Genomic DNA, 56,374 nt, shown 5'->3' on the forward strand with positions numbered 1-56,374 from the left:
GACGTGTACGCCCTCGGTGTCGTCGCGTTCGAGCTGTTGACCGGGTGCAAGCCGTTCGGTTCGCGCGGCCGCACAGTCCTTGCCCCGCAGCAGGCATCGACGTCAACGTTGCCGACAATGCCCAGAGAGCTGGGCGTCGCGGCCGGCATCGAAACACTTCTTCGCGCTGCGCTGTCCGTAGAACCCGAGGAACGACCGCAAACCGCGCAGGCGTTCGCGGACGCGCTGCTGTCACGAGGGGAAGAGGAGTGGACGCCGGCCAGGCCTTCGGGGCCGACGCGGCTTGCGGTCTGGCTCGCGGCGGTCGTCGTGTTCCTGATGACAATGGTGCTGACCTGGTCGTTCCGCTGAACCTGGACGGTGACCTGGGCCCTCCCAAGAGTTCATGCAGATGCTCGGCGAATGGGCCTGGTGGCTCCCTGCGCCACTGACCCGACAACTGCCCAAGGTGTCCATCGAACGCCCTGAACACACCTGACCAGCGCCCCGAGCGTCCAGACACCAAAGGCATGACGGAAGGAACGGGAACGTTCTGTGGGCTCTCCGGCGGCTGTCGTGCAACCCGTATGGGTGAGGCTTCGCAGCGGCGAGGGACGGGCGTCGACGGGTGTCACCGCTGTCTTCCGAGTGGTGCGGAGCGCACCGGCGATGCGCGGGCACCGACACTCTCCGCCGACGGGCCAAGGCACCGGTGATCACGTTGTCGCCGGTCGGACAAACCCTGGTCCTGCTCCACCCTGGGAACCCCGCGGTCACCTGCAGAGGCGTCACTTCTCCGCCCACCGGGCCGGGGGACCCGGTGGGCGGAGTGGCTTCGGCGGGCCTAGCGGGCGGGAGATCCGTTTTGGGCGTCGGACGTGGACTGCCACGCCTGCATGCCCGCTCGGGACGCCTCCTTGGCCTGCCGCCACTTCATGGCTGCCTGCTGGGTCGGGGGCACGTCCATGTCGCGGATCATGCGCCGGCCTGCCGCGAACACGGCGGAGGCCGCGATGGCCATGCCTGCGCAGGCCACCACGGCACCGGCCGCGGTGAGCACCGCACCGGTCGTGACGAGCCGAGTGTCGATCTCTATCGTCCGCTGGGACTGGTGGTGATGGTTCATGACTCCACCATCCAATGGGGGGAACCAGATCGCATCCTCGCGGGCTACCCGTCGGAGCTCGGCGGACCGTCCGTCGCCGTCCTATTGAGTGCGAACCCGGGCGCCGCCCGCGCGATGAGTGCGGGCAGCGACTGAGGTCCGGAGCCGCTACCCAACGGCAGCACCGCGGCGGAGGGTACCGTCAGGAGCCGAGAATCCGGCTCTTCTGCTCCTCGAACTCCGCATCGGTGAGCACCCCTTGGGCTTTGAGCTCACCGAGCTCCTTCAGCTGGGCAATCGTGCTGTTCGGGTCGTCGGCCGACTGGGTGGGCGGAGGAGGCGCTGGGGCTGCGTCGGGCTGCTCTGCGGCCTGCTGCTGGGCCCAGCGGCCCTGCTGGCGCCGTGACACTCGATTGGAGACGGCGGTTGCGGTTCCGGCGACGGCGGCTGTGCGCGCGACCCCTCGGATCAGACCTGGCATTGTTTCTTCTCCCCGGTGTCTCTGGTTCTGGGTGCTGGTTCTTGAGACGACCCCGGCTCCGAAGGCCAGATGGTCGCGCTCCGGTGGTGGACCGATCAGCTCAGGACTCGGGCCCGGCTACGGAAGAAGAGCCCGGTTCGGCCGCGTCGAGCGACGCCAGGACGGCTTGGACCGGGACTCGCCCGTCGGCCACCAGTTGCGCGCCACCGCGCCGGAGAGCCTTGGCGAGCGGCGCTGCCCACAGGTTTTCGTAGACCAGAATGCCTGCGGAGTCGCCGGGCTCGAGAATGGCGGCCGCCTCCTCCAAGTCGTCCTGGCCGAGCAGGCCGGAGGAAGCCCCTTCGAAGACGGCCAAGTCGGCTTTCCCGTCCCCGGTCAGGTCGGCGAGCTCCATGGCAACGACGGAGTTGTCGGGCTCCTTCTTGACGAACACCAGATCCATGATCCGGATCGTGCCTCGGTCGGCCAGATCGACCAGCAGGGGAAGCCCTTCCCCCGTCATGTGACTGCCCGGAAATTCGACCACCAGGTAGTCGATCGGCCCCATCTCGTCCACATTGATGGCCACGGTCATCCCTCACTCACTGTCTGGTCCACGGAGTTGCTCGGCCGACGGGGCGACCACAGCAGCCCGGCTTTCGCCGATGGGGAGTTCGTACGCGGCCCGAGATCCCTGTTCACTGCCGGGCCATGTGCATACGCATCTCGCTGTCCGCGTCGACGATGAGCTCGCCCGCCAGGTCGACGGTCACGCTGTGGAGCGTGCCGGTGAACCGGAAGGGTGTCCCGTAGTCAAGCGCGACGCGTTCACCGGCTGAGCGGGGCAGCCCTCGGCTCCCAGGCCCTGGCGCCACGGCCCCCCGGGAGGTGAGCGCTCTCGTCCATACGGTCCATCCGGGCGTGCTGACGCGGTGCCAGGCGGTGGGAATGGAGACAAGAACCACCCCGGAGCCCTGGAGCGCCCATGACCGGTCCGCACGAGCCGTCCGAGCCCGACGACGGCCCGAAGGGAGAGGCGAGTGACGCGGCGGGTGGTGGACACCAGGGTGGCTCCGCGGGTGGACGCATCGCACGGAAAACCGTCTCTGCGGTGCTCATCGTGCTCACCTGCATCCTCGTGCCGGTCGCCCTGCTCACGGTCTGGGTGAGCGACATCGTGCTGGACACCGACCGGTACGTGGCAACGGTCTCACCGCTGGCCTCGGATCCGGCGATCGAGGACGCGGCGGTCAAGCGCATCACCCATGCCGCCGACGTACGAGTGAATGGCAACCAGGTCACCGCGGACATCGCGGCCTGGCTGCAGTCGCAGGGGCTGCCGCCGAAGGCCGCGCAGGCACTGAAGGGGCTGGGCCCGCAGTTCGACTCCGCGGTCAACGACACGGTCGAGAAGGTGGCCACCCGCTTCGTGCAGAGCGACCGATTCGAGAAGATCTGGACGAACGCCAATCGGAGGGCCCACACAGCGGTCGTTCATGCGCTCACCGGGGAAGGCAGTGGCGCCGTGGGCGTGAACGGCGGGACGGTCACTCTCGACGTCGGTGAAGCCGTCGACCAGGTCAAACAGGCGCTCGTGGACGCCGGCGTATCCCCCGCCGCCAAGATCCCCGCGGTCGACAAGCAGATGGTGCTCTTCCAGTCCGACCAACTGGAGAAGATCCGCAAGGGCGCCCATCTGCTGGACGTGATCGGGAACTGGTTTCCCGTGATCGTCGTGGTGATCGGCGCCGCCGGCGTGCTGTTGGCCCACCGGCGCCGCCGGGCCCTGGCCCGTACGGCTCTCGGCGCGGCCTTCGCCTGCCTGGTCGTGGCCATCGTCCTGGTCATCGCCCGCCGCTACTACCTGGACCACCTCCCGTCCCAGGTCCAGTCGGAGGCCGCCGCGGCAGCCGTGTTCGACACCCTGCTGCACTTCCTGCGCGTCAGCCTGCGCACGGCCATCGTGCTCGGCGTGGTGATCGCGCTGGGCGCCTACCTGATCGGCCCCGGCAGACTCCCGCGCGCCATCCGGGGCACATCCGAGCGCGCCGCGGACTCCACGGCAGTGTGGGCATACGCCCACCAGGTCCGCACGGGCCGGGTGGGGACCTGGGTCCAGGCCCACCGCCGGTGGGTTGCCCTAGCCGTCCTGCTGATCGTGGCCCTGGTCTTCGCGCTCTGGAACCACCCCACGGCTCTGACCATCCTGCTGCTGGTCGTCATCCTGCTGGCTGCACTCGCGCTGCTCGCACTCCTCGCCGCCTCCGGCCGCGCCACCGTCGACGCCGAGGGAACGGCACCGCCGCGATCGGACGGCGGCAAGTGAACGGCCGGCTCATGGCCTCCCCGCCCCGGCCTCGGCGGGTACGGGATACGGCCGGGTAGACCCTGGCAGCCCGTTGGCCCAAATGGCTGGGAGCGTCGCCCGAAGATACACTGAAGTGAATAGGTAAATATGCCTATTTCACCCAGCGCGGCAGGGGACGGGGCACGATCCGCTAACTGCTACGGCGGCGACCCGGTCGGCCACCGAACTCGACGTCATTCCGCTCGACGTCATGCCGGACGACCCACGACCTCGGCGGCTGCCGAAGCACCAACGCGCTGTGCGCCGACGACCAGATCGTGGAGCGTCTGCAATGACCCAGAACCATCTCTCCGGCGACGAGACGCGGCACCTCACTCTCCAGGAGCGGGTGGCTCGGGGCAAGGCCGCGCGAGCCGACGTACCCCGGTCGAGTCACGCCGAGTTCACGGCTCTGCCGAAGCGAACGGACCCGGTGGAGATCATCGAGAGGCAGTCCGCGACGCGGGTGCCGGAACTCGTGCCGATCCGCTACGGCAGGATGAGTGAGGCGCCGTTCCGCTTCTATCGAGGGGCCGCCTCCATCATGGCCGCGGACCTTGCGGAGACGCCGCGCAGCGGGTTCAGGGTGCAGTGCTGCGGTGACGCGCACATGTTGAACTTCCGGTTGCTGGCCTCGCCGGAACGCCGTCTGATGTTCGACATCAACGACTTCGACGAGACGCTGGCCGGACCGTGGGAATGGGACGTCAAACGGTTGTCGGCCAGCTTCGTCATCGCGGGCCGGGCGAACGGCTTCAGCGCCAAGGAGCGGGCGTCGGTGGTGCGGGCGGCGGTGCAGTCCTATCGCGAGCGCATGCGGAGCTTCGCCGGGCTGGGCAATCTCGAGGTCTGGTACACCCGCTTCGACGCGGACGAGTTGCAGGAGCAGTTCGCCCCGTTGCTGAGTGCGGGGGTGCGCGATCGCTGGGAGAAGACCCGGGAGCGGGCTCGTGCTCATGACACGCTGCAGGTCTTCGACAAGCTCACGCACGTCGTTGACGGAAGGCGTCTGATCGCTCCCGATCCGCCGCTGCTGATGCGGCTGCAGGATCTGCTGCCGGACGCCGCACGCGGCGAGTTGGAGAAGGAGCTCAGCCGGCTGATCGAGCGCTATGGCCAGACCCTGCAGACGGACCGCCGGTTCCTGCTGGACGGCTATCGCTTCGCCGACGTGGCCCGCAAGGTGGTCGGTGTGGGCAGTGTGGGAACCCGCTGCTGGATCATCCTGCTGCTCGGCAAGGACGACGAGGATCCCTTGTTCCTCCAGGCCAAGGAGGCCGACGAGTCGGTTCTGGCGCCTTACGTCGGCGGCAGTGCGTTCGCCACCCAGGGCGAGCGCGTCGTCGCCGGCCAGCGGCTCATGCAGGCCACCAGTGACATCTTCCTGGGCTGGGAACGCCTCACGGGCATGGACGGCAGACAACGGGACTTCTACATACGCCAGTTGCGGGACTGGAAGGGAATCGCGGTGGCCGAGAACATGTCGCCGAAGAGGATGGCCCTGTTCGGCCGGCTGTGCGGTGCCACGTTGGCCCGCGCCCACGCCAGGTCCGGGGACCGTATCGCGATCGCCGCCTACCTGGGCGGCGGCGACGTCTTCGACCGCGCGCTGGCGACGTTCGCCGAGCTGTATGCCGACCAGAACGAGAAGGACCACCAGGCCCTGGTCGACGCCATCCGGGCCGGACGGGTCCCGGCCGAAGCAGCCTGAGAAGCCGGCCGCCGGCAGCATCGGCGATGCTTTCGGGCTTGAGCTTCCTGTCGAGAGGACCGGTTGCGAACGGCCCGGCCGGGGCCGCCCGCCGCGCTTCCGCAAGAGGACCCGCGACCCCCGCCCTCACACGCACCGCGACCTCAGCACCGACGACGCCAAACAGGAGGAGCAATGAGCAGCTATGTGAACCTGGCCTACGACTATCCGGTCCTGGGGGCCTTCTGGACGATCATGTGGATCTTCCTGTGGGTCATATGGATCTTCCTGCTCTTCCGCGTCATCGTCGACATCTTCCGCGACGACTCCATGAGTGGCTGGGGCAAGACGGGATGGCTGGTCTTCACGATCGTCCTCCCCTTCCTGGGCGTCTTCGTCTACCTCATCGCCCGGGGCAAGGACATGGGCAGGCGTGAACAGAAGCACGCCCAGGCCAAGATGGAGGAGACGGACCGGTACATCCGCGAGACGGCCGGCACCACCGGCCCGGCCAGCGAGGCGGACCAACTCGCCAAGCTCTCGGAGATCCGGGCCCGCGGCGACATCTCCGACGAGGAGTTCCGCCAGGCCAAGGAGAAGGTCCTCCACCACTGAAACCGTGTGGGTACGAGTGGAGCCCAGCAGCGGCACGGGCCGGTGCAGAGCGGGGTTCACGACGTCGACGTACACCGGCGCGAGCTGTTCAGTTGCGAGCTGCTCCCAAGCCCGTCTGTTGACCGTGGCCTGGTTGGGCTACCTGACGGTCCGGTGCCCCCTGGCGCTGGGCTGCTCCCGCCACCCCCGGGGCGGGAACTCCGGGAGCATCGCTCCCGGTACAACTTGCTGTGCTGTCCAGGCGGGTGGTCATCTCCTGTTGGGGGGTGGGGAGTTCGTGGTTCGGGTCGTGCATGGGTCGGTTCTTTGTGGGGTGCTGTTGCCGGGTGCTTCGCTGTGCGCAATCCCGTGCCCCGGGCTTGTCTGCCCGGGGCACGGGGTGAGCCGGAAGGGAGGGGCGGTCGGTGCGTTCGGTCTGCAGCTGGTCGCGCGGGGCGCGGGCGCGGCTCTGTCCGATCCGTAGTTCGCTGCGCAGGGCGCTCTGCGGTCAGCCGACACGTGGCGCGCCTATCACTGGGCGGGCTCGATGTCTCCCGCATCGGCCTGGGAGCCATGACCATGGCCGGCACCTACACCACGGGCGGGGCACTCGACGACGCCGAGTCGATCCGCACCATTCACCGGGCGCTGGACCTCGGGGTCACCCACATCGACACCGCCGAGATCTACGGCCCCTTCCACAGCGAGGAAATCGTCGGCAAGGCCATCAAAGGCCGGCGCGACGACGTAGTCGTGGCGACGAAGTTCGGCCTCGTCTCCCACGCCGGTGGCGGCCCCCGCGTCATCGACAGCAGCCCCGGCAACGTGAAGACCGCGGTCGAAGGCTCGCTCCTGCGGCTCGGCACCGACCACATCGACCTCTACTACCAGCACCGCGTCGACCCGAACACCCCCATTGAGGAGACCATCGACGCGCCGGCCGAGCTGGTCGCCGAGGGCAAGGTGCGCCACATCGGACTCTCCGAGGCCGGTCCCGAGACGATCCGCCGGGCACACGCCGTGCATCCGGTGGCCGCGCTGCAGACCGAATACTCGTTGTGGACCCGCGACGTCGAGGCCGAAATCCTCCCGCTGCTGCGCGAGTTGGGCATCGGGTTCGTGCCCTACTCCCCGCTCGGTCATGGCCTGCTGACCGGGCAGATCCGCACCGTCGACGACTTCACCGATGACGACTGGCGCAAGACCAACCCGCGTTTCACCGGCGAGAACTTCCAGCGCAACCTGCGCATCGTCGACGAAGTGCAGGCCATCGGCGCCGAGATCGGCGCCACCCCGGCCCAGACCGCGCTGGCATGGCTGCTGACCCGCGGCGACGACATCGGCCCCATCCCCGGCACCCGGCGGGTTACGCGCGTCGAAGAGAACACCGCCGCCGACGCCGTCGAACTCAGCGCCGTACAGCTCGACCGCCTCAACAACCTCACACCGGCCGCGGGCGAACGCCATGACGAGGTCAACATGGCCAGCATCGACCGCTGACCGCTGACCGCTGACCGCTGACCGCTGACCGCTGACCGCCGGCGCCCCTGCGCCCGGATCAGCCCACGCGCCTGGACTTCGCGGGGGGACTGACGCCCCGGCGAAGTTCCTGGCCCGTCACACCCGACCAACCTGCATCCACTCACACTCACCCGTTTCACTGATCACTGGCACCGACCCCGACTTCCGGACAGACGTCGCCGCCGAGCAGGCACGGCTCGCTGAACACGACGTGATCGTCTTCCAGCACCCGGTGTTCTGGTACAACACCACCCCGCTCTTCAAGCAGTGGCAGGACAAGGTCTTCACCCTTGGCTGGGCCTTCACCATGGACGGCTCCGCCTCGCGGCTGGCCGGCAAGAAGGCCGTTGTCGCCGTCACCACCGGCGTCCCCGCCGACCACTACACCCCTGAAGGCGCCAACGAGGCCACCATCGAGACGCTCCTCAGCAACGGGCACGCCACCCTGCGGCTCTGCCAGTTCGACATCCAGCCGATGGTCAAGCTCTACGGCACGGCATTCGGCCTCTCCGACGAAGACCTGGCCACCGCCGCCAAGCAGTACAACGAGCTGCTCGCCTCCTTCGCGGCCTGATCGCACCCTCACGACGCGACGACAGCCCCCCTCGCCGATCGCGACGCAGCGGTGCCGTGCCCCACCGGTCTTCGGTCGCTCTTCGCCGTATCGCCGCCAAGCGACCGGAGATCTGTTTCGGCGGCGACCGTGTCGTGAAACAGCGACCGCTCGTCGCCGAGCGCTGTCGGCTCGGTGGATCTGGCTGGAGCACCGGACGTGACTATTGCCATCGACCCACGACTCCCGTATTGTCGTACGAGCGTAAGGCATACGAACGTAAGTCAATTCAAAGGAGTCCGTGATGGCGACAACTCGGCCGGTGGCGCTCGTGACAGGTGCCTCATCGGGGATCGGCAAGGAGACGGCCCGCGCCTTCGTCGCGGCGGGTTTCGAGGTGATCGGAACCGGCCGCAAGACCTCCGGACTCACCCCGCCCGCCGGGGTGACATACCTCGATCTCGACGTGGCCGGCGACGACTCGGCCACCGCCGCGGTCGGAAAGGTGATCGACCGGTTCGGACGCATCGACGTCCTGGTCAACAACGCGGGCATCGGCTCGGCGGGCGCGGTCGAGGAGAACTCCGTCGCCCAGGCCCAGAACGTCCTGAACACCAACGTCCTCGGTGTCATCCGTATGACGAAGGCCGTCCTACCGCACATGCGCGCCCAGGGTGGCGGACGCGTCATCAACATCTCGTCCGTCCTGGGCCTGATCCCCCAGCCCTACATGGCTCTCTACGTCGCCGCGAAACACGCCGTCGAGGGCTACTCCGAGTCCCTGGACCACGAAGTCCGCGAACACGGCATCCGCGTCCTCCTCGTCGAGCCCGCCTTCACCAAGACCAGCTTCGACACCAACGCCGCACAGCCCGACACCCCGCTGCCTCTGTACGCGGAGCGACGGCGCATCTTCGACGAGGTGATCGCGGATGCGATGAAGGCCGGTGACGACCCCGCCGTCGTCGCCAAAGTGATCGTCACCGCGGCCACCGAGAAGAAGCCGAAGCTGCGCTACACCGCGGGCCCCCTCGCCGCGCGCATGAGGACACTGCGCCGCTTCGCCCCCACCGCCACCTTCGACAAAGGCATCCGCAAATTCAACCGGATGCCCGCCTGACATCCCGGTCCGGCTTCAGGGGCGCCGATTCCGCCTGGATGTCTCCGGTGTACCCGACATCACCGGTGTCTCCGAAAGTCCATTGATCAGTCACTCGTTTGCTCTCCTTGTCCACGCGGCACACTGACTCGACCAGGGCGGTATCCGGAGCGCAAGCCCCGGCTGCGACGGAGGAACGCCTCGTGCGGTACACGAAAGAACACAAGCAGGAGACAAGGCGGCGGATCGTCGAGGCGGCCGGTCGTCGGCTCAAGCGGGACGGCATCGACGGCTCCGGAGTCGCCACGCTCATGAAGGACGCGGGGCTGACCAACGGCACCTTCTACGCCTACTTCGCGTCCAAGGACGAACTCGTCGCCACCGCGGTCGCCGACCAGATGCGCGCACAGCACGAGAGCATCGTCGCGCAGGCGGCGCCCGGCCGTGCCGGACTCGAACAGTTGATTCGCTGGTACTTCTCCACCGAGCAGCGCGACAACGTCGAGGACGGCTGTCCCAACGCCGCCCTGCTCGACGAGATCGGACGCTCCACGGATTCCACCAGGCAGGCGTACACCGATGGCGCGCTGGTCCTCATCGACGGCTTCGCCGCCCGCCTGGCACCTCACGATCCGCCGTCGGCACGTCTGAAGTCACTCAGCCTCCTCGGCATGATGGCCGGGACGCTCCAGCTCTCCCGTGCCCTGACCGACCGGCAACTCGCCGACCAACTCCTCGAACAGGGCATCCACAACGCCCTCGCACTACTGGATGCGGAGCAGCACGACTGAGACGCCATCCGCGTATCGGTCACGGGGCCGGCCTGGTCGAACAGGGTTCGGCGGGTCCCTCGACAACCGCATCCGCTTCGCCGTCGAGATCGCCACCGCTCCGGCAGACGAGATCGGCGCCGACCGCGCCGGCTTCCGGGTCCCTCCCGGAAACCCGTTCAACGACATCGCGGAGAACGACAGCCACGAGCCGCATCCGGCACTCGCGCGAGCCCCCACCCCGCTCGACCTCGCCTACCTGCACATCGGCCACGGCGGCGACGAACTCCTGCACGCCCGCAGCAAGTTGTGGCCGAACACCTTGGTTCTCAACCGGGCCGGCACCGACATCGCCACCCGCGCGAAGGGCATCGAAGACGCCCTGGCCGACATCGTCAACGTCGGCGTGATGGCCCTCGCCAACCCCGACCACCCCACCTACACCGCCTGACAAACCCCGGCCATACCGGTCCTTGCGGGCCGGTATGCCCACATGACCCCATGGAGGTACCACATGTCTGAGCACGCTGCGGTTGAACTGAGCCCGGAAGCAATCCAGTTCGCGGAATGGTTGGCCACAGGGGCGAATCCCCCGTCCGAGCTGGACGCGGCGCGCATCCAGGCGGAGCAGGTCCATCTCGCGGCCCGGGAGCCGGAAGGGGTCACCTATCGGGAGGTGGACGCGGGTGGCGTGCTGGGAATCTGGTGCGAACCCGTCGACGCCAACACCGACTACGTCCTCCTGCACACTCACGCCGGGGGCTCCGTGCTGGCGTCAGCACACGTCGACCGAAAGCTCGCCGGCCATATCGCCAAGGCTGCCGGGGCCCCCGTACTGGTCCTGGACTTCCGGCGAGCGCCGGAACACAAGTACCCGGCTCAGGTGGACGACGCGGAGGCGGCCTTCAACTGGCTGCTCTCCGAAGGGTACGAGCCGGGAAACATCATCACCATCGGCCACTCGATCGGCGGGTTCATCGCTGTCGCCCTGGCACTTCGCCTCCGCGACAAGAAGCTGCCGCTGCCCGGTGCCATCGTGTCGATCTCCCCCTGGTGCGACCTCGAGATCGCCAACGAGACCATCACGGCCAACGCCGGGACGGACAAGATCCTCAGCAAGGATCTGCTGGAGTTCTTCCGTGACGCCTGGATCGGCGGCACGGGCATCGAGTTCACGGACACCCGGATCAATCTGAACCGGGCGGACCTGAGCGGTCTGCCCCCGACCCTCGTCTCCTGGGGAACGTACGAAGTCCTGGCCGGCGAGGACGAGGAGTTCGCCGCCCGCGTCAAGGACGCCGGAATCGACACGGCGACCGTGGTGGTCCCCGGAGGCCAGCACTCCTACGTCTACGGTGCCGGCCGGATTCCGGAGACCGACGCCGCCATCGCACGGATCGGCGCGTGGGTCCGGGAGAAGACGAAGATCTGACCGAGCGGTACAGGCTGGGCCGGCGCAAGCTCCGCTACGTCGAAACCGTGAGGGACGGCCTCGACGACACCCTGGACGCCTTCCTCGCGTTGATGCGGGGCGAGAACGTCGGATACGTCGGAAAGGTGATCGTCAACCTCTGAGTCCGCCTCGGCTGACCGCGCGAGGGGCCTGCCGTACGCACGGCAGGCCCCTCGCGTGTCGCTTGCGGCACGACCGGTGCGCGGCATGTGTCAGTGGGGAACGCACCGGGGCTACCGCGGCCTTCACCTTCCTGATCAACAACGCGGGGTCGCCCCATGGCCGACCAGTTCGCAGCCGAACTGGACGACGTCCGCCTGGAGATGAACCCCACTGCTTCGGCGCCCTCTCGGCGGTCCGGAGCTTCGCGCCTCGGTGGCAGGGCAGCCGCTAATGATCTGCCGACCGTAATATTATGTTCGTCAGGCCATAGATTAAGATGGAGTGCGTCGCAATGGCCCCGCGGAGCGAATGGAGGAACCCTGTGGCGCGCTACGCCAAGGAGCACAAGCAGGTGACGCGGCAACGGATCATCGAGACGGCCGGCCATCGGTTCAAGCAGGACGGCATCGACGGCTCGGGCATCTCCACTCTCATGTCGGACGCCGGGCTCACCAACGGGGCCTTCTACGCTCACTTCGCGTCCAAGGACGACCTCGTCGCCCATGTCGTGGCCGACGAGCTGCGCACGCAGATCGCGAGGTACGGCACTCTGCGGCCCGGCCGACCGGGACTTGAGGACCTCGTTCGCGAATATCTGTCGGCTGAGCACCGGGACCACCCCGGCGCCGGATGCCCCTCCGCCGCCCTGCTCGACGAGATCGGCCGCTGCGGAGACGGGACCAAGCAGGTCTACACCGACGGCGCGCGGGACATCCTGGAAGAGGTCGCCGCCCGCCTGGCACCTGAGGACCCGCAGTCCGCCCGCGGCAAGGCCATCGGGCTCTTCGCCATGTTGGTGGGGGCGTTGCAACTGTCCCGCGCCCTCTCCGACCGCAAGTTCGCCGATGAGGTCCTTGAGCAGGGAATCGAGAACGCCCTCGCCTTCATGCGCTGAGGGGGACGGCCCACGGCCGCCCAAGAGTCGCCGGAAGTCTTCTCCCAGCTTGCCTCGCGCCGACCAGCGGGGAGGCAGGCATGGCCGACGGCAGCGACTCCAGGGCGTGGGAGTCGTCCGATGCGAAGGACGCCGTCAGCAGAACCACGATCAACACGGGTGGCGGCTACCTGGACACCGGCCTGGTCATCGCGCACCGTCGCGAGCGCGGCCAGGCCGAACGGTCGGCTCGGAGTGACGACCGCCGCTCACGCCGCAAAGCCCGTTCTCGCGCCAAGCACGCCTTCGCCTGGCTGGACGTCTGGAAGATCAGCCGAGACTGCCGCCTACCTCAATGATGGGGCGTCCATCACGCCAAGCATGCCTTCGCCGGGCGACCGGGAAGGACTCAGGTCAGCAACTCCGATGAGGTGGTTCGAGCCGCTCGCCCAAAGTGCGTCACGGCTCTGAGGCGGCGTCCTCGGCTCAACGGACGACGATGCTTCGCGCCTACTGCCGTTCGAGGAACGCGAGAGCCGTCTCCACGAACTCCCGGTGGCCTCCTCGCGCAGGGCATCGGCAACGCCCTCGCGCCGCTGGCTGCCTGGCGCGTGCACGCCGGGACCTCGAACCGGCGTGCCCGTAGAACGCACCGGCCGGCATCGCGGGGCGCCCGCTCGCGCCCGGGCGGCGCACCAGTCGGCCCCGTGCTGCGTCAGCTCCTCGCCGCACGACGAGTGCCTCCGCGAGGCTTCGAAGGCAATGGCTCGGCGGCGGTCGGGCCTCGCCGATAGGTCCCGCGTCCGCCGCGAGTGCGGCGCCCTTGTGGGGGCGGGTCCACTTGCGGCCCACCGGTCGACCACTTACGATTACGATCGTAATTTAATTGGCGGGGCGGCCCGGAAGGTTCTGTCGACGGAGGCAAACGTCGGGCGCCATGCCCGGCGCGCCCCATGCGTGATCGTCACCCAGGGTGCTCGACCCTTCACCTGTTTCTTGCGAGGAGGCCCCGGCGTTCACGCCGGGGAGGAATCGCATCCGGGTGTCGCGACGCAGAGCGTCGCCGCATCCGGTTAGGGGCGCGGAGCGCCCGCCGCTGTCGGCACCGCCGAGGTGATGCGAACGCGTGTACCCGTGATCGCTGGTCGGGGTGATGGCCGGGGAATCATGGTCCGTGTGTGCGGCTGTCGTACGTATGGTCCTTCGGAGGGTTCGGGACGGCGCGATGTCCCGGCCCAGGGCCATGAGGGGGCGAGATGGCGCAGGTGGAGGCGACTGCGGAGGCCGGGCATGCCCGGTACACCTTTCGGCTGCGCCTGTCGTCCGCCGCCCGTACCGCCCTGGCGGCGGAGTGGGACCGATGCCGTTGGGTGTGGAACGAATGCGCCGCCAAGTCCAGGGCCATACACCTGCACAACAAGGCCACCGGGCAGAAGGCCACGTGCGGTCCGGCTCAGCTCGACAGGATGCTGACCGAAGCCCGCGCCCGTACGCCATGGCTGCGGGAGGGCTCGTCGGTTGTCCAGCAGCAGGTCATCCGCGACTTCGGCCGCTCCCGCACCAAGGCACAGAAGGACATCAAGGCGCGCCTGCCCATGGCGCGTCAGGCCGGGATGCCGAAGTGGAAGACGAAACGCGAGGCGCTGCCGTCCCTCAACTACACCCGGCGCGGGTTCCGGTTGAAGGACGGCCGGCTGCACCTGGCGGGTGGCATCGTCGTGACGGTGGTGTGGTCGCGGGAACTGCCGGCCGAACCGTCCTCGGTACGCGTCTACCAGGACAGTCTCGGACACTGGCATGGCTCGTTCGTCGTCCCCGCCCAGGTCCAGCCCCTGCCTCGGACCGGCCGTGTACTCGGCGTCGACTGGGGCGTGAAGGAGACCGCGACCACCACATCCGACGCGCACGACCTGCCGCACGCCGGGCACGGCAAGAAGGCCAGGACGAAGCTGACCCGGTATGACCGGATGATGGCCCGCCGCAGGCCGAAGAAGGGCCGGCCCGGGTCGAAGGGCTACCGCGAGGCGAAGAAACTGCGGGCGAAGGCGCACAAGAAGGTTGCGAGACAGCGTCAGGACACCGGCCGCAAGTGGGCCAAAAAGGCTGTCCGCGACCACGATGCCATCGCTGTCGAGGACTTCCGTCCGAAGTTCCTCGCCAAGACCACGATGGCCCGCAAGGCCGCTGACGCCGCCATCGGCGCCACCAAGGCCGCGCTGATCGAGATGGGCCGCAAGCACGGGCGGGACATCCGCCTCGTCCACCCCGCGCACACCACGATGGACTGCGCGCACTGCGATGCGAGAGCCAAGCATCGCCTGCCGCTGGGTGAGCGCACCTACACCTGCACCGTATGCGGAAACGTGTCCCCACGGGACAAGAACTCCGCACACGTCATGCTCGTCCGGGCTGGTCTCAACCCGGCTGGCGCTGATGGCGGAAGACCTCCTGGAGCGCTGCTCCAGGAGGCAGCCTGAGCCAGGAATCCCCTTCCCTTCAGGCAGGGGAGGATTCAACGGTCTTATGGGCACGCTATGGGCACGCCGTCGGCTCGGAGGCGCTGGGAGGTCCTCTGGGCGGTTGAAGAGCAGGCGACTTCTGGAAGCGAGAGCTGGCCGGAAGGGCGCGATTGCAGGAGCGCATGGAAAGCGGTTGAGCGGCGGCCGAAGTATTCGGGGCGGAGGCGGGGTTGGACGGACTTGCGCAATCCGGGCCTGCTTCGGCGACACAACAGACCCAGTTTGCGCGCCGTGCCTACGGACTGCTCTGGCGTTTCGACGGGCGGCGCCGGTACAGGCCATGCAGGCTGAGGACGACCATCACGCCTGCCGCCTGCCGCCAGCAGCCACCACCACGAGCTCCCGTTCTGGGCCATCTGTATGCCCTTCCACAAGAGAGCGATCGAGAACAGCAGACCGAGCAGTCCCATTGCGATGTCGAGCGGACCGCCATCCCTGAACGGATTCTGCATCTTCGTGTTCCTCTACTCTGCGGGCTCGCGCGATCACGGCGCCGGCGAGTGTGGTCACTACCCGCTTGAAGCCATCGCCCTGGCGGCAGGTCGAAGAAACGAAAAATCTTGGCAGACCTGAAGACCGTACAGACCTCGCGTGGCAAAACCGCGCGGCCGGTGGGGTGCGGCGGCGGATTCGCCTTACCGGCACGATGCCCACCGACCGCGGCACCGACGTGAACGGCGTCGGCCCGCCGGACTGTGCCGGCGGGCCGATGCCCCGTCATGTGATGTTGTGGTGGTGGGTCAGGTCAGTCCTTGCCGGAGAGGCGCCAGATCTGGTTCTTCTTGGTGGTCAGGGCGCCGACGGCGTCGCATGTCCACTGGTGGACGAGTGCGCCGGGTGCGGTGGAGATGGTGCTGACGTCGACGCACTTGCCGCTGTGTACGGCGACGAGCTGGTAGTCGTGGCTGTTGCCGAGTGCGGTCACCGCCCGCAGCTTGTACTGCTGGTTGGTGCCGCCGGTGCAGGTCCACTGCTGGACGGCGGCCCCGTCGGCCGTGGAGAGGGCGGAGACGTCCAGGCACTTGCCGCTGGAGTGGTTGACGAGGGTGTAGGTGTCGGTCGTGCCGGTGACGGGGTGGAAGTCGAAGCGCTGTTCCTGGCCGGTGCCGCAGGTGTTCTGCTGGTACTGGGTGCCGTTGGCAGTGGACTGGCCGGGGTCTTCCAGGCAGAGCCCGCTGTGCTGGGCGACGGCCGTGGAGGAGAAGCCGGACGAGGAGCCGATGTGCAGGCTCGCGGGGGCGAAGGAGACCTGGTCGAGGTGGGGGGCGGAGCTGGAGCGCATCGGCTGTCCGATGTCGCTGCCGCCGCCGGAGTAGACCACGCCGATCGTGGTGCCGTCCCAGTTGTAGAGCTGAGAGGCCGTGAACTTGACGGTGTTGGCGCCCTTGGTGAGCGTCACGGGGACCGTGTAGTCCTGGAACTGGTTCCAGTGCAGGGTGCTGGCGAAGTTGACGCGGGTGGCGGTACCGCCGTTGATGCTGACGTCGGCGTGCTCGGCGTACAGGTCGGGGTTGTAGTGGTTGGAGGGCAGTTCCTCGGCGTTGGCGTAGCGCATGGTCATGGCGTAGGTGCCGGCCGTGGGCGCGTTGACGTTGAGGGTGAGGGAGTTGGCGGTTCCGTTGCCGATGCCGGTGACGACACCGCCGTGGGCCTGGCTGTAGCTGGTGTCGGCGGCCGCGGTGCCAGCGAGGGTGCCGTCCTCGGCCTGGTAGGTGACGACGTTGCCGGTGGTGACCGCGTCGGTGGCGCTGAACGGGGTGACGGCCAGGTTGTCCAGGGCGAGGGTGCCGCCGGTGCCGGTCACCTTGACCTTGTTGATGCCGCCGTTGAGGTACACCCGGTTGGTGGAGGTGGACCAGGCGCCGGTCGTCGCGCCGGAGAGCGTCTGGTCGTCGGTGGCCTTGCCGTTGACGGTGAGGTCGGCCTGGCCGGTGTTGCGGTAGCGGGCCGTCAGGTCGGCGTAGCCGTCCCGCGCGGAGTAGACCCAGAACGTGGCGGACTTGCCGGAGGTGAGGTTCACCGCGCCGGCGCCGGACTGGCCCTGGGCGGTGTAGGTGGCGGTGCCGCTGTCGGAGAGGTTGGCCTGCTCGGCCTCGTACAGCGTGGTGCCCTGGACGGCGGCGTCCTTGTACCGGAGGTCGATCTTGTCGACGAGGGCGTCGCCGACGGTCTTCGCGCCGTTGTCACCGGTGGTGGCCAGGGAGATGGTGTGGCTGCCCGCGGTCAGGTGCACGGTCGTGTCGCCGTGCCCCCACACCACCCACTGGAAGCCCACCGGTATGTCGACTCTGGTCGAGGCGCCGCCGTCGACCCGCCCGTACACGTTCGTCGGGCCCTTGACGTCGGCGTCCTTGGCGTAGCTGTTGCCGAACACCGACAGGTCGTAGTCGCCGGTGGTGGGGACGGAGACGGGGAAGGAGATCACCGTGGTCGAGCCGGTGCGCAGGCCACCGACGTCCCTGGTGCCGGAGGTGGCGAACTTGTCGACATGTCCGGTGGTGCCCTCGGTGTTGATGTTGTAGCCGCTGCCGCTGAGCGTGGCGTTCTCGGCCTCGTACGTGCCCGTCCAGGTGCTGTCGGAGGCGGTGGCGCTGCCGGTGCCGCCAGGGGAGACGATCACCTGGTACGCGGACATCGCGTCGAGGGTGATGGGGACGGTGATCGAGCTGTCGGAGCCCACGGCGACGTCGGCGTCGGAGAGCCGGGTCGGGGTGGCCGCCGCGCCGATGTAGCCGCTGTAGCGGTCCTGGAACACGCTGACGTGCACGGTGCTGCCGAAGACCGCGGGGTCGATGTTCTTGATGACCGTGTTCGAGTCACCGCTGGTGCCGCCCCCGGCGAGGATGACGCGGGCCTGCTTCTTGGCCGTGTCCAGACTTGCGACGCCCTGGAGGGTGTACGCGGCGTTGTTGGCGGCGCCGGTGACCTTGACGGTGTTGCCGCTCATGGAGCTGTACCAGTTGTAGAGCCACCACTGGGCGTTGGGCGTGTTCTGGGCGGCGGCGGAGTCGCCGAGGTTGCCGTTGATGTTCCAGTACGGCAGGTTGCCGTCGACCTTCTCGTCCTCGATGGCCGCGATCCACTGGACCATCTGGCCGGGGTCGGTCAGGTGGTAGCGGTGGGCGTACTCGTTGAGGTTGACGGGGATCGGGGAGGTGATCCCCGCGGCGGTCTCCGCCGCGCGGTAGGTGTCGACGGTGCTGCGGACGTCCGCCGGGCTGCCCAGGGTGTGCCAGGTCGCGACGTCGGGCAGGCAGTTGTTGGCCTTGCAGTAGCTGAGGAAGCCGTTGAAGGCGAACGAGTTGTAGCCGGAGAGGTTCGGCCCTGCCAGCCGTGCCGCGGGCCAGATGCCCTTGATGAAGTTGTAGGTCTGGCGCCACTCGGAGTTGAAGTTGGCCAGCGTTCCCGAGTTGCTGCGCATGCCGCTGAACCAGTTCAGGTCGGGCTCGTTGTAGGGGATGAAGACGATGTGGTCCTTGTAGGGGCTGGCCATCGCTTGCTCGACCTGCGTCTTCATGGTCGCCTGGTAGGCCGAGTAGCTCGTGCGTTCGTAGCCGGCGCGGTACACGTCCGTCATGTAGATGAAGACGTCCCCGCCACCGCTGTCCACGAAGGGCTTGGCGATCTCCAAGGCGTCCGAGCCGGGGTGCTGCTGTCCGTCCTGGTACTTGGTGTTGGTGGTCGTCAGCCCCATCCCCTCGATGAGGTTGTTCGTCGGCACGTCCTGGCCGTACAGGCCGTACAGCGCCCCGGAGGCGCCGCCGTGGAAGGCTCCAGTGGTGGTGCCGAGGTCGACGGTGAGGGTGGAGGTGGCGGCGGAGGCCGACGTTGCTGCCAGGGTGCTGACACCGGCGACAAGGGTCAGCGGGAGCAGCGTCGTGGCGACGCCGCGCAGGAGGCGTCTCGCGGTCGAGCGTCTTTGCCCGATTCCTGACATGTGCTTACGTCCCTTCTGGGATGGGGCTGTTGTTGCTGTGCCGGCCCCCGTGCCGGCCCCCGTGCCGGACGTGTGGGTGGGTCGTCGCTGACGTTTCAGGTGACGGTGGCCTCGCTCCCGCCGTCCGCGCGGCGGTGGTGGCTGCGGGCGAGCAGCAGGTAGCCGTCGGCGGTCCTGGTGTGGCCCGGTCGCGGAGTCCCTGACCGGTCGGCGCGTAGAAGTTCTCGGCGAGGCCGGAGCTGTCGTTCATGAAGTCCGTCCGGGCGCGTCAGCCAGGCGGCCCAGGTGGGTGCTCCCAGCCATGTTGGGAGCACCCGTGCTCAAGGACAGGTCAGCTCTTGCCCTGCAGGCGCCAGATCTGGTTCTTCTTGGTGCTCAGTGCGCTCGCGGGGTCGCAGGTCCACTGATGGATCACGGCTCCGGCTGTTTTCGAGACATTGCTGACGTCGACGCACTTGCCGCTGTGGACGGCGACGAGCTGGTAGTCCTGGCTGTTGCCGAGTGCGGTGACGGGGTTGAGGGTGAACTGCTGGTTGGTGGCGCCGTTGCAGGTGTACTGGATGACGGCGGCGTCGTCGGCGGTGGAGGCGCCGGAGACGTCGAGGCACTTGCCGCTGAGTTCGTTGACCACCGTGTAGGTGTTGGTCTTGCCGCTGACCGGCTTGAGGTCGAGCATCTGCTGGTAGCCGCCCTCGCAGTAGTACTGCTGGTACTGGGTGCCGTTGGCGGTGCTGAGGTTGGTGTCGTCCAGGCACTGGCCGCTGTTCTCGCTGACCGCGACCGTGGAGACGGTGGTGTTGGACGGCGGGAGGAGGGTGACGGTGTAGCCGTCCGCGGCGTTGGTGTAGGGGACGGTCAACGAGGCGGCGTTGCTGCTGACGGTCAGGTTGGTGTCGGAGACGGTGGTGGGTCCGGCGACGCCGTTGCCGTTGGAGACGCGCTGGACGACGGCGCGGACCTTGCCGTTCTCCACGACCGAGGTGGTGTCGAGCCGGTTGAGGTTGACGGTGACGTTGCCGGTGTTGCCGTTGCTGCCGATGAGGATCTTGGCGTTCCTGGCGGTGTTGTCCTTGGTGGCGAAGCCGTCGGTGTTGGTGCCCGGGACGAGGTTGACGATGTTGCCCGTCTGGGAGCCGTAGTAGCGGTACATGAACCACTCGCCGCGCGGCAGGTACTGGCCGGCGCTGTTCTTGGTGAGCAGGTTGGCCTCGTCGTCGTGCAGGTTGGTGCCTGAGGCCCAGTTGCCGCGCAGGCCGTCGGCGCCGGCCCGTTCCAGGCGGCTGATGTACCAGCCGCCGCCGCCGGAGTTCTGCTGGGCGAGCGTGGCGTATTCGTTGATCTGGTAGGGGCGGGTGTTGGTGAGGCCGTAGGAGGAGAGCAGGCCGTCCATGACGCCGGCGTCGGCGACGGGGTCACCGGCCTCGGCATGCCAGCTCCAGATGTCGGGGACGGTGTTGTCGGCCTTGACGTGGCTCAGGTACGCCGACCACCAGGTGTTGTTTTCGGGGTGCTGGGAGTAGCTGGGGCCGACGATGAGCTGGCCGGGGAAGTTGGCGCGGACGGCGGCGTAGAAGCGCGACCACATCTGGAGGTACTGGCTCTCCGGCCCGGGCCAGAATCCCCGGCCGTTGGGCTCGTTCCAGAGGTCCCACTGGACCGTCATGTGGTTGGCCTTGACGTCGGAGAAGAGCTGGTTGACGAAGTTGTCGAACTGGGTCCAGTCGCCGTTGTCGCCGGGGAAGGGCTGGGTGGTGGTGCTGTCGGCGCCCCACAGGTCGTGCGGGAGGAGGATGAAGGTGCCGCCGAGGGCGGCGGTGCGCTTGTACTGGGCGAGGGTGGCGTTCCAGCGGGTCTGGTAGGCCGCGCGGCTGGTGGCGTAGCCGCCGTTGTTGAGCTGGGCGCCGCCGGCCCGCTCGAAGTGCCACTTGATGTCCTTGTAGAAGTGGTCCTGCGGCAGCGAGCCGTCGGGGCTCATCCCGTACAGGGTTCCCGAGGCGCGGTAGGTGGGCGCGCCTCCGGCGGTGGCGAAGTCGACGGTGACGCTGGTGTCCGCGGCCTGCGACGGACCGGCGGGCACCAGGGTCGTGGCCAGCGCGGCCAGGAGGACGACTGCGGACGAGGCCGCTCGGCGCCGGGTGCGGGTTGTGGGTCTGGGAAGTGTCCAGGGCGATTTCATGGTGCGGCTCCTGTGTGAGCGGGGAGGGGTTCCGGGACCGGAAAGGTCCCGGGGCTGTGGGGAGACGGCCGGTCAGCGGCTGTCCCGGTGGGCGTGTGCTTCGGCGAGGAGGAGGTAGCTGCTGGCGGTCCAGGTGTAGGCGCGGTCGCGCAGACCCGTTCCGGTGAGGGCGTCGAAGTTCTCGGCGAAGCCGTTGGTCTCGCACAGCGCGCGGAAGCGGGCGCTGATGTCGTCCGCGAGGCGCTGATGGCCGGCGCGGCGCAGACCGTCTTCGATGAGGACGGTGGAGGGTGCCCATATCGGGCCGCGCCAGTAGCCGTCGGCGAGGTAGTGCGGTGAGGCGGGCTGTTCGGTGGCCAGTCCGTAGGGGGTCAGGTGGGTCTCTATCCGGGCGGCCAGGGTTTTGCCGATGTTCTCGGGCAGGTGCTCGCCCAGTGCCATCGGCATCAGGTCCAGCAGGCTGGAGCTGTCCCAGGTCGCGGTGCTGTCGACGCCGCGGGCCACGAACCGCTCTCCCGTCCACAGCTCGTCGAGCATCGCGGCCTGGGTCGCGTCGGCGGTACGGGTCCAGCGCCGGGCCTCGTCGGACAGGTCCAGTTCGGTGGCCAGCCGGGCGAGTTCGCGGAGCTGGAGTATGAGGAAGGCGGCCAGGTCAGCGGTGACGACCACGCGCTCGGGGTCGAAGGTGGTGGCGTTGTCCCAGCCACTGTCGTTGCCGTGCTGGTAGTGGGGCAGGGCTGCGCCAGGCGCGCGGCGGGCGGTCAGCCAGAAGTCCGTCCACCGTGCCAGCCTGCCGTAGATCTCGGCCAGTTCGGTCCGGCTGAGGGGCTCGGGAAGCCGTCTGCGCAGGTGGGACAGGGTCCAGCCGTGGATGGGCGGTTTGACGAAGTTGTAGAGGACCTCGGAGTGGGTGACCGAGTCGGGAAGGGCTCCGGTCTCGTCCTGGTGGTCGAAGGGCAGGGAGAACTGGTCCCGCGCCAGGGCGGGGGCACCGGGCGCCAGGGCGAGGGCGTTGAAGCAGTGGTCCCAGCTCCAGACCTTGTCCATCCAGTGCTTGGACATCAGCACCGCGGGCCGGGTGACCAGGCCGGCCGGGCGGACCGTCGCCGACCACATGACGTAGGCGGCGAGTTCGGCGGCCGGCGTGGCGGACGAGCGCCAGGGGGCCACCGCGTCGACGAACGTGGCGAAGGCGTGCTCCGCGGTCGCCACGACGGCGTCGAACGTCTCCGAGGACGTGTAGGGGAGGCGTGCGCTGTCCAGTTCCTCGATGGCCGCTTCCCAGACTCCGCCGGGGTCTGCGGTGACGGTGACGCCTCGTTCACCTGTACCGAGGGCCTGACTGCCGGACCCCTCGGCGACGGAACCCGACAGCACGGTGACCCGGTAACGGCGCCCGGTCTCGTACGAGGTGAACACGTACGCTCCGTCCACCGGGTCGCGGTAGAAGTAGGTGCCCGTGAAGGGGGTCAGGGCGTCCGCCGCCGCGTCGATGCGCAGGCCGAGTCCTTCGCCGCGGAGGCGGACGGTGTCCGGTGAGGCGTAGGCGAGGGCTACGCGCCCTTGCTCACCGGTCCAGCTGAGCAGGCCCGGAGTCGCCTCGACGCGGGTCCCCGCGCGCTCGCCCGTCGTGGTGTCGAGGGGCGTGAAGCGCAGGATCGCGTGCATGCCGTTCTGGTGCGAGACGAGGTGGAGGTCCTCGGCTCGGGTCTTCTCCGCGAGCACGGGTGATATGCCGAACCAGGAGCCGTGCGTGCTGAACGGGACGTCATGGAGGGAGAAGGCCGGGCCGGATCGGGCGGCGGTCATGGGGCGTGACTCGTTTCTTCTGCAGGGGTGACCGACGGTGGTCTTGGTCAGTCCTTGACGGCGCCGGCGGTCACGCCGGCGGCGACGTAGCGCTGGGCGAGGACGAGGATCACCGTGGCGGGCAGGGAGGCGACGACGGCGGTGGCCATGATGGCGTTCCACTGTTGGTTGTTGTTGCCGATGTAGTGGTAGATGCCGAGGGTGATCGGCTCGTGCGTGCCGCCGTTGACCAGGGTGTTGGCGAAGACGAAGTCGGACCAGGACCACAGGAAGGCGAACAGCGACACCGTGACGACGGCGTTGCGGCTCGTCGGCAGGACGATGGACCAGAAGGTGCGCAGGATGCCGGCTCCGTCCATCTGCGCGGCCTGGAGCAGTTCGCCGGGGATGCCGGACATGAACGCGGTGAAGATCAGCACCGCGAAGGGGACGGCCAGGGTGGAGTCGGCGACGATCAGGCCGGGCACGGACTGGAGCAGGCCCAGCTGGAGGTAGATGGCGTAGAAGCCCATCGCCATGATGATGCCGGGGATCATCTGCGCGGCCAGCAGGACGAAGGTCAGCAGGCCGCCGCCGCGCGGGCGGAGTTTCGCTAGTGCATAGCCGGCGGGGGCGGCCAGGACCACGGTCAGGACGACGGTGCCCAGGGCGACGACGAGGCTGGTGCCCAGATACGGCAGCTGCTCGTCCAGGACGGCGCGGTAGCCGGCCAGGGTGCCGTGCAGCGGCAGCAGGTCCGGCGGGGACTTGCGCATGTCCTGGTCCCGGGTGAAGGACACGTTGAGCATCCAGTAGACCGGGAAGAGCATTGCTGCGGTCAGCAGCAGGCCGACGGCCGTCTTCCAACCTGTGCGGCTGGTGCCTGTGTTCATGACAGCGTCTGCTTTCGCTGGACCTTCAGATAGACCAGGCCGAAGACGAGGGCGGCGACGACGAGCAGGTTGCCGACGGCCGCGCCGGGGCCGAAGGCGGGCAGCAGGTTGCCGAAGCCGAGCTGGTAGGACCAGGTGGCGAAGGTGGTGGACGAGTCGGCCGGACCACCCTTGGTCATGATCCAGATGATGTCGAAGACCTTGAGCGTGTAGACCAGCCCAAGGAGCAGGGTGATCGCCGACACCGGGCGCAGCAGCGGGAAGGTGATGCTCCAGAACCGGCGCCAGGCACCCGCCCCGTCGAGGGCGGCGGCCTCGTACAGGCTGGCGGGGATGGACTGCAGGCCGCTGTAGAGGACGACCAGGTTGAAGGGGACGCCGATCCAGATGTTCGCGATGATCACCGAGGTCAGCGACCAGGACGGCGAGGTCAGCCAGTTCACCGGCCCGATGCCGACGGCGTGCAGGACGGCGTTGACGATTCCTGAGTCGCTGTTGAGCATCCACGACCAGGTGGAGGCGGAGACGATCAGCGGCAGCAGCCAGGGCACCAGGAACAGGGCGCGCAGGGTGGCCGACAGCCGGAAGTGCTGGTGGAAGAAGACCGCGAGGGCCAGCCCGATGGCGTACTGGAAGACCAGACAGACGGCGGTGAAGACCGCGGTGTGCAGCAGGGCCGGGGCGAAGGTCGGGTTGTCGAACACGGTGCGGTAGTTCGCGAGGCCCGTGAACGGCGCGTCGCCCTGGACGAACGAGCGGACGGTGTAGTTCCGCAGGCTCAGGTCGATGTTGCGGTAGAGCGGATAGGCGTAGAAGAGGGCCAGGTAGACGGTGACCGGGGCGAGGAATCCCCAGGCGGCCCACTGGGTGGAGGTGGGGCGACGGCGCCGGTGGGCAGCGCGGGCCGGGGGCGGGGCGGCGCTGGCCGCCCCGCTCCGGTCGCGCACCGGCCGCCGCTCCGGCAGCTGTGTGGTGCGGTTCATCTGAGGTCCGGGAGTCCTTGCTACTTGGCGGCGGCGGCCTGGGCCGCGACCATCGCGTCCTTGGGTGACTGGGACCCGCTGAGGGCGGACTGGACGGCCTTCCACATCTGCTCGGAGATCTTGGGGTACTTGGTGCCGAGGTCGTCGCTGGTGCGTCCCTTGGCCGCCTTGACCGCCTCGATCCACGGCGTCAGCTCCGCGTTGGCCGCCTTCTGCTTGGCCTGGACGGTGCCGGTGGGGGCCACGTAGGACAGCGTTTTGTCGGTGAAGTTCAGGTTCTCGTCGCCGGTCAGGCAGGAGACCAGCTTCTGCGAGGTGGTGTAGCGGCCGGTGTCCTTCTGGACCGGGACGGTGACGAACTCGCCGCCGGTGGGGGCGGAGGCGTTGCCTCCCGCGGCGGCAGGGATGGGCAGGACGCCGTAGTCGAGGCCGCCCTTGTCGGCGGCTGCGAGCTGCCAGGTGCCATTCTCGGCGAACGCGTAGTCGCCGCTCGCGAACTCCTGCCAGCTGGTGGTCTGGGTGTTGTTGATGACCGAGTTGGGCGCGTAGCCCTGCTTCAGCCAGTTCTTCCACAGCGACAGCGCCGAGACGCCCTGAGGCGAGTCGAGCTTGGTCAGCTTCGCGCCCGAGCCCCAGAACCAGGGCAGGAACTGGAAGCTGCCCTCCTCCGTGCCGATCGCCGAGAACGTAATGCCCTTCTTCCCCGCCTGCTTGACCTTGGCGAGCGCTGCGGTCAGCGACTTCCAGTCCTTGACCGAGGCGATGTCCACGCCGGCCGCCTTCAGGACCTTCTTGTTGTAGTAGAGGGCGAGGGTGTTGGCGCCGATCGGTGTGCCGTAGGTCTTGCCGCCCGACTGGCCGGCGGCGAGCAGGTTGGGGTCGACCTTGGAGGTGTCGATCTTGTTGTCGTCGGTCGTGGTGAGCACGCCCGCCTCCGCCAGCGTCGACACCACGGGGTTGTCGACGATCAGTACGTCCGGGGAGTTGCCCTGCTGCGCCGCGAGCAGCGTCTTGTTCGTCAGGTCACTGGTGTCGAACGCAGTCCGCTTGATCTTCACGGCGGCGCCCTTGCCGCAGGTGTCCAGCACCTGGGCCCAGGACGAGGTCTTGTCGAACTGCGGGTAGGGGTCCCAGATGGTGTACGTGCCGCTGCCGGCGCCCTTGGTGTCCGCGCTGCCAGAGCCGGAGGAGCAGGCGGTGGCACCGGCGGCCACGGCCAGAGCGGTCAGGGCCGCGACGGTCAGACGGCGCTGTCTGGAAGAGCTGTGCATGGCAGGGTTCCTTTGCTTTTGGGCATGCGGGTGCCGAGGCACGGGGTGGGGAGGAGAGGCGGGCACGGAGAACGGCGCCGCTGAGCAGTTCGTCGGGTGGTGTGGGGCGGTGGGCGTGGATGGGGTAGGTCAGAGGGTGGTGGCGGGCCCGTCGCCCGCGGTGGGCGTGGCTTGCGCGGGCCCTGTACTCGCCCGCAGGGAGATCGGCGGCGCCAGGAGATGGTGCCGGGGTGGAGCGCCGGGATGGCCGAGCCGCTCCACCAGCAGGTCGACGGCGCGCCGGCCCATCTCCTCCGCCGGTACGTCCGCCGCGGTGAGCTGCGGGGTCACCGTCTCCGCCCACCGGCCGGCGACGACCCCGGTGACGGAGAAGTCGCGCGGGACATGCCGGCCGGCCTGGGCGAGACCCCGGTAGAGGCCGCCCAGCGCGGCCTCGTTCAGCGTGACCAGGCCGGTGGTGGCCGGATCGTCATGCAGGATCTGTTCCAGGCATGCCTGGCCGGAGGCGGCGTCGTCCCCGCAACAGTACGTCCGCACCGTCAGCCCGCGCTCGGCCGCGGCCTTGGTGAAGCCCTCCAGCCCGCGGTGCGCGGACTCGTACCCGGCCCGCAGCAGCTGCTCGGGCCGGTTGACGAGGGCGATCCGGCTGTGGCCGAGGTCCGCCAGGTGGTGCACGCACGCCGCGGCGAGTGCGGTGTGGTCCAGGCCGACCCACCAGCCGCTTTCCGGATGGGCGGTGCGGCCGATGGCGATGGAGGGGAAGTCCAGGTCGGCCAGATGATCGATCCGGTCGTCCTCCAGCCTGATCTCCATCAGGATCGCCCCGTCGACCCGCCGCTCCCCCAGCAGCCGCTGGAACGAGCGGTCACTGTCCACACCGCTCGGGGACAGCAGCACGTCGTAGTCGTAGGCCGCGGCGGCCTCCACCACACTGCCGATGAAGTCCAGCTGCATGCCCGTGTAGTGGTTCCCGGCCGGCGGGAAGACCAGACCGATCGTGCTGGTCCGGCCGTTGGCCAGGGCTCGCGCACTGGCGTTGGGCCGGTAGCCCAGCTCGTCGATGACTTCCTGGATCTTCTGGCGGGTGTCGTCCGACACGGGACGCTTGCCGCTCAGCGCGTACGAGACGGTGGAGCGCGAGACACCGGCTCGCCGGGCGATCTCACCGATGTTCACGGCGACTCCTTGCTCGAACCGATTCGATGTTCCGTGAAACGGAAGGTCCGGCCGTGTAGGTGCTGGGAGTGGGTACTGCGGTGAAAAGTCAACGACCACCGGTCGTCGAACCGGTTCGGTGAAGCGAAGATAAGAACGCCCCAGAGGGTTGTCAACGCCTGCGGCGAAACTTCTCGAAACAATCCTGTAACCCGGATGATCTGCGGACTCCGCTTGCGTCAGAGATATTGCTGAGGGTTTTCCTCGCTGCTAGGTTCCTGCGAACCGGTTCGATGAAGCGATCCGTCCGGTGACGGGGGACCGTTCCGGACAGCCCTGTTCAGGGAGACTTGTGGACGACTTACCGCCGTCACCTCAGATGGGATGAGGCGCACGATCCTCATGTCTGGGTGTGCTGTGCCCATGTTGTGCCCACGTATCGTCTTCCGGGTGACTGATGCGACCCGGGCCGACCGGACTGACATGCCCGGCAGCGTCCTCGCCGAGCTGGCAGACGCCTTCGGGATCGAAGAAGTGAGGGAGCGCCGCTACCTCGCCGACGGGCTGATGAACGTGAACTGGAAGGTCGACACTCCGGTCGGGCCATTCGCTCTCAAGCGGGTCACCGACGTGTCACTTGACCGGCTGAGCCGAAACCTCGGCGTGCTTGCTGCGCTCGCCGGCGACGGCATCCCGGTCAGTGCTCCTGTCACCACCTCTGCCGGTTCACTGGTCGCGGAGGTGGGTGGCGGCGTCTGGTGCCTGTTCCCGTGGGCGGCCGGTGCTCATGTCCGGGGTATTGATCTCAGCCTGTCCCAGGCGGCATCACTGGGCGTTCAGCTGGGTCGTCTGCATGTGAGCCTGGGCCGGGCCTGTGGCCGAGGCTTGCTGCCCGTCGTGCCCGATGCGGTCACTGCGGAGGTCACGTCGCCGGAGCAGGCTGTTGAGAAGTCGCACCGCCTCACCGCGGCAGTGGCCGACAAGGGGACCGGCAGCGCCTTCGACGTGGCGGCCGTCGCCGCTCTTGATCAACGTCGGGAGCTGATCGCCGAGCACGCCGACCGCTGCCCGCGGCAGGCGACCCCTGAAGGTGCGCACGGGTGGACGCATGGTGACGTCCAGTACCGGAACCTGCTGTGGGAGGGCGAGAAGCTTGCCGCCGTCCTGGACTGGGACCGGGTCGGAGTGCGCCCGTACGCGGAAGAGGTCGTGCGGACCGCGCAGGTGCAGTTCGGGGTGGACGGGGTGTTCGACCTCGCGCGCGTCTCGGCGTTCGTCGGCGGGTACCGGTCCGTGATGCCGCTGGAGGACACTGCGCTCGCGGATGGTGTTCGCCGGCTGTGGTGGAAGCGGATGACGGACTTCTGGCAGCTGGAGTTCCACTACGACCGCGGTGACTTCTCCTGCGATGAGCTGTTCACCGCGGACGAGGCGTTGTTGCACTGGTGGTCGGACCGGCTGGATCAGGTCGAGGACGTGTTCGTCGCCGGATAGATCCCGAGGGTTTCGAGGTCCGGCAGACGCGGCCGGGTGAAGCTTGCCGCGTGCTGCCGGGCCTGTTCTCCCAAGGCGTGGTCGGCGGTGCGGATGGCGTCCGCCCACGCCTGTGGTCCTGCCGTGTGAGGCAGGACGATTCCGGCCGGGCCGATGGCTTCGGGGATGCCGCCCCGGTCGGTGCCGATGCTTGGCGTCCCGTGCAGCGCGGCTTCGATGATCACCCGGGGGAATGCGTCCTCCACCGTGGAGGGCACCAGCAGAAGGCGGTGGCTGCGGTAGAGGGGGTTCATGTCGTAGACCCGCGCGACGAAGGTCGTGTTGGGGTAGGCGGTGAACTGGTCCGCGGTGTTCCACCAGCCTTCGACCAGGGTGAAGTGCTGTTCCGGCATGGCGCGGATGAGCTGGTGCATGAGGTCGGAGCCCTTCGCGGGGATCGGGTTGACCATGAGCACTGACCTGGTTCGCGTCATGGGGTGGCTCGGCTGGGGTGGTGCGAACGGCGGGTGCAGGACGGCGAGATGTGTTCCGTCGGTCTGTGGTGCTCGTCGGCGGACGAATTCGGAGACGGCCAGACCATGGTGCGGGTGGCCGGCGAGGACTCCGAGTCCGGTCTTCGACACGGAGTGCAGGATGCCCGCGATGAGTGCGGTGGGTCGGGCCTGGCGTACGCGCAGGTCGTCCAGGATCGCGACCGGGGCTGCGGTGGCACGGCCGTGGGCGGTCAGGCGGGCGAAGAAGTCGACGTCCTCGCTCATGAACAGGTCGTCTTGATACCCGCCCACCTCCTTGAAGGCGGTGGCGAATTGGGCGACGCCCTGCGCGCCGCCGTGGGCAGTGCGGTAGTGGTCCCAGTAAGCGCACAGGAGGCGTGCCCCGAGCCGCTTGGGTGTGTAGAGGGGCGGGATGGCACCGCCGACGGCCCCGGTGTCCATCGCGGCCGCTGCCGCGGTGATCGCTTCCATGGGCAGCGCGACATCGGCATCCGTGAAGAACAGCCGCCGGCCGTGGGCGGCGGCCGCAGCACTGTTGCGGACCCGGCCGATGCTGCGGACGCTCTCGCTGATCACCCGGACGCCGAAGGTGGCGGCCATGTGGGCGGTGGCGTCGGTGGAGGCGTTGTCGACCACGATCACCTCCCCCTGCTCACCGCTGGTCTCCTCCTACCGTGAGAGGGAGGCGAGGACGGTGGGGAGGTAGCGGGGCAGGTAGGCGGCTTCGGGCTGGGGAGAGCCGTCGCTCCGGGTCGATTCCAGCCGGTACGGGGTCACTTACGGTGTCACTGCCTGCGGCGGGCGGATGGCACGGGCACCGGGGCGACGCCCTCGATGACGGTGTTGCTGATGGTGCCGATGCCCTCGACCGTCATGGTGACGATGTCGCCGGGGACGAGCGGCGGGGGTTCGAAGGTGCCGCCGCGGCCCCAGAGTTCGGCCAGGCAGCCGCCGTTGCCGCAGGTGCCGGAGCCCAGGACGTCGCCGGGGCGGATCCAGGTGCCGCGGGAGGCGTACGCCGCCATCTCCTCGAACGTCCAGGCCATGTTGGCCAGTTGGTCCTGGCCGACGGTCTCGCCGTTGACCTGGACGGTCAGGGCGAGGTCGAGGAAGCCTTCCGGGTTGCGGTGGGGTTCGAGTTCGTCGGCGGTGACGAGCCAGGGGCCGAGGGTGGTTGCGGTGTCCTTGGCCTTGGCCGGGCCGAGCTTGACCTTCATCTCGCGGCCCTGCAGGTCGCGGGCGGACCAGTCGTTGAGGATCGTGTAGCCGAGGATGTGTTCGCGTGCCTTCTCGGGGGTCAGGTCCCGGCCGGGCTTGCCGATGACGGCGGCCACTTCGAGTTCGAAGTCGAAGCGTGCGCAACCCGGCGGCACCGGCACGTCGTCGTGGGCGCCGATCACCGAGTACGGGTTGGTGAAGTAGAACGCGGGGGCTTCGTACCACTCGTCGGGGACGGTGTCGCCGTATCCCTGGGCGATGCCCGCGACATGGCCCTCGAAGGTCATGTAGTCACGTACGGTCGGCGGTCGCAGCGGTGGCAGCAGCCGTACGTCGGCCAGGGGCAGCGGCAGGGAGCCGGTCAGGGCGCGTTCGCCCGCCCCGCGCAGGGACTGCTCGCCCTCCAAGACCAGATCCAGCAGTTCGCCGGGGTGTTCGAACGGGTGGACCTGGTCGCCGGCGACAACTCCCGGCTGCCGTTTCCCGTCGTGCACGAAGGTCGCGAACCTCATGCCGCGCTCCCCTCGGTCTCGACCGACAGCGTGCCGCTGCGCCCGAAGCCGACGAAGACGGCGGCGATCACGGCGGCGGAGATACAGGCGACGGCGGTGAGGATCAGTCCGTTGTTGTAGCCGTGGGCGAGTGCGTCCGTGGTGTACGGGGCGAGCTTGGCGCTGAGCGGACCGAGGTCGGCGCTGTGCAGGGCGAGCGGGCCGCCCTCGTGCAGGACGGCGGAGGCGATGCCGTGCTCCTTGGGGGTCAGGCCCGCGTCGGCGAGGCTGCCGGTGATCTGACGTGCGGCCATGCCGAGGGCGACGGCGCCGACGATGGCGGGGCCGAGGGTCTGGCCGAGGTCGCGGACCAGGCTGGTGGTGGCGCCCGCCATGCCGGTCAGGGTGGGCGGTACGACGTTGACGGCGGCGGCGGTGAGGGCGGCGACGACCAGACCGAAGCCGACACCGTTGAGCACCAGCGGTCCGAGCAGGGGTATCAGGCCGCTTTCGTGGATCGGCACCGCCCACAGCCACAGTTGGGCGCCGGCCAGCGAGACGAACCCGGTGACGAGCATGGGGCCGGGGCCCACCCGGTGCAGCAGCCGGACGAGCAGCGGCCAGATGAGCGGGGTGACGCCCTGGATGATCAGGAAGGGCACCGCGGCCTGGAAGGGGCCCTGGTGCTGGATGACGCCGAGGCGGATGCTCAGGTCGTACGCGCCGCCGAGGAAGCCGAACATGCCGATCACCGCCATCGCGGCCGACGCGGCGAAGGCCGGGATGCGGAACAGCTCCAGACGCAGCATCGGGGCCGCGCTGCGCCTCTCCACCAGCACGAACGCGGCGATGAACACGGCGAAGGCGACGAAGGACGCGACGACGGGCGCTGAGCTCCAGCCGTCGGAGGGGCCTTGGATGATGCCGTACAGCAGGGCGAGCATAGCCACGGCGATGGCGATCTGGCCCGGCCAGTCGAGGGAGCGGCCCTCGGGGGCGCTGGACTCGGCGGCCAGCAGCCAGGCACCCACCGCGGTGATCACGGCGAGCACGCCGATCACGCCGAACGCCCACTGGAAGGAGGCGTGTTCGACGATCCCGCCGGACATCAGCGGGGCGAGGAAGGCGCCGAGCGACAGGGCCGTGGTCCAGGAGGCCAGCCCCTTGGCTCGCGCGGCCGGGGTGGTCGTGATCGCGGTGATCATGGACAGGGAGGCGGGGAAGAGCGCGGCGGCTCCGATGCCGGAGATCGCCTGCCCGGTGATCAACTGGGCTGCCGAGTGGGAGGTGGCGGACACCAGGTAGCCGATGGCGGACAGCAGCGCCGCGCCCACCACCAGTTTCTTACGGCCGTACAGGTCGCCCACGACGCCGAAGGTCAGCGCGAGGACGGCGGCGGGCACCAGGAAGGCGTCACTGATCCAGGTCAGTTCTCCGCCGGAGGCATGGAGGGTGCGCTGCATGACGCCGTTGATCGCGGCGGGCAGGACCAGTCCGATCTGGGCCAGGCAGACGGCCAGACAGCCGGCAATGATCGTGCGGGTGTGGCGTGCCGTGGCGGCCGGTGGGGTGTCGGACGACGTCAGGGCGGTGGATGGGTCGTAGGCGGGGACGGAGACCATGTCTCCTCCTTGGAGGGGTTGGCGGGACGTGCGGCCCGAAGGGGGAATGCGGGGAGTTGGGCGCGCCGGAGGGGGCGGTGCGCCGGTCGCGGAGGGCGGGGCCTCGTCAGGGCGAGCGGGGGAGCGTCGTCAGACGCGGGTACAGAGCTCGGCCATGCAGCCGAAAAGCCCGGGGCCGTCGAGCGGGGGCAGGGTGGGGTCGAGCTCCCGGTAGACGGTGTGCACGTTGACGGCGAGGCGTTCGCTCTCGTGCAGGTCCGCGAAGCGGCCGAGGCGGATGTCGCGGGCCGCGTCCATGGCCGGCATGCCGGCGGTGAACCGGGCGGTGGCTTGCTCATGGACGTGTTCGAGGTAGTCGCGGATCTCGCGGACGGCCTGTTTGGTGGTGACGGGACCGTGGCCGGGTACGACGATGTCCGCGTCGAGGCCGAGCAGCAGGTCGCAGGCGGCGAGCCAGCGGGTGAAGGGGCCGTGCCAGACGACCGGTGCCGCCCCGGCGAAGACGATGTCGCCGGTGTAGACCGTCCGGGCCCGCGGCACGTGCACGATCGTGTCGCCGGCGCTGTGCGCGGGGCCCACGTCGATGAGGCGGACCTCGGTGCCGCCGATGTCCAGGACGGTCTCGCCGTCGAAGACCCGGTTCGGCAGGGCGGGTTCGATGCCGGTGTAGTCGAAGCGGCCGAAGATTCGTCGCGCGAAGTGTCCGGCGGGGCTGTCCATACCGGTCAGTGCCAGCATCTCGGCCGGACCCACCTGCCGCATGTCGGCCACGGACCCGCGGGCCGCGATGATCTCGGCGTGGGCCACGAGCTGGTTGCCGAACCAGTGGTCGCCGTTGCCGTGGGTGTTGACCACGGTGGCGATCGGCGCGGTGGCGGTCAGCGGCGTGAGCGCGTCGAGCATGGTCCTGGTCAGCCGCAGGTCGTAGAGGGTGTCGACGAGCAGTGACTCGCCCCGGCCGGTGATCAGCCCGGCGTTGCTCATGCCCCATCCGACAGTGTCCGCGATCCAGGCGTAACAGCCGTGTCCGAGCTCGACACAGCCTGTTCGGGATGCCACGGAAGCCACGTTGCCTCCTGTTTCGCCCCGCAACAGATAGCGAGACCTAAGTATATTGTTGGACTGGAGTCCATCAATGGAGGACAATCTAAGAAGGTCGTGTGATGGCGTCAATACCTGTGCAGCCATGTGCTGTACTGGAGGCCATGAAGATCCCGGAGGCCGGAGTGGAAGTCGTGCCCGCAGCGCCGCCCACCGGACGCCGGGAACGCAAGCGACAGCAGGCGCGCGACCAGCTCTACGCCGCGGCGCTGCACTTGTTCGTCACCCAGGGGTACGAGGCGACGACCATGGACCAGATCGCCGAAACCGCCGACGTCGCCCGGGCCACCGTCTTCAACCACTTCTCACAGAAGGTCGGGTTCCTTGAAGAATGGGGAGCCCGCCGCCGCGCCCGCGTCAACGAGATCCTCGGATCCCAGCACGCCGAGGACCTGCCGGTCGGCGACCGGCTGCGCCGTTACCTGAAGGCGATGGCCGACCTCAACGTCGCCTCCCGCGCCGAGACCACTGTCCTGATGGACGCCTCCGCGCGGTACGGCAACCTTCTGCAGGACCGATCTCTGGAAATCGAACTCGCCAGGATCGTCGAGCAAGGGCGGCAGAGCGGGGAGATCAGGGCCGGCGTCGACTGCGATCAGGCCGGCCAATTGCTGGCCGCCTGCTACTTCTCGACGATCCTGCGCTGGATCCGCGAGGAACCGGCCCCCTTCGACCTGCACGAGCGCCTTGCCGGGGCGCTCGACATCATCCTGCTGGGCCTTCTTGCCGACGAAACGCATGCCGGGGAACCCTGACGGTTCTCCTCACCGCCGCCTTGAGGCAGAAGGCCGGTGGGCCCGTCGATCAAGCAAGCTTATGGCTCCTGCGTGATCGTTCTGCGGAGAGAACAGAAATGATCACGCAGGACCCGTGCATCTTGCATCCAGGGTCAGGCCCCCGGCCCAACACGAACTGTGACGTCCCGTCCGCAGACCGAGCCAGCGCACCGCTCAACTTCGAAGACCCGTCATCGCCTGCCTCGACACCATGGCCGAAATGCCGCTCTTGCGAAGACTCGCGTGCATATCGGTACACGGTTGGCGGGCAGAGTCGCCCAATACACCAGCCGTTGTGGGGGGAAGCTGGATGTCACTGGACTGGGCAACAACCATCACCACTCTGGGCGGGGTGGCCACTGCCTTGATCGGTGTGGTGGCCGGCTCATTGCTCACAAGCCGCAGCGAACGCACTCATTGGGCACGTGACAAGCAGATCGCCGCCTGCTCGGCGATCGTTGCCGAGTCCACCCGAATCCAACTTGCTCTGCGTCGCGCCTGGAAACACGGTGATCCCGTGGACTGGGTGCCTTGGAACGTGGCCTTGGGAACGGTCTGGCTGGTCGGCAGTCCCGCAGTCGTCGACGCCGCAGCCCGGGTCGACGAAGTGTTCTGGGAGTGCAGCGATCAGTTCATCCGGCAAGTCGCACTCGATGAGCAGTCCTGGGGCGAGGCGCGCGACCGAATGGAAACCGCGCGGCTCCACTTCATCAACATCGCCCGCCTTCATATCGATCCCACGCGGTCACGGCTCACCCAGGTGCCCGTCAGTCGGCCGCCCCAGCCGCGCCTTGCCGGCCCGGGACCAGGAGGGGCCAGGGCACCCGACGCCGCATGACACCGAACCCTCAGACCAGCACACCCCAAGATCAATGGCGGACATTCCGTAAGGGGTGACGTGTACGGCTGCTGCCTGCCTCAGCCGAGCCTGCGCGCCTTTTCCGTTGCGAATTCGTCCCGCTCCTGAAGTCATCCGACTGATCGGTCCCTGCGTCCAGGTGCCGTTACCGCTCGCCCGGCCGAGTTGGCCGTCGTCAGGGCGCCCCCGCAACCGTCGATGCCGTGTTGCCGCACATCAACTGGTGTATTGCGTAAGCGACTTGTTCGGTGATGGAAGCATCGGATGGCCCATACTGCGACTCCGCACGACGTGAGGCATAGCTGAGGTGGGGGATTCGTGTGGCGTCGGACGACTTACGTCTGGAGCGTTGGGTGGTGCGTCTGTGGGCTCGCCACAGGCTCTGGCTCAGGCGATCCAGCCAGCGGCATGGCTGGGCAGGATTACGGAGAAGCGAACTGGACGCAGCCTTGGGAAAGCTGGGTATCCCGTTGGAGGAAGCTTCGAGAGGCCGCGGTGTTCTCGGGTCATGGCATCCGAGCTGGGCAGCCTGCGGGCTCGGCGTCGTTGGGGGCTGGCTTGGTGCCTGGGTGAGCTGGCGTGTCTCGGTCGTATTGGCGGAGGTCGGCGTTTCGCGCCTGCACTGGGCCTGGGGCATGCGGGCGATGGCGCACTGGCGATGGATGGGCAAGGACGGGAATGATGTGGCCTTCAGCCTTCTCGACTGGACGGTTCTGTTCGTCGTGATGTCCGGCGTAGTCCTGTGGCCCCTGTTCTGGGCTATGCGGTGGAGTTCGACGGCTCGGTACCGGCTAGTCCTGGGAGTAATCGACGCGGTCGTGGCCGGCGGTAAGGTCCGCACGGCGCCTCGTGGCCGGGGGCGGTCCAAGGCCCTGCGGCATCTAGATCAGAGTTGTCGTCAGGTGGAGAAGCGCCTTTTCAAAGTGCACAGCATCGCGGGTTCGGTTCCGCGACGCTCCTCCAGGCTCCGGCTGATCAAGCGGCACGCCGCGCTGGTCGCTGGAGCCCAGCGCGTGGCGCTGCATCAGGTGGACATTGACCCGGCGCGGGCTCTGACGGAGCTGGCTCGGCTGCAGCTCATCATCGCGGAGAATCATTTGTGCGGACGGCAGGCAGCGCTCCTGCCTGCCGAGTTGCTCCAGGACATCCGGCCCGTGTCGCGGCTGCGGAACACGTGGCTTGAGTCGGCCCATGTCGCTATGACGATCATCGCGGCCATGGCGGCGGCTGCGGGCGCCGCACACGTGCTGCCCTCGATGGGTGTGAGTCAGGACCTGCGTCCGTGGTTGACCCTGGGGGCGGCGGTTCTTGCCGCGACGCTGGTGGCTGGCTGGGGGCGAGTCACCCGCATCTTCGAACTGCTGCCTGTCTGAAGCAGACCGCCCGGCTCGGCACGTCCCAGCGAAAGCCCTACCCAACTGCACCTTTGCACTGGCGACTTCACATAGCACAGGCAAGTGAGTGACCCAGGTCACCCAAAACGCGTCTCGCGATTTGAGACGATTGGTCGTCGCGGGGATCGATTGCCCGCCTGTAATCCCTCCAATTGGGCCCCTCGCCTCGACTTAGGGCACGCGGAGGGCACGCCACCCTCGAATTGGACTAGACAACAAACAACCCCCAGGTCGCTGACCTGGGGGCAAATTCTGGAGCGGGTGACGAGAATCGAACTCGCACTCTCAGCTTGGGAAGCTGATGTTCTACCACTAAACTACACCCGCCTGTCAGACGCCGACCGAGTCGGTGTCTAAGTGCTCGGCTACTGTACCCCATCCGCACAGCACGAGGCCTGGATCCATGCGCTCCACGCGCTCCAGGCCTCGTCGTCGGCGGCGGGTCGTCACCCGTTGTCGGTGGTGCCCGGCGGCGTCCCGGGCTGGATCGCCTTTGCCGCCGCCCGGGCGACCAGCACCACCCCTGTGACCGTGGCCACGGCGTACAGCGTTGCCAGCACGGAGAGCAGGGCGATCTTCCAGACGTCCAGGTCGGAGAGCTTGTCGACCAGGTCGCCGAGCATCACGAGCACGATTCCCAGCAGGGTGGTCGCGATCAGGAACACGCCGAACACGACGATCATGTTGCTCGTGTTGGTGACTCGGTCCACGGCGGTCTGGGCGTCGGTCACGCGGTTCTTCATCTCCGCGTGGTTGGTCTCGACAGCGCGCCCCATGTCCTCGATCTCGCGGTCGACCTTTTGGCGCTGAATGTCGATTTCGGCGCGCAGGTCCTTGACGTTGCGGAAGTAGGAGAGCCCGCCGTCCTCCCCGTGCTCGCCCGCCCCGAACAGGGTGCTCAAGTAGTCGAATCCCACGTTGGCCACGGGATTCTCGGGCGCCCGCTCAATGTCGAAGAACTGCAGATAGGCGATCGCATCGCCCTTCCGCATGGTGATGTTCTTCGGGCCGACATTTGCCACGATGAAATAGAGGCGCTCGTTGGTCTTCAGTCGCCAGCCATCGTGTTCTGGGTCCAATTCACGCCCGTAGCCCGGGTGAACCGTCGAGCCGTGCAGGACGAGGAGTCCCTTGGCGGCGAGGCCGAACCTGTCGCCGATGGTCGCTGTGACGTCGAAGTCGAACGAGAACTTCTCGATCGTGGATATCAGCGCGGTGTCGCCCGGAGCCAGGGTGAACTCGGGCATCACCTGGTCGCCCTTGATTGCCGTGTACCTGGCTTCCCCGGGATTGTCCGGAATTACCAGCAGGTCGTCACCGAGTCGAACCGAGTAGCCTGCGCCCAGCAACTGTTCGGGCTTCCATGACCCCGACCGGAAGATGCGTTCGGAGGTCTGAAGCTCTGTGAGTAGATCTTGTGGGGAGAGGAGGCAGCCTGGACGGTGCGGACGCCGATCGCTTTCAGCAACCATTACCTGACCTTCTCTGGTGGTCCGGAGCGGAGCCAACCTTACGGTGAACTCGCTTGCCACGGAAGGAGTTTGCGGCGCTTTGCCTGACCATGCGGGTCAGGGCGGACCGAGGCAACGGGCCGTGCGGGCATGCCGCACCCTCACAGGGAGGCACCACGGTAAGATGCGCGACTACCATTGAGGCGTTACCGCGGAGTCGGAGGGGGTAGGGTGACCTCGAGATTCGACAAGAATGCGTGATTAACGAGCCTTCCCCCAGACAGATCCCGATGAGGCCAAGAGGAAATGACGAGCAGGTCAGTAAAAGCCCAATGGGTCAATGGCTTGATTCGCGAGGATCCCATGTTCGGTAAAGACCTATTCGCAGACGAATCCCACTTCGACTTGCGGTTCGTGGAGAATTACGAAAAAATCACGGAAATCGTCAAGGCGCTTCGCGTTCTGGGTATGCGGGTCGTGTTGACGAGTGGTTCTTTCGATATTATCCACGAGGGCCACTCGATGTATCTCGAGGCTGCCCGTAAATATGGCGAATTCCTTATCGTCGGGCTCGACAGCGATGAGAAGATCCGGCGGCGGAAGGGTCCCAACCGTCCGGCCGTACCAGAAATGGAACGGCTGCGGATGGTGACACATCAGCGCGGCGTGGGCCTCGTCACCCTGAAGCAGGTCGACCATCCCCGCTGGGCCCTCATCGACGCCGTCCGCCCCGATGTGCTGGTTGCCACGGCGGACACCTACACCGCCGAGGAGATCGCCGATCTTGAGGCGAAGTACTGCGTCCGCGTCGAGGTCCTCGACCGCATGGCGACCGTGAGCACCTCGGCCCGCCTGCGCCGCCTCCAACTGGGTCTCACCGAACAGGGCGACGACGAAGGCAGTGGTCAGAGGCCTGCAAACCCCTCACCCGGCAGCCCCGCGTAGAGGTCCGGCACGCCAGTGAAGCAGACGATCCTGTACCTGCCGGTGGTGCACGCCGGCTACGAGGCATTCCTGAACCGGCATGCGGACTCCGACGAGATCCTGATTCTCGGCCGGGAGTTCAGCGAGGTCTTCCCGAAGCTCGCGAAGGACATCCGGAGCCTGAGCCCGGAGCGCGCGGCGCAGCATGCCCGCCTGATCGTTCCGGACACTCGTGTACGGGTGATCGAGCCGACTGATCTGGCCGGCGCCGTGGTCGCCGAACTCGTCGTACTGCCCGACGAGGAAATGATGCACCGGCTCGTCGAGCTCCCGGCCTTCCCGGGCAAGGCCGAGCTTCGATTCGAGTCGACGTTCCTGCGCTGGGACCGCGACTGGAGCCGTGCGACGAAGCCCGCCCGATTCGACTACCGGATCTCACGGTCGAATCTGGACCGGCGGTTCATGACCCGGGCGGAGCGGGAGGCGCAGCGCAGTTCGGACTGGTGGCGGCAGGTGGGCGCGGTGGCCGCGCGCGACGGCCACGTCCTGCGGGCCGCTCACAACCACCACCACCCGACCGAGTACACGCCGTACATCGACGGAGACCCGCGCAACGACTTCAGCAGAGGCGTCCGGCCGGATCTGTCCACCGCCATCCACGCGGAGGCATCCCTGGTGGCCCGCGCCGCACGGGACGGACTGAGCCTGGCGGGCTCCGACCTCTACGTCAGCACGTTCCCCTGTCCTGCCTGTGCACGGCTCGTGGTCGAGACGGGGTTCCAGAAGTGCTTCTTCGCCGGTCCGTACTCGATGCTGGACGGGGAGGAGATCCTGCGTGCGGGCGGCGTCGAGCTGATCTGGGTCGACATGACACCCGGGCATGGTGATGCTGCCGGCGCCGCTAGCGGCCCGGAGACGAACTGAATCTCATCCGCACCGGGGTGAAGTCCTCATCGGCCGCGACCTCGCCCTCGCCGACGAGCACATGCACGTGCAGATGCCTTATGGTCCCGCCCGTGTACCGGCAGTCGCCGTTGCGGGCGCCCAGGCCGTAGTGGTCCATGCCGTACTTCTCCTTCGTGTACGCGAGGACTTCCCAGAAGTCGGCGCGGGCGTCGGAGGAGAGGTCGAGCAGATCGGTGACGTGCTCCTTGGGGATGAGCAGAAGATGCAACCGGGTCCCGGCATACGGGAATTCATTGGGCGTGACCATCCAGTGGGCGGTCTCCCTCAGGATCTGCTGTTTCTCATGGCTGCGGATGACGTCCGGGCAGAAGAGACAGATGCCCTCTCCGTCCAGCCGCTCCATCTCCGCCCGTTGCTCTTCGGTCCGGCAATTGCCGAAGTAGTACAGGGTCACACGGGCACCCTTTCGAAACGCAGGAACGAGTGGGGCCACGTCGTTGCCCCGGCGGCGACGTCGACGCGCGACGTCGGTGCGAAGCCCTCCAGCCACCCCGACGGCATCCGGGAATCGCCTTCCACCTGCGCGTGCACACGCGTCAGATAGATCCTGTCGATGCTGGGAAGCGCCTGCTGGTAGACGGAGGCCCCGCCGATCACGAAGACCTCGTCGTCTCCGGACGCCTGCTCCAGCTCCTCCGCCCTGGCCAGGGCGGACGTGACCGAGGACTGCCAGTGGACGTCCGCCGAGGCCGGGCGCGGGGTCGCGCTCACCACCACGCTGGTGCGGCCGGGAAGAGGCCGACCCAGGCGCGCGACGATCGACTCATGCGTGAGACGTCCGAGTACCACCGCATGCCCCCGGGTGACTTCCTTGAAGTACCGCAGATCTCCCGGTATGTGCCACGGCAGATCTCCGTCCTGACCGATGACGTCGTTCTCCGAGGCGGCGACGATCAAGGACTTTCTCATGTCGCCACCGGAATGGAACCGATGGCCGGATGCGGGTCGTAGTCCGACAGGTCGAAATGCTCACCGCGGAAGTCATGGATATCGGTCACCCGGCGTCCGCTTTCGTTGAGCGTCACCGTCGGCAACCGTCGCGGTTCCCGGTCCAGCATGGCCTTCACGCTGTCGACCTGGTCCTCGTAGACATGGGCGTCCGAAATGGTGTGGTAGTAGCGCGCGGCGGGAATGCCCGTGAGGTGTTCGAGCATCAACAGCAGGGCCGCGTACTGAATCATGTTGGACGGGACACCGACGGGAACGTCCCCGGAGCGCTGGAACATGTGCAGATGGAGTTGGCCGGCGAGGACCCTGACATGGACCCAGCCGTGACACGGGGAAATGGTCGTCTGCGGAATCTTCCCCGCCCCGCGGATCTGGTACTGCGGAATCCACGGACTGACGAAGTGAGTACGGTCGTTCGGAAGCTCCGTCAGCTGCTCCACCAGGTGCTTGAACTGGTCGAAGCCCTCGCCTTCCACGGTCGGGAAATCGTGGAACGCCCCACCGTACGAGCCCGGCCCCAGATCGCCCGGCGGCAGACCGCGGCGCGACGTCTTCGCGTCACTGGCCCACGGCCCCCACCAGTCGCACCCGAACTCGGCCAGTTCATCGAGGGTTGTCGCCCCGTTGATGAATGCGCAGAGTTCTCCGATGGGTTTGCGCCAGAACCTGGAGATGCTTCTGTCGGTGATGATCGGAAACCCATTTGCCAATTCGAAGCTCATGGTCTGCTGCATAAGGGTCAGAGCATCGGGGCCTTGTCGCGTGGGTGACGTGAGGCCGTGTTCCAGGATGGCACCCAGGATCGTACGATATTGCGAATCCGGTGCACGGTCCGCATACGCGACATACTTCACGAGGTTCCCTTCACTTGGCCCGGTTCCATTCTCTGCGCCAGGGCTAGGTCATGCTAGCAGCCGCCGTGCTTACCGACTCTCCGCACGGGTATTTTCCTCGTCATCCCAAAGGTCAACCCGAGGTCATTCCAAAGGCATGCGAAGACCTACATGAGATCCTTGATGCTTACACTCAGGGCGGAGGCGATCTCCTGCAGATAAGTCAGGCTGAGGTTGTTCACCCTGTCGCTGTTCTGCTCCCAGTCCCTGAGCTGATCAGCGCTGAAGGCATCCGGGATCCTGGTGGATTCCGCAACCTGTCGACGGGTCATGTTCCGCAGCTCGCGCAACTCCTTGATGCGGGCGCCCACTCGATGTTGTTCGAGGTCCGCAAGGGCAAGCCTGCGCTGCAGCAATTTGGGTCGCAATTCAGCGATCTCCAGATTCAGCTGCTCATCCAGCCGCGAAATCGAGTCGTACCGTACAAGGGCGAGGGGTCCCGGGATTCCGGTCACCATGCGACTGATCCTGGTGTCGATATGTGCGACCACCACAATCGGGATGATGGCTTCCTGGGCGAAAACGAGTTCCTGCCCCGCCCCCGTGCTCGGATGGTGCGCGAGATAAATGAGAAAGTCGGAGTTGATGACCCGGTGGCGGTCCGTCCTGAAGACTTCCACGTCCGGCACGGTGGTGTGGTGGACCGGGTCCGTGACTTTTCTGGGCTCATAGAGCCGAACGTTGTTGTGTGCGCAGACGTCGGCCACCGTGTCGGAAATCTCGAACAGGTACTTGCGCTCGTCGGCGTCCAGTCCGGTCAGGGCGGACGCCAGGTAGGCGTCGAGGTGACTGTGCGGGGCCTGGGGAGTCTGGACGCTCGGCTCTCGCGCCGCCGAGGACAGGCGGTCGGGAAGGGTCATCGCTCGAATTCCGTCCTGCCGTCCAGATGCCATGTGCGCTCCCAGACTACTCTGACGCCCCACCGCTCCCGGGGCGGACTGGAGCGGTTGGCGCCCGCGAAGGGCCGAAGCGGCAGGCGTCTGAGTGCATGTCAGGAGTGGGACATGCCCGCGCGGAACGGAAGTTGGGGCGTACGGTGGAGACGCGGCGGAAGGCTCCGGCAGGTTGGGGTGCCGCCGGAAGTGCCATCCCTTTGATGCCGTAACGTGGCTTTTGTCGGCCGGTAGGTAGGTAGCCGGCAGGTCGGCGGGTAGCCGACAGCCGGACGCCGCTCTTGGGGAAGGGACTCTGGGACTTGATGGAACGCACTGTCGTCCGTTGTGCCGAGGGGCACGTGTTCACCACCGCCTCGCTTCCGATGCAGCAGGCCGAGCGACTCGGCCCCGTCCGGCTCATCAGGTGCCCGGGATGTGCCAGGTTGCGCAGTGTGGTGCCGGTTGCGCTGGAGAGGCACTAGCGGCAGGCGCCGGTGTCGTGTCTGCGGCCTCTGCGTATCCTCGGGACGTGCCTTTCTCCGACATCGAAGTGCGTCCCGAGCGCGGCCTCACCCGCCTCCCGCTCCAACCCGGAATTCCATCGGGCGCAGGTGTGAGGGCGGCGGCATGACCGGTGTGCGGGAGAACCTGACCTACGAGGCGTTCGGCGTCGCCGTACGCGAGCTCGCGCAGGCCGTCGCCGACGACGGGTTCGAGCCGGATGTCGTGCTGAGCATCGCGCGCGGGGGCGTCTTCGTCGCCGGCGGGCTCGCCTACGCCCTCGACTGCAAGAACATCCACCTTGTGAACGTGGAGTTCTACACGGGCGTGGGGACCACCCTGGAGATGCCCGTCATGCTCGCCCCCGTCCCCAACGTCATCGACTTCTCCGACAAGAAGGTACTGATCACCGACGACGTCGCAGACACCGGCAAGACGCTGAAGCTCGTACGCGACTTCTGCCTCGACACCGTCGCCGAGGTCCGCTCCGCCGTCATCTACGAGAAGTCGCAGTCCCTGGTGAAGTGCGAGTACGTGTGGAAGCGGACCGACGACTGGATCAACTTTCCGTGGAGTGTTCTGCCCGTAGTGCGTAAGTCGGGGCAGCCGGTCACTCCGTCGAGAGAAGCACTCTGAGTTCACTCCCGGGCCGGGTCAGCAGTCGAACGGGGCGTCTTCCTGGTTGGCCCAGAAGGAGAGGAACGACCACGTCTGCGCTCCGATGCGTCCGTCGACCGTGATGTCGGCGCATTCCTGGAAGAACCTCGTCGCGTTCCGCGTAGCCCGGCCGAAGTCTCCGTCCTGCGCCAGGTTGGTGCCTATGGCCTGGTTCAGGTAGCACTGCGCCTGGCGGACGGCCCTGCCTTCTGAGCCGCGCTGAAGGTTCGGCCGACGATTGGTGTAGCCGCAGATATCGTCGGGCCCTTGGGCCACGAGCGTCCCGGGATGTCTGGCGGCCTGCGCGGCCTGCGCGCTGGTCGCTTGGGCGATGACGGACGGTGGAGTGTCCTGTGATGTCGCCGCGGCCGGCCCGCCCGAAAGGGCGAGCGGAAGAACCAGGGTCGCGGCGGCGATGAATGCTCGTCGCATCCTCATCACCTCCAGAAGGTGCGCGTCGTCCCATCGTGCGCCTGCGTATCTCCCGTTGCATCTCGCACTCTGTGCTCACAAACCCCACCGTCACCGTCGCTCCCGTCAGGGTGATGTGGGAAAGGGGCTCCCCGCTGGTGCGGGGGGCCCCTTTTCGGTGGTGGTGGGGGCTAGAAGGTGCCCAGTTTCACGATCGACAGCAGGGCGATCAGTTGGATCGCCGAGGCGCCCAGGGCCTTGGGCCAGGGCAGGTCGTGGGAGCGGCTGACCATCATGGTCAGCAGGGCGCCTGCGGCCACCCAGGTCGCCCAGCCCAGGGCCTGGACGAAGGTCGCGTTGCCGCCGAAGAACATGGCGAAGACCAGGCGGGGGGCGTCCGTGAGGGACATGATCAGCATGGAGAGGCCGACCGTGGGCTGCCAGGCGCCGTCGCCGCCGAGCTGGCGGGCCAGGGTGTGGGTGACCACGCCCAACACGAAGGACGAGATCACCAGGGCCACGGCCGTGGTGAGGACGATCGGGACCGCGTTCGCCAAGGTGGCGGTGATCGCGTCGTGCCGCGCCCCGTCGAAGCCGAAGACCGCGAGCAGGCCGTAGAGGAACGTCACGATGAGGGCCGGGCCCCACATCGTGTAGTCCCGCATCTGGAGGAAGGTCTGGGCGGGGGACAGGACGATGCCCCGGAGCAGGTCCTTCCAGTGCAGGCGGGGCCCCGCCGGGGCCGCCGTGGTCGAGCCCGCGCGGTAGGTGCCGCCCTGGCTGTACGGGTCCTCGCCCACCGAGAACGCCGCGGTGTGGCCAGGGTTGTTCGCCGCGTACGGGTCAGGGGTGCCCTGTGGTGTGTAACCGCCGCCGTCCCCGAAGTACTCCGGCTCGCCGTACCCGCCGCCGCTGCCCTGCGGCCACTGGCCGCCGCCGTTCCCGTGCCGCTGCTGCCCGGGGTGGGGCTGGGGCGCGGGGGGATAGCCGTACGACGGGCCCTGCGGTGCCTGCTGTCCGTACGGGCGTTGTTGCGGTCGCGTTTGCGGAGCTCCGTTGTTCCGGGCGCCCCGTCCGATCCTGAATCCAGCCACGCCTTCGAACGTACCTGGTCCCGCAGAGTGACGGGCTGGGCCCGGCGGTTCGGGCCCGGCTTTGCGGCCGAGCTGTGACATCCCCTAAGGGGACCCGCACCTGACCCCTTAGGGAAGCACCGAGCCGTAGTTGGGGGCGCCCGCGGTGGGGACGCCGGTGGCCGAAGGACCGAAGCTCGTGGCGCCGGAGGCGGTCGCACCGCGCAGGGACCAGACCGCGCCGTCGCCGGAGTTCTCGCCCGGCGCCGAGACCGTGAGCCCCGTTCCCCGGGTGAGCGTGACGCGGGCGCCGAAGCGGTCGCCCTTCTCCGAACTGCCGGGTATGCCCGGGGTGTTCGGCGTGATGGTCCTGGCGCCGGCCGTCCTGAGTCCGGAGGCCGACCCGTACAGGACGGTGAGCGCGCCGGCTCCCGCGTTCTCGCCGGAGGCGCCGATCGCGAGGTCGGCGTAGCCGTCGCCGTTGAGGTCGCCGGACAGACCGGAGGGGGCGGCGGAGGCGGTGGTGCCCGGGAGGGCGGCGGTGAGCAGGCCGGTGGTGAGTGCGGTGGCCAGCAGGAGGGTGCGCTTGCGTAAGGCGGAGGCTCCGGGAAGAGAAGAGGAGCCGGGCCCGAGGGTGAGGGCCCGGCTCCGGTACGGGGACGGTCAGTCGGCGAAGTTGGCGCCGAAGAACGGCGTTCCCGTCGTCGAGACGCCCGAGGTGCTCGGGGAGAGCGTGCGCGAGCCCGACGTGACGATCTTCGTGCCGTCGGAGGGGAGGTAGGTCACGGCGCCGTTGTCGGCGTTCTCGCGGGAGCCGACGAGGAGGTCGGCCCTGCCGTCGCCGGTGACGTCGTCGAGCTTGACGTCCTGGCCGAAGTAGTCGTCCTTCTCGTCGTTGCCGGGCACGCCCGCGGTGGACTGGGCGAAGGACTGGGCGCCGGAGGCGGTGTTCAGACCGCTCGCGGTGCCGTAGAGGACGGTGACCGCGCCGGTGTTGGCGGCGCTGCCGATGTTCTCGCCGGCCACGCCGATCGCCAGGTCGAGGAAGCCGTCGCCGTTGACGTCGCCGAGGTCGAGCTCGTAACCGAAGAAGTCGTTGCCCTCGGCGGTGCCGGGGACGTTGCCGGTGTCCTGGGTGATGCCGGTGGCGTTGGTGGTGATCGGGCCGCCGTCGGAGCCGTAGGTGACCCAGACCTTGCCGCCCTTGCCGGCGTCGGGGACCGTCGTGCCGTCCTCGGTGGTGGGGTTCCAGTAGGCGCCGCTGACGATGTCGCCGTAGCCGTCGTGGTCGATGTCGCCGATCGCGGTGATCACACCGGGCTTGAGCGTCTCCGACCAGGACATGTTCAGGCCGCCGGAGGAGCCGGGAACGTAGTAGTTCTTGTTCCAGCCGTAGTCGGTGTCGGTCTCGAAGCCGTCGATGACCAGGTCCGTCTCCGGGCCGCCGTTGATGTTTCCGGCGGTCAGGTTCAGCGGGCCGTTCGCGTCGGAGCCCATGATCGGGGGCTTGATCGTGTACTTGCCGCCGGGCACGCCGGAGGCGTTGATGCCGCCCTTGAGCACGTAGACGGTGGCGGCGGAGCTGCCGACGGCCAGGTCGGCCTTGCCGTCGCCGTCGAAGTCGCCGGCGGCGAGGTTCTTGCCCCAGTAGTCGTGCGCGGTGGGCGCCGGGTCGGCGACCGAGACGCCCTTGCCGGTGATGCCGGAGGCCGAGCCCCACAGGATGGCGAGACCGCCGCCGTCCTTGTCGCTGCCGACGTCCTCACCGGGGGAGCCGACGGCGATGTCGTCGTAGCCGTCGCCGTTGAAGTCGGCGTACGCGGTGTCACCGCCGAAGCGGTCGCCGGCCTCGGCTGTGCCGGGGCTGCCGGCGGTGTTCTGGCTGATGGTGGAGCGCTTGGCGGACGAGACGCCGGTCTTGGTGCCGTAGAGGACGACCACCTGTCCGGCGCCGTTCCTGCCGTTCACGTAGGCGCCGTCGGCGGAGAAGGCGGTGTCGCCGATCCCGTCGCCGTTGAAGTCGGCCTGCGGGACGGAGGTGGAGTCCGCGGCCGTGGCGGACACGGCCGTGAACGTGAGCAATCCGCCCGTCAGAGCGACGGCGGCGGCCGTCGCGAGGGCGAGTCGCAGAGGCTTGTGCATGCGGGTTTCTCCTGCGGCATGCGGGGATGCCTGGCGGGCATCCACAGTCGATGGGGTGCACGCCGGCCCGTGTTCGCCGGGAGTTGTCCGCGGGTTAACCGGCCGGTCGGCGATCAGGAGACCTGCGGTGGGGCGTAAGGGTTGTACGTGAGTTCGGTAAATTTTCGAGGCTGTCGTGGCACGAGAAGCGAGCCCTCAGCCGTCAGCGCCCGCCAGGAACTCCGAGCTGGAGAAGGTGACCGCGGGGTCGGCCGCCACCAGCCCCTTCTTCACGCCGCGGTAGACCGCGACCGTGTCCTTGGTCTCGCCCCGGTACGTGCGCACCGCGAGGTCCGCCCGGCCGTCGCCGTCGAAGTCGCCGACTGCCAGTACCCGGGTGGTGCCGTGGGCCGGTGGCGCGACGGTCACCATGCCCGCCGTGGACAGGCCCGTCGTACGACCCCGGAACACCCGGAGCTGTGAGCCGCTGGAGACGAGTTCGCTGAGGCCGTCGCCGTCGAAGTCGGCGGCGTCGAGCATGGAGCCCGGGGAGGCGAGGGTGGCACGGGTGGCGGCCGGGAGGTCGTAGCGCAGGGCGGTCTCCCCCATCGCGCCGACCGCCGCGTCCAGGCCGGCGCCTCTGCCGAAGCGGCCGAGGGCGATGTCGATGCCCTCGGGCAGGGCGGCGCCGGTGCGGGTCGGGCCGTCGGGGCCGCCGAGGACGACGGACGCCTTGCTCGTGTCCTCCGCCGCACGGACCACCAGGTCGTCGTAGCCGTCCCGGTTGACGTCGGCCGCCGGGCCCGTGGGGAACTCGCCCGGCGAGGGCACGGGCGCCCCGGCCGCGCGGGGAGCGGCGGCCTTACGGCTGAACGGGCCGCGCAGATAGCTGAGTCGCTCCCCGGACGCGTGCAGCACGAGATCCTCGGCGCCGTCGCCGTCGAAGTCGCCGCACACCGGCTGGTCGGGCCAGTCGTTGCCGAAGCGGGCGGCGGCGGGGACGGTGAGCGTGACGGCGTGGGTCAGCCCGCCGGGCGAACCGAAGAGGACCTGGAGGGGGACCGGGGGGCGCCCCTGGCCGTCGTAGGGCGGGTCCGTCGAGACGATCAGGTCCGTGAAGCCGTCCTTGTCCAGGTCGCAGCTCGCCTCCGCGTCGAAGACGGCGGGCAGTTGGCCCTTGGTGCGGGCCGCGTACCTGACGGGACTGATCAACTGCCGTGCGTCCGGGGCGAGTCCGCGCGCGCTGCCGTAGACGACACCGATGCCCGCGTCGTCGGTATGGCTCTGCGCCTTCACGAGCGCGTCGAGCACGAGGTCGCGGTGTCCGTCACCGTTGAAGTCGTCGGGGGTTTTGCTGCCCTTGCCGTGTGGGACGGGGAGTTCGGCGGGGGCGTCGGCGATCTGTACGGGGGTGGGGTGGGCGGCTCCCGCTCCGGCGTCCCCGCCGGGTCCGCAGGCGGCAAGGAGGAGAGTGCTGCCGATGGCGGCCGCCGTACACATCCCGCCTCTTCGCACGCGCACCGTTCACCTCGTCAGCACCGTCGACAACGCCTGGGCAATGATGCACGTGTTCGAGGTGGGGCGACAGCCCCGGGATCGGCCAACCGACTGCTCCGGCCCTGGGCCGCACGATCGCGGATGCGGTTGCGGCAGGATGGCTCCATGAGCGTAGTCAAGATCAACGTGTTGACCGTGCCGGCCGAGCAGCGGGAGGTCCTGGAGAAGCGGTTCGCCGCGCGGGCCGACGCCGTGGGGGACTCCGACGGTTTCGAGTGGTTCGAGTTGCTGCGGCCCGTCGAGGGCACTGACCAGTACCTGGTGTACACGCGGTGGCGTGACGAGGAGTCCTTCAAGGCCTGGATGGAGGGGACGATGAAGTCGGCCCACCAGGGCGGCACCGAGGGTGGCGAGCGCCCGAAGCCGGCCGCCTCCGGCTCGACTCTCTGGTCCTTCGACGTGGTGCAGTCGGCGGGTCCGAAGAACGGCTAGCAGGCTGCCTTGGGCACGGTCATCCGATCCTGAGCTCGTAACGCAACCGCTGTCGCAGGGCGGGCATCACCATACGGTCGAGCTGGATCGGCCGATCGTCGCGGTCGAGCGTGAGCCGGGTGAGGCGCAGGACGGGGTCTCCCTGCGCGGTCCGCAGTGCGCGTCGCTCATCCTCGTCGGGCATGTCGGCCGTCACGTCCTCCCGGACGAGGACACCGGCATGGCCCAGGCTCGCCAGCAGGGTGACGGCTCCGCCGGGGATCTTGGCCGTCCCGGCAAGGCCCGTACCCCGGGCGATGTCGGCGGGGTAATAGGTGTCCGTCAGTTCGTTCGGCTCGTCGTCGAGAAGGATCAGACGCCGTCGTACGACGACGGGCTCGCCCTCCGCAATCCCGAACTGCCTCGCCACCTCGGCCGGGGCGGGCACCTCTCCGGCATGGACGATGCGCTGGGTTCCACGCCGGCCCTGTGCCGCCGCATCGGCACTCCAGGCGTCGCCCTGCCCCTTCTCGCGCGGCGTCAGATACGGCATCGAGGTGCTGACCCACTTACCCGCACTCATGCGGGCGGTTCGGCCTCTGCGACGGGTCGCTTCGCCACGAAGGAGCCGAGGCCGGGTTCCGTGTACGTCAGCCCTTCTTCGCGGAGTGCGCGCAGCACCTTGTGGGCGGTTGCGTTGGCAATCCCGAACTCCGACGTGAGTTGTACGACGGACGGCACGCGGGTCCGCGGCGCGTAGGTCCCGTCCTTTATGCGACCGCGGATCACTTCGGCCACCTGGCGCCAGCGGGGGATGTCGGGCACGAATTCGATCACCACCCCATCATGCGTATGCCTGCACTTCCGTGCGATGCAGAGAATCCCTAGCATGCCTAGACTGCTTCAGCTACGGTGAGGGCACGGAAGACCCCCGCGACGGTTGGCGCCGTCCGGGGGCGTGGACACCAGCTAACCGGAGCTGATGACGTGACCGACCTTATCCACCGTCTCCTCGCCTGGATGGGCCTCCTGCTCATCCCGCGCCGACCCGAAGACGTACCGCCGTCCCCTGCCGCACCACTGGAACCGTCGCTTCACCTCCTCCCGCCCCACCGCAGCCCGTACGGCCTCCACACCTCCCTCGACGGCACCGCCACCATCGCCGTACGCCCGTACCTCACCGCCCATGAACAGCGGCAACGGCGTCGCGAACTCGCTCTCGCCACGCTGGGGTTGGACATGCCCGGCCCGTACTGGATTCACGGTGTGGAGGTCGCCTGATGGAGTCGGAGTCACCTCGCCTGCTGCCCTGGCCCGGCCCCGAGGGCAAGCCCTGCTACCTGATCACCGACGACCTCGGCGGTCCCGTCTCCCGTCTCGCCGACGCCACCGAGTCGATCCAGCTCGGCATGGGGACCGAACTCCTCGCACACGCCCGCGACCTGCTCCCCGACACGCACATGCCGGCCGGTGAACTCCGTTTCCTCGCCGAGCGGTTGACCGAGGCTCTCCAGGACGCCCTCCGCGTCGCCGAGAGCCGCGGCCTGAGGTTGGGCCGCCTGAACTGACCGCCCCTGGGCGGGAAACGCCGACGCCCCCACGTCCACGTAGGACATGGGGGCGTCGCTGCGGCCGTAGCGGCCGTGGAACTACTTCACCGGCTCGGGCTCCGGTGCGCTCTCCGTCTCCTCGGCGTCCGTCGGGTCGGCCGGCGTCCTGACCGAGTCCAGGAGGAGCTGGGCGACGTCGACGACCTGGATGGACTCCTTGGCCTTGCCGTCGTTCTTCTTGCCGTTCACGGAGTCCGTGAGCATGACGAGGCAGAACGGGCAGGCCGTCGAGACGATGTCGGGGTTCACGGACAGGGCCTCATCAACACGCTCGTTGTTGATGCGCTTGCCGATCCGCTCCTCCATCCACATCCGCGCGCCGCCGGCGCCGCAGCAGAAGCCGCGCTCCTTGTGGCGGTGCATCTCCTCGTTACGGAGGCCCGGGACGCTCGCGATGATCTCGCGCGGGGGCGTGTAGATCTTGTTGTGGCGGCCCAGGTAGCACGGGTCGTGGTACGTGATGATGCCCTCGACCGGGGTGACCGGGACCAGCTTGCCCTCGTCCACCAGATGCTGCAGCAGCTGCGTGTGGTGGATGACCTCGTAGTCGCCGCCGAGCTGCGGGTACTCGTTGCCGATCGTGTTCAGGCAGTGCGGGCAGGTGGCGACGATCTTCTTGGCCGACTTGGGCTTGGCGGACTCCGGGACCACCTTGCCGTCGTCGTCCAGCTCCTCGCCGAACGCCATGTTCAGAGCCATGACGTTCTCCATGCCGAGCTCCTGGAACAGGGGCTCGTTGCCCAGGCGGCGGGCGGAGTCGCCGGTGCACTTCTCGTCGCCGCCCATGATCGCGAACTTGACGCCCGCGATGTGGAGGAGTTCGGCGAAGGCCTTCGTGGTCTTCTTGGCGCGGTCCTCCAGGGAGCCCGCGCAGCCGACCCAGTACAGGTACTCGACCTCGGTGAGGTCCTCGATGTCCTGGCCGACGACCGGGACCTCGAACTCGACCTCCTTGAGCCACTCCAGGCGCTGCTTCTTCGCCAGGCCCCAGGGGTTGCCCTTCTTCTCCAGGTTCTTGAGCATCGTGCCCGCCTCGGACGGGAACGCCGACTCGATCATGACCTGGTAGCGGCGCATGTCGACGATGTGGTCGATGTGCTCGATGTCCACCGGGCACTGCTCGACGCAGGCGCCGCAGGTGGTGCAGGACCACAGGACGTCCGGGTCGATGACGCCGTTCTCCTCGGCGGTGCCGATGAGGGGGCGCTCGGCCTCCGCGAGAGCCGCGGCGGGCACGCCGGCCAGCTGCTCCTCGGACGCCTTCTCCTCGCCCTCCATGGTCTTGCCGCCGCCGGCCAGCAGGTACGGGGCCTTGGCGTGCGCGTTGTCGCGCAGCGACATGATCAGGAGCTTCGGGGAGAGCGGCTTGCCCGTGTTCCAGGCAGGGCACTGCGACTGGCAGCGGCCGCACTCGGTGCAGGTGGAGAAGTCGAGGAGGCCCTTCCAGGAGAACTGCTCGACCTGGGACACGCCGAACACGTCGTCGTCACCGGGGTCGGTGAAGTCGATCGGCTTGCCGCCCGAGGTCATCGGCAGCAGGGCGCCCAGGGAGGTCTCACCGTTGGCGTTGCGCTTGAACCAGATGTTCGGGAAGGCGAGGAAGCGGTGCCAGGCCACGCCCATGTCGGTCTTCAGGGCGACCGTGATCATCCAGATGAAGGAGGTCGCGATCTTCAGGCCGGCGAAGAAGTAGGTGAGGTTCTGGAGCGTGGAGACGTCCAGGCCCTTCAGCCACGACACCACCGGGTACGAGATGAAGAACGAGGCCTCGTACGAGTCCACGTGGTGCTGGGCGCCCTCCAGCGCGTGCAGCATGAAGATGCAGACGCCGACGATGAGGATGACGGCCTCGACGAAGTACGCCTGGCCGAAGTTGGAGCCGGCGAAGCGGGACTTGCGGCCCGGCCTGTTCGGCTTGCTCAGCTGGCGGATCACGATCAGGACCGCGATGCCGAGCACCGTCATCGTGCCGATGAACTCGACGAACACGTTGTACGGAGCCCACTCGCCGATGACCGGGAGCAGCCAGTCGGCCTGGAACAGCTGGCCGATGGCGTTGACGATCGTCAGTAGCAGCGAGAAGAAGCCGACCGCCACGAACCAGTGCGCCACACCGACGATGCCCCAGCGGTTCATCCGGGTGTGGCCGAGGAACTCCCTGGCCACGGTGACGGTGCGCTGGACCGGTTCGTCGGTGCGGGTGCCCGCGGGCACGTTCTGGCCGAGCCGCATGAAGTTGTAGATCTGCACGATCGCGCGGCCGAACAGGGCCACACCGACCACGATCAGAACCAGCGACACGATGATCGCGGCGAGTTGCATTTGGGGGCTCCTCGGGCCTGCGAGGGGATTTCGTTCGAGGGCGGGGCCTCGACATTACTAAGCGGTAACTTATGCAGTCCGTCTGAGACTACCCCCATCTTCCATCGCACTGTAGCCAGCCGTTTGGTGATCTGCGTCGCTGAGGGTTGCCTTAAGGGTCGGCTGTAAAGGTCGGCCTCAAGGGTCCGCTTCAAGGTCTGTGACGATCCGATCGTGTTATTCATGCCAAATTGGTACATTCGCCCCTAACTTAGATCCGTGCTCTACGGGATCGCCGCCGCCACCACCGCCCTTCTGCTCGCCGCCGTGCTCACCGCACTGCTCCGGGTGCCTGCCCTGCGCCTCGGGGTCGTCGAGCGCAGACGGCAGCGGCAGCGGCCCCTTCCGCTGTTCGGGGGTGTGGCGGTGGTGCTCGCGACCTGCGCGGTGGCGGTGGCCGGGGACCGGTCCGGCGTCGCGCCGCTCGGATCCGGGGTGGGCCGACTGCTCGCCGCGGGGGGCGCCGTCGCGGCGCTCGGGCTCATCGCCGACCTGCGGCGGGTCAAGGCCCGTGTGCTCGTCGCCGGTACGGCGGTGGCGGCGGCCTGGGTGGTGCCGTACGACGAGATCGGGGTGCCCGCGGGTGTGCTCGCCGTCTGCTGGATCGTCTTCGTCGCCGTCGGGTTCAAGGCGCTCGACCACGCCGACGCGCTCGCGGGGACCGTCGGGGTCGTGACCGCCTTCGGGGTCGGCGCCTGTGCGGCGGCCGAGGTGATGGACGGGCTCGCGGTGCTGCTGAGCGTGCTGGCGGCCGCACTGACGGGGTTCCTCATGCACAACTGGCCTCCCGCGCGCGTGGGACTCGGTGCGTGCGGGTCGCTGTTCGCCGGGTTCGTGCTCGCCGCGTCGGCCGTGTTCACCCAGGCCGGTTACGGGCTGGCGTCCAGTGCGGGAGTGCTGTTCCCGCTCACCGCGGTGGCGAGCGCCGACGTACTCCTCGTGGTCCTGTCGCGGCGGCTGGCCGGGCGGCCGCTGCTGCGGGGCGGGCCCGACCATATCGCCCACCGGCTGCGGCGGTTGGGGCTCACCCCGCAGGGGGCGACCGTGCTCCCCGGCATCGGCGCGTTCGCCGGGGTGCTCGTCGGAGTGCTCATGCACATCGGGTGGACCGCCGAGTCCGGGGTGTTCTGGGTGGGGGCGGGGGCACTCATCGTCGTACTCCTGCTGCTTCGGGTGCCGGTGTACGGAGTCCGCAGACCCGTCCCCGCACAGGCCGAAGGATCCACGCGGGCCGGGAGAACGATGGCCACGCAGACCGGGAGAGTGGTGTCCACGCAGACCGGGAGGCCGGTGTCCACGCAGGTCAGCGGCCACTTGCGTGTAAGGAACGGATAAGAGTTGAGCCCCCGCGACTCAGGTCTGTTGACCCATCGCCGGGCGTCGTGCACACTTGAGTCCGTTCCACTCAAGTCAGCTGGAGGAAATCACCATGGCACGTGCGGTCGGCATCGACCTGGGCACGACTAACTCCGTCGTCAGCGTTCTGGAGGGCGGCGAGCCCACCGTCATCACCAACGCCGAGGGTGCCAGGACCACGCCGTCCGTCGTCGCCTTCGCGAAGAACGGTGAGGTGCTCGTCGGCGAGGTCGCCAAGCGCCAGGCGGTCACGAACGTGGACCGGACCATCCGCTCCGTGAAGCGTCACATGGGCACGGACTGGAAGATCGAGCTTGACGGCAAGGTCTTCAACCCGCAGCAGATGTCCGCGTTCATCCTGCAGAAGCTGAAGCGCGACGCCGAGTCCTACCTGGGCGAGAAGGTGACCGACGCGGTCATCACCGTCCCGGCGTACTTCAACGACTCCGAGCGCCAGGCGACGAAGGAAGCCGGCGAGATCGCCGGCCTGAACGTCCTGCGTATCGTCAACGAGCCCACCGCGGCCGCGCTCGCGTACGGCCTCGACAAGGACGACCAGACGATCCTCGTCTTCGACCTCGGTGGCGGCACCTTCGACGTGTCGCTCCTGGAGATCGGTGACGGCGTCGTCGAGGTGAAGGCGACCAACGGCGACAACCACCTCGGTGGTGACGACTGGGACCAGCGCGTCGTCGACTACCTGGTCAAGCAGTTCGCCAGCGGTCACGGCGTGGACCTCGGCAAGGACAAGATGGCCCTGCAGCGTCTGCGTGAGGCTGCCGAGAAGGCCAAGATCGAGCTGTCCTCGTCCACCGAGACCTCGATCAACCTGCCCTACATCACCGCGTCCGCCGAAGGCCCGCTGCACCTGGACGAGAAGCTCACCCGGGCTCAGTTCCAGCAGCTGACGGCCGACCTGCTGGAGCGCTGCAAGACGCCGTTCCACAACGTCATCAAGGACGCCGGCATCTCCATCAACGAGATCGACCACGTCGTTCTCGTCGGTGGCTCCACCCGTATGCCCGCCGTCGCCGAGCTCGTCCGCGAGCTGACCGGCGGCAAGGACGCCAACAAGGGCGTCAACCCGGACGAGGTCGTCGCCATCGGCGCCGCCCTGCAGGCCGGTGTCCTCAAGGGTGAGGTCAAGGACGTCCTGCTCCTCGACGTGACCCCGCTGTCGCTTGGTATCGAGACCAAGGGCGGCATCATGACGAAGCTCATCGAGCGGAACACGACGATCCCGACCAAGCGGTCCGAGATCTTCACCACCGCCGAGGACAACCAGCCCTCCGTGCAGATCCAGGTCTACCAGGGCGAGCGCGAGATCGCGGCGTACAACAAGAAGCTCGGGATGTTCGAGCTGACGGGTCTGCCGCCGGCCCCGCGCGGTGTCCCGCAGATCGAGGTCGCCTTCGACATCGACGCCAACGGCATCATGCACGTGACCGCGAAGGACCTGGGCACGGGCAAGGAGCAGAAGA

General features: G+C 68.1%; 55 protein-coding genes and 1 tRNA gene (2 of these 56 running past the window's edge). 26 read left to right on the forward strand and 30 right to left on the reverse strand.

Annotated elements, in window-relative coordinates; all coding sequences use genetic code 11:
• On the forward strand, positions 1-351 hold the final stretch of the coding sequence (locus OG870_RS24785) for a serine/threonine-protein kinase (protein WP_266518428.1). It extends 558 nt beyond the left edge of the window; 351 of the gene's 909 nt are visible here — the last part of the coding sequence; the start codon falls outside the window, past its left edge; it ends in the stop codon at positions 349-351.
• A gap of 472 nt (positions 352-823) precedes the next feature.
• Here the strand turns inward: OG870_RS24785 and OG870_RS24790 are convergent, their stop codons facing one another.
• The 4 genes from OG870_RS24790 to OG870_RS24805 form a co-directional block, all read right to left on the reverse strand.
• Complete coding sequence (locus OG870_RS24790; RefSeq protein WP_266839189.1) at positions 824-1,105, reverse strand: hypothetical protein; 282 nt, start codon at positions 1,103-1,105, stop codon at positions 824-826.
• Between the two features lie 181 nt (positions 1,106-1,286).
• Positions 1,287-1,565 carry an SHOCT domain-containing protein gene (locus tag OG870_RS24795; RefSeq protein ID WP_266582832.1) on the reverse strand — a complete coding sequence of 93 codons (279 nt, stop codon included), beginning with the start codon at positions 1,563-1,565 and terminating at the stop codon, positions 1,287-1,289.
• Between the two features lie 100 nt (positions 1,566-1,665).
• Positions 1,666-2,139 carry a DUF6325 family protein gene (locus OG870_RS24800; RefSeq protein ID WP_266839187.1) on the reverse strand — a complete coding sequence of 158 codons (474 nt, stop codon included), beginning with the start codon at positions 2,137-2,139 and terminating at the stop codon, positions 1,666-1,668.
• Positions 2,140-2,242: 103 nt separating this feature from the next.
• The gene (locus OG870_RS24805) at positions 2,243-2,419 is read right to left on the reverse strand and encodes a hypothetical protein (RefSeq protein ID WP_266582831.1); all 177 of its coding nucleotides are present in this window, start codon (positions 2,417-2,419) and stop codon (positions 2,243-2,245) included.
• 110 nt (positions 2,420-2,529) lie between these two features.
• Here OG870_RS24805 and OG870_RS24810 point away from each other — a divergent pair, with 110 nt between their 5' ends.
• The 5 genes from OG870_RS24810 (at position 2,530) to OG870_RS24830 (ending at position 8,270) form a co-directional block, all read left to right on the forward strand.
• Positions 2,530-3,870 carry a hypothetical protein gene (locus tag OG870_RS24810; protein WP_266582829.1) on the forward strand — a complete coding sequence of 447 codons (1,341 nt, stop codon included), beginning with the start codon at positions 2,530-2,532 and terminating at the stop codon, positions 3,868-3,870.
• Between the two features lie 313 nt (positions 3,871-4,183).
• Positions 4,184-5,602, forward strand: a complete 1,419-nt coding sequence (locus OG870_RS24815) for a DUF2252 domain-containing protein (RefSeq protein WP_266839184.1) — start codon at positions 4,184-4,186, stop codon at positions 5,600-5,602.
• Between the two features lie 174 nt (positions 5,603-5,776).
• Positions 5,777-6,196 (forward strand): SHOCT domain-containing protein, encoded by a 420-nt coding sequence (locus OG870_RS24820; protein ID WP_266839182.1) that lies wholly within the window; start codon positions 5,777-5,779, stop codon positions 6,194-6,196.
• A 498-nt stretch (positions 6,197-6,694) separates the two neighbouring features.
• Positions 6,695-7,675, forward strand: a complete 981-nt coding sequence (locus tag OG870_RS24825; protein WP_266839180.1) for an aldo/keto reductase — start codon at positions 6,695-6,697, stop codon at positions 7,673-7,675.
• Between the two features lie 163 nt (positions 7,676-7,838).
• Entirely contained in the window at positions 7,839-8,270 is a 432-nt protein-coding gene (locus OG870_RS24830; RefSeq protein ID WP_266842105.1) for an NAD(P)H-dependent oxidoreductase, read from the forward strand.
• Positions 8,271-8,278: 8 nt separating this feature from the next.
• Here the strand turns inward: OG870_RS24830 and OG870_RS24835 are convergent, their stop codons facing one another.
• Positions 8,279-8,482, reverse strand: a complete 204-nt coding sequence (locus OG870_RS24835; RefSeq protein ID WP_266839178.1) for a hypothetical protein — start codon at positions 8,480-8,482, stop codon at positions 8,279-8,281.
• Positions 8,483-8,553: 71 nt separating this feature from the next.
• On the opposite strand from OG870_RS24835, the gene OG870_RS24840 reads away from it, so the two are divergent.
• The 8 genes from OG870_RS24840 (at position 8,554) to OG870_RS24875 (ending at position 15,084) form a co-directional block, all read left to right on the forward strand.
• Positions 8,554-9,369, forward strand: a complete 816-nt coding sequence (locus tag OG870_RS24840) for an oxidoreductase (protein ID WP_266518442.1) — start codon at positions 8,554-8,556, stop codon at positions 9,367-9,369.
• 182 nt (positions 9,370-9,551) lie between these two features.
• A complete protein-coding gene (locus OG870_RS24845) occupies positions 9,552-10,139 on the forward strand; it encodes a TetR/AcrR family transcriptional regulator (protein WP_266518444.1) in 588 nt (195 codons plus the stop codon).
• Positions 10,120-10,569 carry a hypothetical protein gene (locus tag OG870_RS24850; RefSeq protein WP_266839176.1) on the forward strand — a complete coding sequence of 150 codons (450 nt, stop codon included), beginning with the start codon at positions 10,120-10,122 and terminating at the stop codon, positions 10,567-10,569. Before OG870_RS24845 ends, OG870_RS24850 begins: the two co-directional genes overlap by 20 nt.
• 63 nt (positions 10,570-10,632) lie before the next feature.
• On the forward strand, positions 10,633-11,550 hold the full coding sequence (locus OG870_RS24855; protein ID WP_266518448.1) for an alpha/beta hydrolase: 918 nt from the start codon (positions 10,633-10,635) through the stop codon (positions 11,548-11,550).
• Complete coding sequence (locus OG870_RS24860) at positions 11,523-11,693, forward strand: hypothetical protein (RefSeq protein WP_266518450.1); 171 nt, start codon at positions 11,523-11,525, stop codon at positions 11,691-11,693. Before OG870_RS24855 ends, OG870_RS24860 begins: the two co-directional genes overlap by 28 nt.
• 362 nt (positions 11,694-12,055) lie before the next feature.
• A complete protein-coding gene (locus OG870_RS24865; protein WP_266518452.1) occupies positions 12,056-12,628 on the forward strand; it encodes a TetR/AcrR family transcriptional regulator in 573 nt (190 codons plus the stop codon).
• Between the two features lie 80 nt (positions 12,629-12,708).
• Positions 12,709-12,966, forward strand: coding sequence for a hypothetical protein (locus OG870_RS24870; RefSeq protein ID WP_266839173.1), 258 nt, complete (start codon positions 12,709-12,711; stop codon positions 12,964-12,966).
• Positions 12,967-13,863: 897 nt separating this feature from the next.
• Positions 13,864-15,084: an RNA-guided endonuclease InsQ/TnpB family protein gene (locus tag OG870_RS24875; RefSeq protein ID WP_266582813.1), complete on the forward strand. Its 1,221-nt coding sequence runs from the start codon at positions 13,864-13,866 to the stop codon at positions 15,082-15,084.
• Between the two features lie 787 nt (positions 15,085-15,871).
• Here OG870_RS24875 and OG870_RS24880 read toward each other — a convergent pair.
• The 7 genes from OG870_RS24880 to OG870_RS24910 form a co-directional block, all read right to left on the reverse strand.
• The gene (locus tag OG870_RS24880; protein WP_266839170.1) at positions 15,872-19,063 is read right to left on the reverse strand and encodes an RICIN domain-containing protein; all 3,192 of its coding nucleotides are present in this window, start codon (positions 19,061-19,063) and stop codon (positions 15,872-15,874) included.
• Positions 19,064-19,394: 331 nt separating this feature from the next.
• Positions 19,395-21,239, reverse strand: a complete 1,845-nt coding sequence (locus OG870_RS24885) for an RICIN domain-containing protein (protein ID WP_327691452.1) — start codon at positions 21,237-21,239, stop codon at positions 19,395-19,397.
• A 72-nt stretch (positions 21,240-21,311) separates the two neighbouring features.
• A complete protein-coding gene (locus tag OG870_RS24890; RefSeq protein ID WP_266582807.1) occupies positions 21,312-23,048 on the reverse strand; it encodes an amylo-alpha-1,6-glucosidase in 1,737 nt (578 codons plus the stop codon).
• A gap of 47 nt (positions 23,049-23,095) precedes the next feature.
• Positions 23,096-23,920: a carbohydrate ABC transporter permease gene (locus tag OG870_RS24895; RefSeq protein WP_327691453.1), complete on the reverse strand. Its 825-nt coding sequence runs from the start codon at positions 23,918-23,920 to the stop codon at positions 23,096-23,098.
• The gene (locus tag OG870_RS24900) at positions 23,917-24,903 is read right to left on the reverse strand and encodes a carbohydrate ABC transporter permease (RefSeq protein WP_266839162.1); all 987 of its coding nucleotides are present in this window, start codon (positions 24,901-24,903) and stop codon (positions 23,917-23,919) included. The genes OG870_RS24895 and OG870_RS24900 overlap by 4 nt, the downstream gene beginning before the upstream one ends.
• 20 nt (positions 24,904-24,923) lie before the next feature.
• The gene (locus tag OG870_RS24905) at positions 24,924-26,174 is read right to left on the reverse strand and encodes a sugar ABC transporter substrate-binding protein (protein ID WP_327691455.1); all 1,251 of its coding nucleotides are present in this window, start codon (positions 26,172-26,174) and stop codon (positions 24,924-24,926) included.
• 129 nt (positions 26,175-26,303) lie between these two features.
• Positions 26,304-27,350 carry a LacI family DNA-binding transcriptional regulator gene (locus OG870_RS24910; RefSeq protein WP_266518454.1) on the reverse strand — a complete coding sequence of 349 codons (1,047 nt, stop codon included), beginning with the start codon at positions 27,348-27,350 and terminating at the stop codon, positions 26,304-26,306.
• Positions 27,351-27,752: 402 nt separating this feature from the next.
• Here OG870_RS24910 and OG870_RS24915 point away from each other — a divergent pair, with 402 nt between their 5' ends.
• Positions 27,753-28,823, forward strand: a complete 1,071-nt coding sequence (locus OG870_RS24915; RefSeq protein WP_266839155.1) for a phosphotransferase — start codon at positions 27,753-27,755, stop codon at positions 28,821-28,823.
• On the opposite strand, the gene OG870_RS24920 is transcribed toward OG870_RS24915, so the two are convergent.
• From OG870_RS24920 to OG870_RS24935, 4 genes are all read right to left on the reverse strand, one after another.
• The gene (locus OG870_RS24920; protein WP_266839152.1) at positions 28,793-29,953 is read right to left on the reverse strand and encodes a glycosyltransferase; all 1,161 of its coding nucleotides are present in this window, start codon (positions 29,951-29,953) and stop codon (positions 28,793-28,795) included. The two genes, OG870_RS24915 and OG870_RS24920, sit on opposite strands and share 31 nt — an antisense overlap.
• Before the next feature lie 149 nt (positions 29,954-30,102).
• Positions 30,103-31,047 carry a fumarylacetoacetate hydrolase family protein gene (locus tag OG870_RS24925; protein ID WP_266839148.1) on the reverse strand — a complete coding sequence of 315 codons (945 nt, stop codon included), beginning with the start codon at positions 31,045-31,047 and terminating at the stop codon, positions 30,103-30,105.
• Positions 31,044-32,648: an MFS transporter gene (locus tag OG870_RS24930; RefSeq protein ID WP_327691458.1), complete on the reverse strand. Its 1,605-nt coding sequence runs from the start codon at positions 32,646-32,648 to the stop codon at positions 31,044-31,046. The genes OG870_RS24925 and OG870_RS24930 overlap by 4 nt, the downstream gene beginning before the upstream one ends.
• 129 nt (positions 32,649-32,777) lie before the next feature.
• Positions 32,778-33,707, reverse strand: coding sequence for an MBL fold metallo-hydrolase (locus tag OG870_RS24935; RefSeq protein WP_266518464.1), 930 nt, complete (start codon positions 33,705-33,707; stop codon positions 32,778-32,780).
• A 146-nt stretch (positions 33,708-33,853) separates the two neighbouring features.
• Here OG870_RS24935 and OG870_RS24940 point away from each other — a divergent pair, with 146 nt between their 5' ends.
• The 3 genes from OG870_RS24940 (at position 33,854) to OG870_RS24950 (ending at position 36,757) form a co-directional block, all read left to right on the forward strand.
• On the forward strand, positions 33,854-34,504 hold the full coding sequence (locus tag OG870_RS24940; RefSeq protein ID WP_266588776.1) for a TetR/AcrR family transcriptional regulator: 651 nt from the start codon (positions 33,854-33,856) through the stop codon (positions 34,502-34,504).
• Between the two features lie 331 nt (positions 34,505-34,835).
• Positions 34,836-35,363 carry a hypothetical protein gene (locus tag OG870_RS24945; protein ID WP_327691459.1) on the forward strand — a complete coding sequence of 176 codons (528 nt, stop codon included), beginning with the start codon at positions 34,836-34,838 and terminating at the stop codon, positions 35,361-35,363.
• 590 nt (positions 35,364-35,953) lie between these two features.
• A complete protein-coding gene (locus OG870_RS24950) occupies positions 35,954-36,757 on the forward strand; it encodes a hypothetical protein (RefSeq protein WP_327691460.1) in 804 nt (267 codons plus the stop codon).
• A 274-nt stretch (positions 36,758-37,031) separates the two neighbouring features.
• On the opposite strand, the gene OG870_RS24955 is transcribed toward OG870_RS24950, so the two are convergent.
• Both OG870_RS24955 and OG870_RS24960 read right to left on the reverse strand, forming a co-directional pair.
• Positions 37,032-37,105: transfer RNA gene (locus OG870_RS24955), tRNA-Gly, on the reverse strand.
• A gap of 119 nt (positions 37,106-37,224) precedes the next feature.
• Entirely contained in the window at positions 37,225-38,310 is a 1,086-nt protein-coding gene (locus OG870_RS24960; RefSeq protein ID WP_266518469.1) for a dCTP deaminase domain-containing protein, read from the reverse strand.
• A 225-nt stretch (positions 38,311-38,535) separates the two neighbouring features.
• On the opposite strand from OG870_RS24960, the gene OG870_RS24965 reads away from it, so the two are divergent.
• Together OG870_RS24965 and OG870_RS24970 are read left to right on the forward strand one after the other, a co-directional pair.
• The gene (locus tag OG870_RS24965; RefSeq protein WP_266588782.1) at positions 38,536-39,174 is read left to right on the forward strand and encodes an adenylyltransferase/cytidyltransferase family protein; all 639 of its coding nucleotides are present in this window, start codon (positions 38,536-38,538) and stop codon (positions 39,172-39,174) included.
• Between the two features lie 15 nt (positions 39,175-39,189).
• The gene (locus OG870_RS24970) at positions 39,190-40,077 is read left to right on the forward strand and encodes a deoxycytidylate deaminase (RefSeq protein ID WP_327691462.1); all 888 of its coding nucleotides are present in this window, start codon (positions 39,190-39,192) and stop codon (positions 40,075-40,077) included.
• On the opposite strand, the gene OG870_RS24975 is transcribed toward OG870_RS24970, so the two are convergent.
• The 4 genes from OG870_RS24975 to OG870_RS24990 form a co-directional block, all read right to left on the reverse strand.
• Positions 40,055-40,513 (reverse strand): HIT family protein, encoded by a 459-nt coding sequence (locus OG870_RS24975; protein ID WP_266518475.1) that lies wholly within the window; start codon positions 40,511-40,513, stop codon positions 40,055-40,057. The two genes, OG870_RS24970 and OG870_RS24975, sit on opposite strands and share 23 nt — an antisense overlap.
• Entirely contained in the window at positions 40,510-41,028 is a 519-nt protein-coding gene (locus OG870_RS24980; RefSeq protein WP_266588786.1) for a dihydrofolate reductase, read from the reverse strand. Before OG870_RS24980 ends, OG870_RS24975 begins: the two co-directional genes overlap by 4 nt.
• Positions 41,025-41,921, reverse strand: a complete 897-nt coding sequence (gene thyA / locus OG870_RS24985; protein ID WP_266588788.1) for a thymidylate synthase — start codon at positions 41,919-41,921, stop codon at positions 41,025-41,027. Before thyA ends, OG870_RS24980 begins: the two co-directional genes overlap by 4 nt.
• Before the next feature lie 146 nt (positions 41,922-42,067).
• Positions 42,068-42,820, reverse strand: a complete 753-nt coding sequence (locus OG870_RS24990) for a helix-turn-helix domain-containing protein (protein WP_266588790.1) — start codon at positions 42,818-42,820, stop codon at positions 42,068-42,070.
• Between the two features lie 642 nt (positions 42,821-43,462).
• On the opposite strand from OG870_RS24990, the gene OG870_RS24995 reads away from it, so the two are divergent.
• The gene (locus OG870_RS24995; RefSeq protein WP_266518483.1) at positions 43,463-43,972 is read left to right on the forward strand and encodes a phosphoribosyltransferase; all 510 of its coding nucleotides are present in this window, start codon (positions 43,463-43,465) and stop codon (positions 43,970-43,972) included.
• 18 nt (positions 43,973-43,990) lie between these two features.
• On the opposite strand, the gene OG870_RS25000 is transcribed toward OG870_RS24995, so the two are convergent.
• From OG870_RS25000 to OG870_RS25020, 5 genes are all read right to left on the reverse strand, one after another.
• On the reverse strand, positions 43,991-44,425 hold the full coding sequence (locus OG870_RS25000) for a peptidoglycan-binding domain-containing protein (RefSeq protein WP_327691466.1): 435 nt from the start codon (positions 44,423-44,425) through the stop codon (positions 43,991-43,993).
• Between the two features lie 170 nt (positions 44,426-44,595).
• A complete protein-coding gene (locus OG870_RS25005; protein ID WP_266588794.1) occupies positions 44,596-45,579 on the reverse strand; it encodes a YIP1 family protein in 984 nt (327 codons plus the stop codon).
• A gap of 27 nt (positions 45,580-45,606) precedes the next feature.
• Positions 45,607-46,053, reverse strand: a complete 447-nt coding sequence (locus tag OG870_RS25010; protein WP_323180305.1) for an FG-GAP repeat protein — start codon at positions 46,051-46,053, stop codon at positions 45,607-45,609.
• Positions 46,054-46,140: 87 nt separating this feature from the next.
• On the reverse strand, positions 46,141-47,619 hold the full coding sequence (locus OG870_RS25015) for a VCBS repeat-containing protein (protein WP_266588798.1): 1,479 nt from the start codon (positions 47,617-47,619) through the stop codon (positions 46,141-46,143).
• A 195-nt stretch (positions 47,620-47,814) separates the two neighbouring features.
• Complete coding sequence (locus OG870_RS25020; protein ID WP_327691467.1) at positions 47,815-49,098, reverse strand: FG-GAP repeat domain-containing protein; 1,284 nt, start codon at positions 49,096-49,098, stop codon at positions 47,815-47,817.
• A gap of 162 nt (positions 49,099-49,260) precedes the next feature.
• On the opposite strand from OG870_RS25020, the gene OG870_RS25025 reads away from it, so the two are divergent.
• Entirely contained in the window at positions 49,261-49,587 is a 327-nt protein-coding gene (locus OG870_RS25025) for an antibiotic biosynthesis monooxygenase family protein (RefSeq protein ID WP_266518497.1), read from the forward strand.
• A 19-nt stretch (positions 49,588-49,606) separates the two neighbouring features.
• Here the strand turns inward: OG870_RS25025 and OG870_RS25030 are convergent, their stop codons facing one another.
• Both OG870_RS25030 and OG870_RS25035 read right to left on the reverse strand, forming a co-directional pair.
• Complete coding sequence (locus OG870_RS25030) at positions 49,607-50,149, reverse strand: GntR family transcriptional regulator (RefSeq protein WP_266588802.1); 543 nt, start codon at positions 50,147-50,149, stop codon at positions 49,607-49,609.
• On the reverse strand, positions 50,146-50,403 hold the full coding sequence (locus OG870_RS25035; protein ID WP_266518503.1) for a GntR family transcriptional regulator: 258 nt from the start codon (positions 50,401-50,403) through the stop codon (positions 50,146-50,148). Before OG870_RS25035 ends, OG870_RS25030 begins: the two co-directional genes overlap by 4 nt.
• Before the next feature lie 150 nt (positions 50,404-50,553).
• Between OG870_RS25035 and OG870_RS25040 the strand changes: the two genes are divergently transcribed.
• Both OG870_RS25040 and OG870_RS25045 read left to right on the forward strand, forming a co-directional pair.
• Positions 50,554-50,847 carry a hypothetical protein gene (locus tag OG870_RS25040; protein WP_266588804.1) on the forward strand — a complete coding sequence of 98 codons (294 nt, stop codon included), beginning with the start codon at positions 50,554-50,556 and terminating at the stop codon, positions 50,845-50,847.
• A complete protein-coding gene (locus OG870_RS25045; RefSeq protein WP_266518509.1) occupies positions 50,847-51,134 on the forward strand; it encodes a hypothetical protein in 288 nt (95 codons plus the stop codon). Before OG870_RS25040 ends, OG870_RS25045 begins: the two co-directional genes overlap by 1 nt.
• An 81-nt stretch (positions 51,135-51,215) precedes the next feature.
• Here OG870_RS25045 and OG870_RS25050 read toward each other — a convergent pair whose 3' ends face one another.
• Positions 51,216-53,498 carry a (Fe-S)-binding protein gene (locus OG870_RS25050; protein WP_266518512.1) on the reverse strand — a complete coding sequence of 761 codons (2,283 nt, stop codon included), beginning with the start codon at positions 53,496-53,498 and terminating at the stop codon, positions 51,216-51,218.
• A 258-nt stretch (positions 53,499-53,756) separates the two neighbouring features.
• On the opposite strand from OG870_RS25050, the gene OG870_RS25055 reads away from it, so the two are divergent.
• Both OG870_RS25055 and dnaK read left to right on the forward strand, forming a co-directional pair.
• Complete coding sequence (locus tag OG870_RS25055) at positions 53,757-54,872, forward strand: MraY family glycosyltransferase (RefSeq protein ID WP_266588806.1); 1,116 nt, start codon at positions 53,757-53,759, stop codon at positions 54,870-54,872.
• Positions 54,873-54,966: 94 nt separating this feature from the next.
• A protein-coding gene (gene dnaK, locus OG870_RS25060; protein WP_266518518.1) for a molecular chaperone DnaK crosses the window boundary here: on the forward strand, positions 54,967-56,374 show its 5' portion. Its footprint extends 437 nt past the window's final position; the window shows 1,408 of its 1,845 coding nt (coding positions 1-1,408); it begins with the start codon at positions 54,967-54,969; the stop codon falls past the right edge of the window.

This window comes from Streptomyces sp. NBC_00461 (assembly GCF_036013935.1).
Classification (GTDB): Bacteria; Actinomycetota; Actinomycetes; order Streptomycetales; family Streptomycetaceae; genus Streptomyces.

Coding starts and splice junctions, on each gene's coding strand:
- OG870_RS24850 (WP_266839176.1), top strand. CDS start 10,120: ATGCGGAGCAGCACGACTGAGACGCCATCCGCGTATCGGTCACGGGGC.
- OG870_RS24840 (WP_266518442.1), top strand. CDS start 8,554: ATGGCGACAACTCGGCCGGTGGCGCTCGTGACAGGTGCCTCATCGGGG.
- OG870_RS24905 (WP_327691455.1), bottom strand. CDS start 26,174: ATGCACAGCTCTTCCAGACAGCGCCGTCTGACCGTCGCGGCCCTGACC.
- OG870_RS25050 (WP_266518512.1), bottom strand. CDS start 53,498: ATGCAACTCGCCGCGATCATCGTGTCGCTGGTTCTGATCGTGGTCGGT.
- OG870_RS24800 (WP_266839187.1), bottom strand. CDS start 2,139: ATGACCGTGGCCATCAATGTGGACGAGATGGGGCCGATCGACTACCTG.
- OG870_RS25005 (WP_266588794.1), bottom strand. CDS start 45,579: ATGTCACAGCTCGGCCGCAAAGCCGGGCCCGAACCGCCGGGCCCAGCC.
- OG870_RS24940 (WP_266588776.1), top strand. CDS start 33,854: ATGAAGATCCCGGAGGCCGGAGTGGAAGTCGTGCCCGCAGCGCCGCCC.
- OG870_RS24875 (WP_266582813.1), top strand. CDS start 13,864: ATGGCGCAGGTGGAGGCGACTGCGGAGGCCGGGCATGCCCGGTACACC.
- OG870_RS24895 (WP_327691453.1), bottom strand. CDS start 23,920: ATGAACACAGGCACCAGCCGCACAGGTTGGAAGACGGCCGTCGGCCTG.
- OG870_RS24790 (WP_266839189.1), bottom strand. CDS start 1,105: ATGAACCATCACCACCAGTCCCAGCGGACGATAGAGATCGACACTCGG.
- OG870_RS24890 (WP_266582807.1), bottom strand. CDS start 23,048: ATGACCGCCGCCCGATCCGGCCCGGCCTTCTCCCTCCATGACGTCCCG.
- OG870_RS24855 (WP_266518448.1), top strand. CDS start 10,633: ATGTCTGAGCACGCTGCGGTTGAACTGAGCCCGGAAGCAATCCAGTTC.
- OG870_RS24980 (WP_266588786.1), bottom strand. CDS start 41,028: ATGAGAAAGTCCTTGATCGTCGCCGCCTCGGAGAACGACGTCATCGGT.
- OG870_RS24835 (WP_266839178.1), bottom strand. CDS start 8,482: ATGGCAATAGTCACGTCCGGTGCTCCAGCCAGATCCACCGAGCCGACA.
- OG870_RS25045 (WP_266518509.1), top strand. CDS start 50,847: ATGGAGTCGGAGTCACCTCGCCTGCTGCCCTGGCCCGGCCCCGAGGGC.
- OG870_RS24925 (WP_266839148.1), bottom strand. CDS start 31,047: ATGAGGTTCGCGACCTTCGTGCACGACGGGAAACGGCAGCCGGGAGTT.
- OG870_RS24965 (WP_266588782.1), top strand. CDS start 38,536: ATGACGAGCAGGTCAGTAAAAGCCCAATGGGTCAATGGCTTGATTCGC.
- OG870_RS24990 (WP_266588790.1), bottom strand. CDS start 42,820: ATGACCCTTCCCGACCGCCTGTCCTCGGCGGCGCGAGAGCCGAGCGTC.
- OG870_RS25020 (WP_327691467.1), bottom strand. CDS start 49,098: ATGTGTACGGCGGCCGCCATCGGCAGCACTCTCCTCCTTGCCGCCTGC.
- OG870_RS24995 (WP_266518483.1), top strand. CDS start 43,463: ATGACCGGTGTGCGGGAGAACCTGACCTACGAGGCGTTCGGCGTCGCC.
- OG870_RS24915 (WP_266839155.1), top strand. CDS start 27,753: ATGTTGTGCCCACGTATCGTCTTCCGGGTGACTGATGCGACCCGGGCC.
- OG870_RS25000 (WP_327691466.1), bottom strand. CDS start 44,425: ATGCGACGAGCATTCATCGCCGCCGCGACCCTGGTTCTTCCGCTCGCC.
- OG870_RS24820 (WP_266839182.1), top strand. CDS start 5,777: ATGAGCAGCTATGTGAACCTGGCCTACGACTATCCGGTCCTGGGGGCC.
- OG870_RS25015 (WP_266588798.1), bottom strand. CDS start 47,619: ATGCACAAGCCTCTGCGACTCGCCCTCGCGACGGCCGCCGCCGTCGCT.
- OG870_RS24870 (WP_266839173.1), top strand. CDS start 12,709: ATGGCCGACGGCAGCGACTCCAGGGCGTGGGAGTCGTCCGATGCGAAG.
- OG870_RS24945 (WP_327691459.1), top strand. CDS start 34,836: ATGTCACTGGACTGGGCAACAACCATCACCACTCTGGGCGGGGTGGCC.
- OG870_RS24900 (WP_266839162.1), bottom strand. CDS start 24,903: ATGAACCGCACCACACAGCTGCCGGAGCGGCGGCCGGTGCGCGACCGG.
- OG870_RS25030 (WP_266588802.1), bottom strand. CDS start 50,149: ATGAGTGCGGGTAAGTGGGTCAGCACCTCGATGCCGTATCTGACGCCG.
- OG870_RS24815 (WP_266839184.1), top strand. CDS start 4,184: ATGACCCAGAACCATCTCTCCGGCGACGAGACGCGGCACCTCACTCTC.
- OG870_RS25025 (WP_266518497.1), top strand. CDS start 49,261: ATGAGCGTAGTCAAGATCAACGTGTTGACCGTGCCGGCCGAGCAGCGG.
- OG870_RS24810 (WP_266582829.1), top strand. CDS start 2,530: ATGACCGGTCCGCACGAGCCGTCCGAGCCCGACGACGGCCCGAAGGGA.
- OG870_RS24885 (WP_327691452.1), bottom strand. CDS start 21,239: ATGAAATCGCCCTGGACACTTCCCAGACCCACAACCCGCACCCGGCGC.
- OG870_RS24930 (WP_327691458.1), bottom strand. CDS start 32,648: ATGGTCTCCGTCCCCGCCTACGACCCATCCACCGCCCTGACGTCGTCC.
- OG870_RS24795 (WP_266582832.1), bottom strand. CDS start 1,565: ATGCCAGGTCTGATCCGAGGGGTCGCGCGCACAGCCGCCGTCGCCGGA.
- OG870_RS24880 (WP_266839170.1), bottom strand. CDS start 19,063: ATGTCAGGAATCGGGCAAAGACGCTCGACCGCGAGACGCCTCCTGCGC.